The organism is Paraburkholderia sp. UCT70 (assembly GCF_050434085.1).
Taxonomy (GTDB): domain Bacteria; phylum Pseudomonadota; class Gammaproteobacteria; order Burkholderiales; family Burkholderiaceae; genus Paraburkholderia; species Paraburkholderia tuberum.
Genome location: NZ_JBNPVZ010000004.1, coordinates 56987 through 114538, shown reverse-complemented (window position 1 = coordinate 114538; position 57552 = coordinate 56987). Strand labels below are relative to the sequence as shown.

At 61.0% G+C, this 57552-nt stretch carries 49 protein-coding genes and 12 pseudogenes (1 of these 61 running past the window's edge); 23 read left to right on the top strand and 38 right to left on the bottom strand.

The genetic code is table 11. The features are described 5' to 3' along the window. The 9 genes and pseudogenes from purD to OKW41_RS26070 all read left to right on the top strand — a co-directional run. A protein-coding gene (purD, locus tag OKW41_RS26110) for a phosphoribosylamine--glycine ligase (RefSeq protein WP_429452136.1) crosses the window boundary here: on the top strand, window positions 1-55 show its end. Its footprint begins 1229 nt before the window's first position; the window shows 55 of its 1284 coding nt (coding positions 1230-1284); its start codon lies off the left edge, out of view; the stop codon is at window positions 53-55. 293 nt (window positions 56-348) lie between these two features. Further along, window positions 349-1272: an oxygen-dependent coproporphyrinogen oxidase gene (gene hemF, locus OKW41_RS26105; RefSeq protein ID WP_429574452.1), complete on the top strand. Its 924-nt coding sequence runs from the start codon at window positions 349-351 to the stop codon at window positions 1270-1272. 43 nt (window positions 1273-1315) lie between these two features. After that, the gene (locus OKW41_RS26100) at window positions 1316-2038 is read left to right on the top strand and encodes a nicotinate-nucleotide adenylyltransferase (RefSeq protein WP_429576481.1); all 723 of its coding nucleotides are present in this window, start codon (window positions 1316-1318) and stop codon (window positions 2036-2038) included. Window positions 2039-2042: 4 nt separating this feature from the next. Next, entirely contained in the window at window positions 2043-2492 is a 450-nt protein-coding gene (gene rsfS, locus OKW41_RS26095; protein ID WP_018419969.1) for a ribosome silencing factor, read from the top strand. A gap of 36 nt (window positions 2493-2528) precedes the next feature. Continuing rightward, window positions 2529-2999 (top strand): 23S rRNA (pseudouridine(1915)-N(3))-methyltransferase RlmH, encoded by a 471-nt coding sequence (gene rlmH / locus OKW41_RS26090; RefSeq protein ID WP_429452140.1) that lies wholly within the window; start codon window positions 2529-2531, stop codon window positions 2997-2999. A gap of 255 nt (window positions 3000-3254) precedes the next feature. Further along, window positions 3255-3884, top strand: a complete 630-nt coding sequence (locus tag OKW41_RS26085; protein WP_429574451.1) for a Maf family protein — start codon at window positions 3255-3257, stop codon at window positions 3882-3884. Between the two features lie 9 nt (window positions 3885-3893). Then, complete coding sequence (rng, locus tag OKW41_RS26080) at window positions 3894-5363, top strand: ribonuclease G (protein ID WP_429574450.1); 1470 nt, start codon at window positions 3894-3896, stop codon at window positions 5361-5363. A 151-nt stretch (window positions 5364-5514) separates the two neighbouring features. Further along, window positions 5515-6672 (top strand): tyrosine-type recombinase/integrase, encoded by a 1158-nt coding sequence (locus OKW41_RS26075; protein ID WP_429574449.1) that lies wholly within the window; start codon window positions 5515-5517, stop codon window positions 6670-6672. Next, window positions 6673-7702: pseudogene (locus tag OKW41_RS26070) on the top strand (ISNCY family transposase); the annotation flags it as partial. A 10-nt stretch (window positions 7703-7712) separates the two neighbouring features. On the opposite strand, the pseudogene OKW41_RS26065 reads toward OKW41_RS26070, so the two are convergent. The 17 genes and pseudogenes from OKW41_RS26065 to OKW41_RS25985 form a co-directional block, all read right to left on the bottom strand. After that, window positions 7713-7990, bottom strand: a pseudogene (locus tag OKW41_RS26065) (CoA-transferase); the annotation flags it as partial. A 97-nt stretch (window positions 7991-8087) separates the two neighbouring features. After that, the gene (gene maiA, locus OKW41_RS26060; protein WP_429574448.1) at window positions 8088-8735 is read right to left on the bottom strand and encodes a maleylacetoacetate isomerase; all 648 of its coding nucleotides are present in this window, start codon (window positions 8733-8735) and stop codon (window positions 8088-8090) included. An 8-nt stretch (window positions 8736-8743) separates the two neighbouring features. Then, window positions 8744-9703, bottom strand: a complete 960-nt coding sequence (locus OKW41_RS26055) for an MBL fold metallo-hydrolase (RefSeq protein ID WP_429574447.1) — start codon at window positions 9701-9703, stop codon at window positions 8744-8746. A gap of 285 nt (window positions 9704-9988) precedes the next feature. Beyond that, complete coding sequence (locus OKW41_RS26050) at window positions 9989-10639, bottom strand: hypothetical protein (protein WP_429574446.1); 651 nt, start codon at window positions 10637-10639, stop codon at window positions 9989-9991. 46 nt (window positions 10640-10685) lie between these two features. Continuing rightward, a pseudogene (locus OKW41_RS26045) lies at window positions 10686-10880 on the bottom strand (MmgE/PrpD family protein); the annotation flags it as partial. A 24-nt stretch (window positions 10881-10904) separates the two neighbouring features. After that, window positions 10905-11165 (bottom strand): DUF2783 domain-containing protein, encoded by a 261-nt coding sequence (locus OKW41_RS26040; RefSeq protein ID WP_429452148.1) that lies wholly within the window; start codon window positions 11163-11165, stop codon window positions 10905-10907. A gap of 10 nt (window positions 11166-11175) precedes the next feature. Beyond that, the gene (locus OKW41_RS26035) at window positions 11176-12840 is read right to left on the bottom strand and encodes an FAD-dependent oxidoreductase (protein WP_429574445.1); all 1665 of its coding nucleotides are present in this window, start codon (window positions 12838-12840) and stop codon (window positions 11176-11178) included. 98 nt (window positions 12841-12938) lie between these two features. Further along, window positions 12939-14633 (bottom strand): MFS transporter, encoded by a 1695-nt coding sequence (locus OKW41_RS26030; RefSeq protein ID WP_429574444.1) that lies wholly within the window; start codon window positions 14631-14633, stop codon window positions 12939-12941. A 195-nt stretch (window positions 14634-14828) separates the two neighbouring features. Continuing rightward, window positions 14829-16148, bottom strand: coding sequence for a fumarylacetoacetase (gene fahA / locus OKW41_RS26025; RefSeq protein ID WP_429574443.1), 1320 nt, complete (start codon window positions 16146-16148; stop codon window positions 14829-14831). A gap of 2 nt (window positions 16149-16150) precedes the next feature. Continuing rightward, on the bottom strand, window positions 16151-16789 hold the full coding sequence (locus tag OKW41_RS26020; RefSeq protein WP_429452156.1) for a VOC family protein: 639 nt from the start codon (window positions 16787-16789) through the stop codon (window positions 16151-16153). Between the two features lie 21 nt (window positions 16790-16810). Continuing rightward, window positions 16811-18631: an FAD-dependent monooxygenase gene (locus tag OKW41_RS26015; RefSeq protein ID WP_429574442.1), complete on the bottom strand. Its 1821-nt coding sequence runs from the start codon at window positions 18629-18631 to the stop codon at window positions 16811-16813. Window positions 18632-18634: 3 nt separating this feature from the next. Then, window positions 18635-20152 carry an AMP-binding protein gene (locus OKW41_RS26010; protein ID WP_429574441.1) on the bottom strand — a complete coding sequence of 506 codons (1518 nt, stop codon included), beginning with the start codon at window positions 20150-20152 and terminating at the stop codon, window positions 18635-18637. Continuing rightward, the gene (locus OKW41_RS26005) at window positions 20149-21315 is read right to left on the bottom strand and encodes an acetyl-CoA acetyltransferase (RefSeq protein WP_429574440.1); all 1167 of its coding nucleotides are present in this window, start codon (window positions 21313-21315) and stop codon (window positions 20149-20151) included. Before OKW41_RS26005 ends, OKW41_RS26010 begins: the two co-directional genes overlap by 4 nt. Window positions 21316-21495: 180 nt before the next feature. Further along, window positions 21496-22608 (bottom strand): LuxR C-terminal-related transcriptional regulator, encoded by a 1113-nt coding sequence (locus OKW41_RS26000; protein ID WP_429452164.1) that lies wholly within the window; start codon window positions 22606-22608, stop codon window positions 21496-21498. A gap of 291 nt (window positions 22609-22899) precedes the next feature. Then, a complete protein-coding gene (locus OKW41_RS25995; protein WP_429452166.1) occupies window positions 22900-23352 on the bottom strand; it encodes a cupin domain-containing protein in 453 nt (150 codons plus the stop codon). 694 nt (window positions 23353-24046) lie between these two features. Continuing rightward, a pseudogene (locus OKW41_RS25990) lies at window positions 24047-24244 on the bottom strand (hypothetical protein); the annotation flags it as partial. A gap of 1 nt (window position 24245) precedes the next feature. Continuing rightward, window positions 24246-24635 (bottom strand): annotated as a pseudogene (locus tag OKW41_RS25985) (carboxylate--amine ligase); the annotation flags it as partial. Between the two features lie 763 nt (window positions 24636-25398). Between OKW41_RS25985 and OKW41_RS25980 the strand changes: the two are divergent. Then, window positions 25399-26715: an MFS transporter gene (locus OKW41_RS25980; RefSeq protein ID WP_429574439.1), complete on the top strand. Its 1317-nt coding sequence runs from the start codon at window positions 25399-25401 to the stop codon at window positions 26713-26715. 472 nt (window positions 26716-27187) lie between these two features. Here the strand turns inward: OKW41_RS25980 and OKW41_RS25975 are convergent, their stop codons facing one another. Continuing rightward, window positions 27188-27733: an SRPBCC family protein gene (locus OKW41_RS25975; protein WP_429574438.1), complete on the bottom strand. Its 546-nt coding sequence runs from the start codon at window positions 27731-27733 to the stop codon at window positions 27188-27190. Between the two features lie 146 nt (window positions 27734-27879). Here OKW41_RS25975 and OKW41_RS25970 point away from each other — a divergent pair. Then, window positions 27880-28059: pseudogene (locus tag OKW41_RS25970) on the top strand (IS5/IS1182 family transposase); the annotation flags it as partial. 504 nt (window positions 28060-28563) lie between these two features. Here OKW41_RS25970 and OKW41_RS25965 read toward each other — a convergent pair. Beyond that, window positions 28564-29715: an IS110 family transposase gene (locus OKW41_RS25965; RefSeq protein ID WP_429572848.1), complete on the bottom strand. Its 1152-nt coding sequence runs from the start codon at window positions 29713-29715 to the stop codon at window positions 28564-28566. A 28-nt stretch (window positions 29716-29743) separates the two neighbouring features. Between OKW41_RS25965 and OKW41_RS25960 the strand changes: the two are divergent. Further along, a pseudogene (locus OKW41_RS25960) lies at window positions 29744-30055 on the top strand (hypothetical protein); the annotation flags it as partial. Between the two features lie 31 nt (window positions 30056-30086). On the opposite strand, the pseudogene OKW41_RS25955 reads toward OKW41_RS25960, so the two are convergent. The 3 genes and pseudogenes from OKW41_RS25955 to OKW41_RS25945 all read right to left on the bottom strand — a co-directional run. Continuing rightward, window positions 30087-30680 (bottom strand): annotated as a pseudogene (locus OKW41_RS25955) (IS6 family transposase); the annotation flags it as partial. A gap of 256 nt (window positions 30681-30936) precedes the next feature. Next, window positions 30937-32322: an MFS transporter gene (locus tag OKW41_RS25950; RefSeq protein WP_429452172.1), complete on the bottom strand. Its 1386-nt coding sequence runs from the start codon at window positions 32320-32322 to the stop codon at window positions 30937-30939. A 90-nt stretch (window positions 32323-32412) separates the two neighbouring features. Further along, window positions 32413-33579, bottom strand: a complete 1167-nt coding sequence (locus OKW41_RS25945) for a M24 family metallopeptidase (RefSeq protein ID WP_018424309.1) — start codon at window positions 33577-33579, stop codon at window positions 32413-32415. A 174-nt stretch (window positions 33580-33753) separates the two neighbouring features. Here OKW41_RS25945 and OKW41_RS25940 point away from each other — a divergent pair, with 174 nt between their 5' ends. Next, window positions 33754-34749 (top strand): LysR substrate-binding domain-containing protein, encoded by a 996-nt coding sequence (locus tag OKW41_RS25940; RefSeq protein ID WP_429574437.1) that lies wholly within the window; start codon window positions 33754-33756, stop codon window positions 34747-34749. 16 nt (window positions 34750-34765) lie between these two features. Here the strand turns inward: OKW41_RS25940 and iolB are convergent. Then, window positions 34766-35573: pseudogene (gene iolB / locus OKW41_RS25935) on the bottom strand (5-deoxy-glucuronate isomerase). Between the two features lie 16 nt (window positions 35574-35589). Between iolB and OKW41_RS25930 the strand changes: the two are divergent. Further along, window positions 35590-35931 (top strand): hypothetical protein, encoded by a 342-nt coding sequence (locus OKW41_RS25930; protein ID WP_429574436.1) that lies wholly within the window; start codon window positions 35590-35592, stop codon window positions 35929-35931. Between the two features lie 144 nt (window positions 35932-36075). Continuing rightward, complete coding sequence (locus tag OKW41_RS25925; RefSeq protein WP_429452180.1) at window positions 36076-36534, top strand: hypothetical protein; 459 nt, start codon at window positions 36076-36078, stop codon at window positions 36532-36534. A gap of 225 nt (window positions 36535-36759) precedes the next feature. On the opposite strand, the gene OKW41_RS25920 is transcribed toward OKW41_RS25925, so the two are convergent. Further along, window positions 36760-37143 carry a hypothetical protein gene (locus tag OKW41_RS25920; protein ID WP_429452182.1) on the bottom strand — a complete coding sequence of 128 codons (384 nt, stop codon included), beginning with the start codon at window positions 37141-37143 and terminating at the stop codon, window positions 36760-36762. 169 nt (window positions 37144-37312) lie between these two features. Beyond that, window positions 37313-37554: pseudogene (locus OKW41_RS25915) on the bottom strand (nitrate reductase); the annotation flags it as partial. Between the two features lie 637 nt (window positions 37555-38191). On the opposite strand from OKW41_RS25915, the gene OKW41_RS25910 reads away from it, so the two are divergent. The 3 genes from OKW41_RS25910 (at window position 38192) to OKW41_RS25900 (ending at window position 41198) form a co-directional block, all read left to right on the top strand. Further along, window positions 38192-39412 carry an ABC transporter substrate-binding protein gene (locus tag OKW41_RS25910; RefSeq protein ID WP_429402272.1) on the top strand — a complete coding sequence of 407 codons (1221 nt, stop codon included), beginning with the start codon at window positions 38192-38194 and terminating at the stop codon, window positions 39410-39412. A 107-nt stretch (window positions 39413-39519) separates the two neighbouring features. Continuing rightward, window positions 39520-40398, top strand: a complete 879-nt coding sequence (locus OKW41_RS25905) for a carbohydrate ABC transporter permease (protein ID WP_429452186.1) — start codon at window positions 39520-39522, stop codon at window positions 40396-40398. After that, the gene (locus OKW41_RS25900; RefSeq protein WP_429487909.1) at window positions 40386-41198 is read left to right on the top strand and encodes a carbohydrate ABC transporter permease; all 813 of its coding nucleotides are present in this window, start codon (window positions 40386-40388) and stop codon (window positions 41196-41198) included. Before OKW41_RS25905 ends, OKW41_RS25900 begins: the two co-directional genes overlap by 13 nt. Here OKW41_RS25900 and OKW41_RS25895 read toward each other — a convergent pair. Next, a complete protein-coding gene (locus tag OKW41_RS25895) occupies window positions 41185-41307 on the bottom strand; it encodes a hypothetical protein (protein ID WP_429402550.1) in 123 nt (40 codons plus the stop codon). The genes OKW41_RS25900 and OKW41_RS25895 overlap by 14 nt on opposite strands. Here OKW41_RS25895 and OKW41_RS25890 point away from each other — a divergent pair. The 5 genes from OKW41_RS25890 (at window position 41257) to OKW41_RS25870 (ending at window position 46952) form a co-directional block, all read left to right on the top strand. Next, a complete protein-coding gene (locus OKW41_RS25890) occupies window positions 41257-42243 on the top strand; it encodes an NAD(P)-dependent alcohol dehydrogenase (RefSeq protein ID WP_429576480.1) in 987 nt (328 codons plus the stop codon). The two genes, OKW41_RS25895 and OKW41_RS25890, sit on opposite strands and share 51 nt — an antisense overlap. A gap of 3 nt (window positions 42244-42246) precedes the next feature. Further along, window positions 42247-43416, top strand: a complete 1170-nt coding sequence (locus OKW41_RS25885; RefSeq protein ID WP_429452190.1) for an ABC transporter ATP-binding protein — start codon at window positions 42247-42249, stop codon at window positions 43414-43416. A 50-nt stretch (window positions 43417-43466) separates the two neighbouring features. Beyond that, window positions 43467-44345 carry an AraC family transcriptional regulator gene (locus OKW41_RS25880; RefSeq protein ID WP_429574435.1) on the top strand — a complete coding sequence of 293 codons (879 nt, stop codon included), beginning with the start codon at window positions 43467-43469 and terminating at the stop codon, window positions 44343-44345. A 49-nt stretch (window positions 44346-44394) separates the two neighbouring features. After that, the gene (gene xylB, locus OKW41_RS25875) at window positions 44395-45855 is read left to right on the top strand and encodes a xylulokinase (RefSeq protein ID WP_429576479.1); all 1461 of its coding nucleotides are present in this window, start codon (window positions 44395-44397) and stop codon (window positions 45853-45855) included. A 605-nt stretch (window positions 45856-46460) separates the two neighbouring features. Beyond that, entirely contained in the window at window positions 46461-46952 is a 492-nt protein-coding gene (locus OKW41_RS25870) for a RidA family protein (RefSeq protein WP_429452196.1), read from the top strand. 152 nt (window positions 46953-47104) lie between these two features. Here the strand turns inward: OKW41_RS25870 and OKW41_RS25865 are convergent, their stop codons facing one another. The 12 genes and pseudogenes from OKW41_RS25865 to OKW41_RS25810 form a co-directional block, all read right to left on the bottom strand. Continuing rightward, complete coding sequence (locus OKW41_RS25865) at window positions 47105-47530, bottom strand: hypothetical protein (RefSeq protein WP_429574434.1); 426 nt, start codon at window positions 47528-47530, stop codon at window positions 47105-47107. A gap of 237 nt (window positions 47531-47767) precedes the next feature. After that, entirely contained in the window at window positions 47768-48145 is a 378-nt protein-coding gene (locus tag OKW41_RS25860) for a VOC family protein (protein ID WP_429452208.1), read from the bottom strand. Window positions 48146-48577: 432 nt separating this feature from the next. Beyond that, a pseudogene (locus OKW41_RS25855) lies at window positions 48578-49856 on the bottom strand (NAD-dependent succinate-semialdehyde dehydrogenase). 204 nt (window positions 49857-50060) lie between these two features. Further along, window positions 50061-50975, bottom strand: a complete 915-nt coding sequence (locus OKW41_RS25850) for a LysR family transcriptional regulator (RefSeq protein WP_429452210.1) — start codon at window positions 50973-50975, stop codon at window positions 50061-50063. 9 nt (window positions 50976-50984) lie between these two features. Then, window positions 50985-51320 (bottom strand): ferredoxin, encoded by a 336-nt coding sequence (gene fdxA / locus OKW41_RS25845; protein WP_176123007.1) that lies wholly within the window; start codon window positions 51318-51320, stop codon window positions 50985-50987. Next, entirely contained in the window at window positions 51320-52093 is a 774-nt protein-coding gene (locus OKW41_RS25840) for an enoyl-CoA hydratase-related protein (RefSeq protein WP_429574433.1), read from the bottom strand. The genes fdxA and OKW41_RS25840 overlap by 1 nt, the downstream gene beginning before the upstream one ends. Beyond that, window positions 52090-53271, bottom strand: a complete 1182-nt coding sequence (locus OKW41_RS25835; protein WP_429574432.1) for a CaiB/BaiF CoA transferase family protein — start codon at window positions 53269-53271, stop codon at window positions 52090-52092. The genes OKW41_RS25840 and OKW41_RS25835 overlap by 4 nt, the downstream gene beginning before the upstream one ends. Then, window positions 53268-54053, bottom strand: coding sequence for an FAD-dependent oxidoreductase (locus OKW41_RS25830; RefSeq protein ID WP_429574431.1), 786 nt, complete (start codon window positions 54051-54053; stop codon window positions 53268-53270). Before OKW41_RS25830 ends, OKW41_RS25835 begins: the two co-directional genes overlap by 4 nt. Window positions 54054-54096: 43 nt before the next feature. Beyond that, a pseudogene (locus tag OKW41_RS25825) lies at window positions 54097-54648 on the bottom strand (FAD-dependent oxidoreductase); the annotation flags it as partial. Between the two features lie 42 nt (window positions 54649-54690). Beyond that, entirely contained in the window at window positions 54691-55530 is an 840-nt protein-coding gene (locus OKW41_RS25820) for an ABC transporter permease (RefSeq protein WP_429574430.1), read from the bottom strand. Further along, window positions 55530-56363, bottom strand: coding sequence for an ABC transporter ATP-binding protein (locus OKW41_RS25815; RefSeq protein WP_429574429.1), 834 nt, complete (start codon window positions 56361-56363; stop codon window positions 55530-55532). The genes OKW41_RS25820 and OKW41_RS25815 overlap by 1 nt, the downstream gene beginning before the upstream one ends. A gap of 92 nt (window positions 56364-56455) precedes the next feature. Continuing rightward, entirely contained in the window at window positions 56456-57403 is a 948-nt protein-coding gene (locus tag OKW41_RS25810) for an ABC transporter substrate-binding protein (protein ID WP_429574428.1), read from the bottom strand. Window positions 57404-57552: the final 149 nt, after the last annotated feature.

The window sequence follows — 57552 nt, the reverse complement described above, 5'->3', positions numbered from 1 at the left end:
GTACCGCCGCGACATCGGCTATCGCGCGCTCAACCGCAAGCACGACGGCAAGTAAGCTTCGCTAGCGCTGGACGCCGTGCGGGCGGCGCACTGCCGGCGCCACTGGCGCCGCAGTGCCGGCACGTTACACGACGCGCGCTACACTGAATCTTTCCCGCTCGTCGCGGCAGACGGGCCCGGAGCCCGCGAATCGACTGAAGCGGCAAGCCGCCTCTGATGTTCGCCTCCGGCAACCAGGCAATCCGAACCAGCGGTCCGAGTGCGCAGACACCCGGCGCGAACGCGGCCATCGCTTTCTTTCGAAGAACCCGCGGCACGACGAGCGTGCCGCCCTCAGCACCTGCATTCATGAGCAATTCGAGCTACGACGCACAAGCCGTGCGCAGCTGGCTGCAAGGCCTGCAATCGCATATCGCGGACACGCTCGGCGCCTTCGACGGCACCGCGTTCGCTACCGACGCGTGGCAGCGCGCGCCCGGCGAGAAGCTGCGCGGCGGCGGCGTCACGCGGATTCTCGAAGGCGGCCAGTTCTTCGAGCGCGCGGGCATCGGCTTCTCGGACGTCGCGGGCGACGCGCTGCCGGGCTCGGCAAGCGCCGCGCGGCCGCAACTGGCCGGGCGGGGCTTCGAGGCGATGGGCGTGTCGCTCGTGCTGCATCCGCACAATCCGCACTGCCCGACCGTGCACATGAACGTGCGCCTGCTCATCGCGACGAGGGAAGGCGAAGAACCGGTGTTCTGGTTCGGCGGCGGCATGGACCTGACGCCCTACTACGGCTACGAAGAGGACGCGCGGCAGTTCCATCAGGTGTGCCGCGACGCGCTCGCGCCGTACGGCGCGGACCTGTACCCGCGCTTCAAGCGCTGGTGCGACGAGTACTTCTTCCTGAAGCACCGCAACGAGCCGCGCGGCATTGGTGGGATTTTCTTCGACGATTTCTCGGCGCCGGGCTTCGAGCAATCGTTCGCGATGCTCAAAAGCGTCGGTGAAGGCTTTCTCAAGGCGTACCTGCCGATCATCGAGCGGCGCCGCGACACGCCGTACGGCGAAGCCGAGCGTGCGTTCCAGGCCTACCGGCGCGGCCGCTACGTCGAGTTCAATCTGGTCTTCGACCGTGGCACACTGTTTGGGCTGCAGAGCGGCGGACGCACCGAATCGATCCTGATGTCGATGCCGCCCGTGGCGAACTGGCGCTACGACTGGCACCCCGAGCCGGGCACGCCGGAAGCGAGTTTGTACAGCGATTTCCTCGTGCCGCGCGAGTGGGTGTGACGCGCCACCTGTCTCGCTTACGGTCACGACAAAGGATCCTCACCTGAAGCCGAACGCTCACCCTGTCGCCCTGCCTCGCCGGATCGGTCTGCTGGGCGGCACTTTCGACCCGATCCACGACGGCCACCTCGCGCTGGCGCGGCGGTTCGCCGACGTGCTGCGGCTGACCGAACTGGTGCTGCTGCCGGCCGGCCAGCCGTGGCAGAAAGCCGACGTGTCGCCCGCCGAACATCGGCTCGCGATGACGCGCGCGGCGGCCGCGTCGCTCGCGATCCCCGGCGTGACGGTGCGCGTCGCGACCGACGAAATCGAGCACGATGGCGCGACCTACACGGTCGAGACGCTGCAATGCTGGCGCGAGCGCGAAGGCGACGACGCATCGATCACGCTGCTGATCGGCGCGGATCAACTGGTGCATCTCGACACATGGCGCGACTGGCGGCGCCTGTTCGAGCTCGCGCATATCGGCGCGGCCACGCGGCCCGGCTTCGACCTCGCGTCGGTCGCCCCCGCGGTCGCCAGGGAAATTGCCGCGCGCCGTGCGCGCGCCGACGTGCTGCAGGCCACACCCTGCGGCCATCTGCTGATCGACACGACGCTCGCGTTCAACGTATCGGCCACCGACATTCGCGCGCATCTGCGCGAGCAGGTCAACCAGCGGCTCGCCCACGCGGGTGCGGGCGGCACAACCCAGGATCGGGCCGCGAGTCACGTCCCCGCCGCGGTGTGGGACTATATTCTTCAACATCATCTGTACCACCGGTAACTCCATGGATATTCGCAAACTGCAACGCGTAATCGTCGACGCTCTCGAAGACGTCAAGGCGCAAGACATCAAAGTGTTCAACACCAGCCACCTGACCTCGCTGTTCGATCGCGTGATCGTCGCGAGCGGTACGTCGAACCGGCAAACCAAGGCGCTCGCGTCGAGCGTGCGTGAAGGCGTGAAGGAAGCCGGCGGCGAGATCATCAGCACCGAGGGCGAGGATATCGGCGAATGGGTGCTGGTCGATTGCGGCGACGCGATCGTGCACATCCTGCAGCCGGCGCTGCGCCAGTACTACAACCTCGAGGAAATCTGGGGCGACAAGCCGGTGCGCATCAAGCTGTCGACGCCGAATCCGTTCGGCGGCGCGCGCGCAAGCGAGCCCGACGACGAGGAAGACGAGGAAGCGCCGGCCGCGAAGCCCGCGCGCAAGACCACGGCGCGCCGCAAGTAAGCGGGCCGTGTCTGCCACACCGCTACTGTCCTCGCGATGAAACTGCACATCCTCGCCGTCGGCCACAAGATGCCGGACTGGATCGCGACCGGCTTCGACGAATACGCGAAACGCATGCCCCCCGAGTTGCGCATCGAGCTGCGCGAGATCAAACCGGAGCAGCGCTCGTCGGGCCGTTCGGCCGAAAGCGTGATGGCCGCCGAACGGCAGAAGATCGAAGCCGCGTTGCCGAAGAACGCACGCATCGTCGCGCTCGACGAACGCGGCAAGGACTGGACCACGATGCAGCTCGCGGGCGCGTTGCCGGGCTGGCAGCAAGACGGCCGCGACGTGGCCTTTCTGATCGGCGGCGCGGACGGGCTCGATCCCGAGCTGAAGGCATGCGCCGATATGATGCTGCGCGTGTCGAGCCTCACGCTGCCGCACGCGATGGTGCGCGTGCTGCTGGCCGAACAGCTTTATCGGGCGTGGACCATCACGCAAAATCATCCGTATCATCGCGCGTAGGTGCTGGAGCCTCGCGCGGCGACGCCTGGCAACGATTCGTTGCTGCTGACGCGTCGCGGGCGCTCGGCTCCATACGCTTGAGCGCATTGTCGCCGCTTCATGCGATGATGCGCCCGACGCGCTGTGCATCGATGCCGCTAATGGATGCAGCGCATCGATCGGATCACCGGGTCAACCTCGCCCCGCTCACTCTTCCACGCCCACCCGCGTTCACCACCCCGCGCCATCCGTTTCCCGCTCCATCGAGACCCGTTCATGCCCACGCCCTCCGCTTCGCTGCATCCGTTCGTCTACCTCGCCTCGCAAAGTCCGCGCCGCCAGGAGCTGCTGCAACAGCTCGGCGTGCGTTTCGAATTGCTACTGCCGCGCCCCGATGAAGACGCCGAAGCGCTCGAAGCCGAACGGTCTGGCGAACACGCGCGCGACTACGTGCAGCGCGTGTGCATCGCGAAGGCGCAGGCGGCCCGCGCGCGGCTCCTCGACGGCGGTCACGAAGTGCGGCCGATCCTCGTCGCCGACACCACCGTCACGATCGACGACGCGATTCTCGGCAAGCCCATCGATGCCGACGATGCGGTCGCCATGCTCACACGTCTCGCGGGCCGCACGCACGAAGTGCTGACCGCGCTCGCCGTGATCGATGCCAATGGCGCGCTGCTGCCCGCGGCGTTGTCGGTCTCGAAGGTGCGTTTTGCTGCAGTGCACGCAGACGCGTTGCGTCGCTACGCGGCGAGCGGTGAGCCGCTCGGCAAGGCGGGGGCGTATGGCGTGCAGGGACGCGCGGCGGAGTTTATCGAGCATATAGACGGGTCCTATTCGGGTATCATGGGTTTGCCGCTTTTTGAAACCGCTGCCCTCCTGCGTGCAGCGCGCATCGACTTCTAAAACAACACCATGAATGAAGAAATCCTGATCAATGTCACGCCGCAGGAAACGCGCGTCGCGCTCGTTCAACAGGGCGCCGTCCAGGAACTTCATGTCGAACGAACGCTGTCGCGCGGCCGCGTCGGCAATGTCTATCTCGGCAAGGTCGTGCGCGTGCTGCCCGGCATGCAATCGGCGTTCATCGACATCGGCCTCGAACGCGCCGCGTTTCTTCATGTCGCCGACATCTGGCATCCGCGCATCGCCGGCGAAGCGCAACATCAAACACCGCATCAGCCGATCGAAAAGATCGTCTTCGAAGGTCAGACGCTGATGGTGCAGGTCGTCAAGGACCCGATCGGCACCAAGGGCGCGCGGCTGTCCACGCAAGTGAGCATCGCCGGGCGCACGCTCGTGTATCTGCCGCAGGAGCCGCACATCGGCATCTCGCAGAAAATCGAAAGCGAAGCCGAGCGCGAGGCCGTGCGTGCGCGTCTGACCGCCGTGCTGCCCGCCGACGAGAAAGGCGGCTACATCGTGCGCACGATCGCCGAGGATGCGACGAGCGAAGAACTGGCAGCCGACGTCGCGTATCTGCGCAAGACGTGGGCGACCATTCTGTCGCAGACCCAGCGCATGCCGCCCACCAGCCTGCTCTACCAGGATCTGAATCTCGCGCAGCGCGTGCTGCGCGATTTCGTCAACGATGACACGTCGCGCATCCAGGTCGATTCGCGCGAGACGCATCAGATGCTCGCCGATTTCGCGGCCGAGTTCACACCGGCGGTATCGTCGAAGCTGCACCACTACACCGGCGAGCGGCCGCTGTTCGATCTGTACAACATCGAGGCCGAGATTCAGCGCGCGCTATCGCGTCGCGTGGATCTGAAGTCGGGCGGCTACCTCGTGATCGACCAGACCGAGGCGATGACGACGATCGATGTGAACACCGGCGGCTACGTCGGCGCGCGCAACTTCGACGACACGATCTTCAAGACCAACCTCGAAGCCGCGCATACCATCGCGCGGCAACTGCGGCTAAGGAATCTTGGCGGCGTGATCATCATCGATTTCATCGATATGGAAAACGTCGAGCATCGCGACCAGGTGCTAGGCGAATTGAAGAAGGCGTTGTCGCGCGATCGCACGCGGGTGACCGTCAATGGTTTCTCGCAACTCGGGCTCGTCGAGATGACGCGCAAGCGTACGCGTGAGTCGCTCGCGCATGTGCTGTGCGAGCCTTGCCCGATTTGCCAGGGCAAGGGGCAAGTGAAGACTGCACGCACGGTGTGCTATGACGTGTTGCGGGAGATTTTGCGCGAGTCGCGGCAGTTCAATCCGCGCGAGTTTCGCGTGGTCGCTTCGCAGCAGGTGATCGATCTGTTTCTCGAGGAAGAGTCGCAGCATCTGGCGATGCTGATCGATTTCATCGGCAAGCCGGTGTCGTTGCAGGTGGAGTCGAATTTGAGTCAGGAGCAGTATGACATCGTTCTGATGTAAGTCCACCGAAGTCCGATGAGTCCAGCGAATACAAACAAACTCTTTAAAATTCAAATACATATAAAGATATCCGTCCGGGTCAATCCGTTGCCATCCGTGCAGAGCGAGCCTAAAACGTGTGGCTAGATATGTAGCTACACAGAGGTGCGCTATGGCAACTCGCAGAACGAATGTCCTATCGGATCTCGAACTAAGGCGATGGATCCGGGAAAGGCGACCTCTCGCAAAAACTGACGGCGGTTGTTTGGCCTTCACCCTTTCAGCCACAGGCACTGCGTCTTGGGTACTCCGTTTCCGGATAGGCGGAAAACCGGAAGAATTGACACTCGGCCGCTACCCCGATCTGACGCTGTCGGCGGCACGCAAGCTCGCGGCCGAAAAGCGCGTCGAAGTCCAGAAAGGCAACAATCCGGCGCCCGAGAAGCGCAAGGACATATCCCGGAAGAACTGGACGGTCCGCCAACTCGTTGCCGATTACCGTGAGAAGGTACTGGTCAATTTGGGATTGAGTACGCAGCGAAGCTATGGTCGAAATCTGAAGCGAACCGAGAACGTACTCGGTGCAATGCAGGTACGCGAAGTCGAGGCGGCGGATATCGTTGGGTTGATCGAGCGCGCCAACCTTGGATGGGTCGAGGCCAATACGCTGTTAATCGTTGCAAAAGCCATCTTCCGTCACGCCGCCGGCAAGAAGGTCATCAATGCAAATCCCGCAATTGGGGTTGAGCTGGTTTCGATCATTGGCCCCCGTCCTTCCATTCGGCAACGTCTTATGCTGACGACCAATGAGCTGCATGTGCTTTTGAACGCAGACATGAATCGCGAGAACCTGCTCTCGGTCAGCATTCTTCTCGCGACTGGCGTTCGTTCAGAGGAACTGTATAAGGGCCTCCGGACAAATGTATTCCTCGATGAAGCACGCTGGCATATTCCGGGCAGCAAGACAGGCACTGCAATGGACATTCCGCTGGCGCCGACCGTTGTAGACTGGTTCCGTGAACTACTCGCACTCAATACCCGCTCCCGCTATATTCTGCCCACCAGGGCGGCCAGTCGGGCGGCACGGCATGGTGGCGACGCCCATCTCAGCAAGGATGCCAACCGGGAAGCCATCGATTACTGGATCGACAACCACAAACCTTCGATACGCCGATTTACACCGCATGATCTTCGTTCGACCATGAAGTCTCATATGCGGAAGCTAAGGATCAGCCGCGACGTTTCTGAGATGTGTCTGAATCACAAGCTCCCCGGCGTCGAAGGAATCTACGATCAATACACTTACTATGGCGAGCGACGCCTCGCCTAGCCACGTGCCCGTCATGAGTGTCTGGGCGAACTGATCCAGATCGATGGCAGCGATCACCGGTGGTTCGAGGACCGGGCGCCGGCGTGCGCACTGCTGGCGTACGTCGACGATGCAACGAGCCGGCTGATGACACTGCATTTCACGGCCACGGAGTCGACCTTCAGCTACTTTGAAACGACGCGTGCATACATCGAACAGCATGGCAAACCCGGCGCGTTATACAGCGACAAGTACAGCGTGTTTCGCAAGACGGGGGCGAACAAGGATGGCAATAGCGTGACCCACTTCGCCCGCGCCATGTACGAACTGAATATCGACACCTTCTGCGCGAACAGCAGTCCGGCCAAGGGACGCGTCGAGCGCGCACATCTGACGCTGCAGGATCGTCTCGTGAAGGAGCTACGGCTGCGTGACATCAGCACGGTAGCCGACGCCAATGCGTATGCGCCTGCGTTCATGGCGGCCTACAACGCGCGCTTTGCGAAGCCGCAAAAGAGCGGGTTCGATCGGGTGCTCACCTGACGCGAACCGCGCAAGGTGACGAAGTCGTTGACGGTGCAGTACGACAAGGTCATGTACCTGCTGGACGACACGTCGGAGCACCGCAAGCTGATTGATCGATATATCGAGGTCTGCGTGTACCCCGATGGGCGTATCGAACTCCGGATGGACGGCCGTATTCTGACGTGCAGGCAGTACGACCGGCTGGCCGAAATCGACCAGGCCGCAGTGGTTGAACACAAGCGGCTCGGTCATGTGCTGCAGGTCTCGCAGGCGATTCAGGCACAACGCGATAACCAGCGCATCGGCAAGGCGCCCTCGAACGCATCCGGGCGCTCCAACCAACGTCCAAAGCCGTTCGACGGGCAAGAAGAAACAACGCGAGTTCACTCAGGCCGATGTCGAACATACGATCGTGGATCTTGCCCGACAAAGACAGGCACAACCGCAACCCCGCAAACCTGCCCGTCGGTCTGCAAGAGACGGTGGAACTGGCGTAAGCGCCCTTCCCATTCAGAACGGTGTCTAGGAGACTGCATGAGTTCGCCGGCCAAATACTGCCGCTCGAACTCCTTGTTCTCGCCGACATACGACGAAATCATCTTTTTGATCTGCCGCGTTTCGAGCAGGATGCCGAGGCCGAAACCATCGGCGCCCGCGTTATTACTGATGCAGGTGATTCCCTTCACACCGGAATCGCGCAGGCGCCAATCAGCACCTCGGGAATTCCGCACAGACCGAAGCCGCCGACCGCGAACGTCTGGCCGTCTGCCACAATGCCCTCGAGGGCAGCAGCACCCGGATAAATTTTGTTCATTGCTGTTTTCCAATTTCATGAACACATATCTCGAGCCGCGCCCAAAGGGGCAGGCCACAGCTCACTGGTTTGCTGAAGTAGTCCCCCAATCTCGATTTCACGCCGCATCGGGCTGGCGATCCGGCGCCGCCTGGGCAAACGCTTCAAGTTGCAACGCGTTCGCATTGATTCGGGCGAGCGTCGGATAGAGATTCACATCGATCGAGAAACGCTGCGCATTGAACACCTGGGGCACGAGGCACAGGTCGGCCAACGTCGGAGCATCGCCATGGCAGAAAGTACCCGTACGCGCATCACTGGCGAGCCGTGCCTCAAGGGAACTGAAGCCCACCTCCACCCAGTGGCGGTACCACGTGCTCTTGGTTTCCTCGTTCAGACCAAGGCTCTCGGTCAGATACTTGAGTACACGCAGGTTGTTCAGCGGATGAATCTCCGACGCAATCTGCAGCGCCAACGACCGCACATACGCTCGGTCAGCCGGTTCGCGCGGCAGCAGCGGTGGCGTAGGATGAGTTTCCTCGAGGTATTCGATGATCGCGAGCGACTGCGGGATCGGCGCTCCCGCATCGTCAAGCAGCGTAGGCACCAGCTGGTCGGGGTTGATTTCCCTATATGCCGGCGCGAGCTGTTCACCGCCGTTGCGCACCAGATGCACCGGCAGGTACTCGCACGGGATCCCCTTGAGGTTCAGCGCAATCCGCACGCGATAGGACGCCGAACTCCGGAAGTAGCTATATAGCTTCATGTCCGCTCTTAGCCCTGAAGCTGTTCCCACATTTCCCTATCTCGTTCAGCCGTCCAGATACGTGGATGGCTGATACCGCTGGCCTCGTCGTAGGCCCGCGACACGTCGAAGGGCAGGCAGTGCTCGTAGATGAAAACATGCCCGAACTTCGGGTCCATGACCTTGCGCGTGTGCGCCATCGCACTCTTCAGATCGAGCTTCTGCGCGACCGCATCACGACCACTCTGAAGCAGAGTGGTCACGAAGTCCTTCGTATAGTTGAGCCCTTGCTCGATATCTTCGCGTGTCACCAGTGCCGGTCCACGGCCCGGCAAGAGCTTTTCCGCACCGAGAGCACGCAGCGCTTCGAGCGTCGCCGGCCACTCGGCCAGCTGTGCGTCACCGCAGTAGCAGGTCGCCCCGTATTCGACCAGATCACCGGAGAACAGCACCTTCTGCGACGGCAGCCAGACCACCGTGTCGCCCTTGGTATGGCCCGCGCCGGGAAGTGCGATCTTGACTTCAAGCTTGCCGAGAAAAAGCGTGATTCCCTTTTCGAAAACAAGCGTTGGCCAAGTCAGCCCAGGCACCGTCTCCGCATCTGCGAACAACCTCGGGAAGCGTTCGATCTCCGACTTCATGTCCGCTTCGCCGCGCTCTACGATCAGCTCATAGGTACCGCGGCTGGCGATGATCTCCTGGGCCCCCTCCTTAAAGTAGGCCGACGCGCCCAGGACGCGCACGGCGTGATAGTGCGACAGCACCACATATTTGATCGGCTTGTCCGTCACCGACCGGATTTTTGCGATCAGTTGCTGTGCCATTGCGGGCGTACCGGTTGTGTCGATGATCAATACACCATCATCACCGATGATCACGCCCGAATTCGGATCGCCCTCGGCGGTGTACGCATAAGCGTTCTCCGACAGTTGCGTCCATGTAATTTCTTTGACTTCCAGGTCCCCTTGGGATGCGAATGCCTTTGCCATGCCAACTCTCCGTGTTCTGTGACGGATATCTAATGTGGGAAACAGCTGTTTTGTGCTAGCGCGGACCCCGAGGTCATGCGCCGCCGCGCTCCACCTGCATATGAGACAGGATGGCGTGCGCGTCGTCCTGCTCCTGGATAGTGTTCACGATCTGCACAAGCTGGTCAGCCTGCTGACCTGAGACCGGTTTAGCCGCATACTGCAGACAGTCCGTGAAACGCGCCAGATGGGCCTGCTCGGGCAGAGCGTTGCCTGGAAAACCCGGAGCAATATCGAGCGCCAGCTTCAGCCGACGGCCGTCGGCCGCTTCGACGTGAAGCTCACTGCCGTATGGTGAAGCGCCTGCATGGTCTCATCGGAAATCACGTCGACCCGACCGGTGAATGCAAGTACCTCGGGATCGCGGATGCTCGACTCGACGAAGTGCTCGAGTCGCGATGCGCCCCGAACCAACGCATTAGCGACGCAGTATTTCGCACTGAACTGCGCGTTCACGCGAGGGTTCTCGCCTATTACGAAATCATGGCCAACAAGGCGGAACGCATACGGCGGCAGTCTGACCTCAATGCGACCGACGTTACCCGGTCCGATATCGAGTTCCTTGCGTGCGCGCAGCGCCAGCTCGGTCACCCCCTGCGTCAGGCCGCAACTGGGGTATTTTTTGAATACGGTGCTCATTACCTGCCACTGTTCTCCGAGTCCCTCGACAAACTCGTCGGCCTTGCGAAGCCCTCGGGCAAATTGGTGCGCATATCCGTAGACACCCGACAGGAAGCGGCCCGGTCCGGTGATACCGCATTTCGCGAGTTGCGCGCACATGACCCCGGTCTCGGCCACCCACCCCTGAATCAGTCGCACCGCGAGTGAGCCGTCGATATTGCTCTGGAAGCTGCCCGCTGCCCGGTTGAACGCCAAGGCCAGTGAGTGCAGCGCCATTTACCAACGCGGCACCGCTGGCTGATACGGAATCGCCATGAATGAACACTGTGGCACCGCCTGATCTGTCACGTTCCCTGACGAAGTCCAGAATCGCTGCGCAACCGTCCTCGGAGGCACCCGCGATCGCCGTACCTAGGGTCGTCAAAAGCATGTTGCGCACGACTGCGAGTGCCTCTTCCGGTGCATGCGAGGCATCAAACCCATGCACAAAATCCGTCAGACGCCATTCAGCCTGCATCAAATCATTGGATCCGCTCATGGATCAAGGCTCCGCGGAAGGTTCGAGGTTGCCGGTGATCTCCACTTTTCCCCTCGCGATACCAAGCGCCTCGCGCAGCACCGATAGATCGCCGATGTGGTTGGCCAGCAGCAGGATCAGCCGCGCGTTGAGCGTTGAACTCTGCTCATCGGTGAGGTCACGATGAGCATCGATGAGCGCCTCGTAAAAATCGTCGCCGGGAACGAACGAATAGAAATAGCGTTTGCCGGGTTCAGCAAAGTTGGGCCGTGTAGTCAGTGCCATTCTAAGTCCTTCAATCGTTGCACGTCGCGCGGGCGATCGCACTCCGTACCTTCATCGGGTCAAGCTCGCGCCAGCGTGCCGTGACATGCTGGTCGGGCCGCACAAGATAGACGCTCCCGGGAGCGAGATCGTATCGCTCGCGGACGCGCCCCTTGACGTCGATGAGCGTGGGAATGCCGCTAGGGGCGCTGCCACCTTCCGCCACCACAACTGCTTCGACCGGAATCGGCGCATCCGAAAGTTCGGCGAGCGCCTGAACAGTCGCCGCATCGAGCGCTGACGCGTCCTTCGTGAAAAGGAGCAGCGCGAAGCGGTCACCGAATGCACCGAGCAGCCATGATTGACCGCCACCGGTCACCGGCGCATCGGCCATCGGCGCCCCCGGCACCATGTTGCCGGCGAACGTCGACGCATCCGGCGTGTTAAGACTCGAGTCGATCAGGATGGTGGGCACCGAGAGACGGCCAGAGTTCACCAGCGCCCGTGCAAAAGGCTGCTCCCCCGCCAGTCCCAGTAGAGCATCACGGAACGCTTTGCTGATGTTGCTTTTCGGGGTAATGAAATCCGTCGAGCGCGTCGAGTTCCTGATGTTGTCGTCAGCAGCCAGCCCGCGCTCTTCCGTGTAGGTGTCGAGCAGCGCCGACGGCGCCTTGCCTTCCATAACGAGCTTGAGCTTCCATACCAGGTTGTCGGCGTCCTGTATGCCCGAATTGGCACCCCGCCCGCCAAAAGGAGAAACCTGATGCGCCGAATCGCCGACAAAAAGCACCCGGCCATGGTTGAAGCTGCCCATGCGCCGGCACTGGAACGTGTAGATGCTCACCCATTCGAGCTCGAACTCGCGGTCGTCGCCCAGCATCGCTTTGATGCGCGGGATGACATTCTCTGGCTTCTTTTCCTCTTCGGGGTCGGCCTGCCAGCCAAGCTGGAAGTCGATCCGCCAGACGTTGTCGGCCTGACGGTGTACGAGCGCCGACTGATTACGGTGAAACGGCGGATTGAACCAGAACCACCGTTCCGTGGGGTAGTCGGCGTTCATGACCACATCGGCAATCAGGAACCGATCCTTGAAGATTTTCCCGTCGATGTCCAACCCAAGGAGGGTGCGGATCGGGCTGCGCGCGCCGTCCGCAGCGACGAGCCATTCCGTGTCCAAGGTGTAGTCCCCCGCAGGGGTCCTGATCTGAAGCGTCACCTCATGACCCTGCGGCATAACGCCGATGACCTCGTTCTTGAAACGGATCTCGAGATTCGGCAACTCGCGAGCGCGTCGAAGCAGAAACTCTTCGAGGTAGTACTGCTGAAGGTTAATCATGCCGGGCCGATGATGGTCGGGCTCCGGGCTGAGATTGAAGTTAAAAACTTCCGTCTCGTCAAAGAATGTACGGCCGATGTTCCAAGACACGCCCTTTTCCATCATCGGCCCACTGCAGCCGAGTCGGTCGAAGATCTCGAGCGTGCGTTTGGCGTACGCCACCCCGCGTGAGCCGAGTGAAACAGTATCGTCGTTGTCCAGGAGAAGCACCGGCGTCCCCTGCGCGGCCAGGTCAATAGCGGTAGTGAGACCAACCGGGCCGGCGCCGACCACGACCACCGGGTAGCGCCCATGGGGAACGCCATTGAGCTCAGGCGGACGCACAAATTCGAATTTCTCGTACTGATAGGTACTATGCACTGTCAATGTCTCCAGATTACAACCTTGCGTAACCGCGCCGCCAGGTCCACGCCATGCAATGCCGACCCGGCGCCCGCCCGCCACGCCAACCCCTCGTGTCACGTCTCGTGCTTCAGTCTTCCCGTGCGTGCCGCCAGCATGAACGCCACGACAAGGATTGCGCCGATCAGAGCGGCCAGCCTGGGATAGGCCAATCCTGCATACATGTTCCCGTTCGCCGCGACGATCGCGAAAGCCGCTGCAGGAAGAAATCCTCCAGTCCAGCCAAAACCAATGTGGTAGCTCAGTGAAAGCGCGGTGAAGCGAATCCTGGCTGGAAACAGTTCGGTCATGGCCGCTGCCAAAGGTGCGTAGGTCATGGCTGCACACGTGGCAAGGGCGACCAGCAGCAGGAAGACCATTGGCCGGTTCACACCGTGCGGCGGGGCCTTCTGCGGGTATCCGGCGGAGTCCAGTGCACCACGCAGCGAGGCTGCGAAAGCTTTAGCCTTTACAGCCGCGTCCGGCGCGCTGCCGTCGTAAGAAGCGACGACCTTATCGCCCACTCTGATGATTGCACCGGCACCCGCGCTCGCTATCTCATTCGTGTAGCTGATGCCGGCGCGGACAAGCGCACTCTTCGCGAGATCACAGGACGTATGGAACTTCGACGTTCCGAGCGCATTGAATTGCGTCGAGCATTCGTGCGGATCGGCCACGACTACGACGGGCGCCGTCTCAATGGCGCGTTCCAGCGCCGGATTGGCAAAATGCGTCAGGCCGCGGTAGATAGCCGGATAACAAAGGACAACTAGAATGAAACCTGTGCAGATTACTGTCTTACGCTCGATCTTGTCGGACAGCACGCCGAAAGCGAGAAAAATCGGAACCGCCATGACGAGCGACAACATTGAAAGCAGATTGGCTGTTGCGGGCTCAACGCGCAACACCTCGGTCAGGAAAAATGGCGTGTAGAAAAATGCGCTGTAAAAAGTCGCCGCCGCGCCAGGTCCAAGAGCGAACAGCGAACAGATCATTGCGACGATGTTGCGACGACCGGTGAACGCTTCCCTGAGCGGCGCGCGTGAAACCTGGTGTTCGTTGCGCAGCCGTTCGAATTCAGGTGATTCGCCCATGCGGGTACGCATCCACAACGACAACGCCAGCAAAACCAGCGATAGCACGAACGGCACACGCCAGGCCCATCCAAGAAAAGCCGCCTCGCCGAATGTAGAACGCGTGCCCTGCACGACCAGCTGAGAGAGGATCAGACCTGCGATCGGTGCAATCTGGAGCCACGACGTATAGAAGGCGCGCCGATTTGCCGGAACGTGTTCCGCGACGTACACCATCGCCCCTCCATTTTCGCCGCCCAACGCAAATCCCTGCACAAGCCGCAGCCCGACGAACATAACGGGGGCGAGGACGCCGACGGTTGCATATGTCGGCAGCAGACCGATTAGCACGGTCGCGAGTCCCATCAGGGCGACCGTCACGACGAAAACCCGTTTTCGACCGAGCCGGTCGCCTATGCCGCCGAAGACCATCGCGCCGAGCGGCCTGACGAGAAAGCCTGCCGCAAATCCGAGTAACGTAAAGATCAGCGACAGCGCCGGATTGACACCGGAAAAAAACTGCTTGCCAATCACGGCAGCCATAGTGCCGACGAGGAACAAATCGTACGCCTCGAAGCACGATCCAAGCGATGCAGCAACCACAATCTGGTAAAGGCTCGCGCCCGAGCGCTTCGCTGCGGAATGTTCAGGCAAAGCTGTGCCTGCCGCGAGGCTCGCGGCGGTTTGATCGGATCTCATTGTGTCTCCTCCATCCGGACGATGGTGGACCGGCTTTGGACCAAACCCTTTGGGCGTCCCGCTGGGTTGCCTTGTCCTTCACCGATCCGGGTGATACCTGGATTGCCGCTTATCTCTTATGGACAATGCGGTTCATGTTTTCCTGGCAGCTGTGGACCAAGACCACAGCCGCTCCTTACATCATCACGTCACCCATCACGGCCGGCGCGCGGGAAGCACCGTCGCGCGGCACTCTCCGAACCCAATGCGACGATACCCGTCTCGTTCGCACCATGCGCGCATGATGACCGTGTCGCCGTCCTCCAGGAATGTGCGGACTTCTCCGCTCGGCAACGTGAACGGATGCTTGCCGCCTTCCGTGAGTTCAAGAAGACAGGCGCGCGAAGCCGGATCGGGGCCTGAGAGCGTCCCGCTGCCGAGCAGGTCGCCTGGGCAAAGATTCGTCCCGTTCGATGTCTGATGTGCAACCAGTTGTGACATTGCCCAATAAGCGTCCGGATAACGCGAGACGGACAAACTCGCCGGAGGTGCGCCGCTGGTTCGCATCTGCGCTGACTGCAACAGGGTCTCGACCCGAATATCAATCGAACCGCGTGTCGCCAGCTCGGAACTCCAAAAGTGCGGCATAGGCGCAGGATCACCTTCAGGACGAGAGAAGCCGGTGCGGTACGGCTCGAGCGCATCGAGCGTCACGATCCACGGCGACAGGCTCGTGAAAAAGCTTTTCGCAAGGAACGGCCCCAACGGCTGGTATTCCCACGACTGAATGTCGCGCGCGGACCAGTCGTTCAACAGGCAAATGCCGAATACATGCGAGTCAGCATTCCGGATGTCAATGGCCGTGCCGAGTTCGTTTCCTTGTCCGATGAGTACACCGAGCTCGGCTTCGTAATCAAGCCGCCGGCTGGGCGCAAATTCCGGCTCGGCGCTGCTCGGGTCTTTCAACTGACCGGTTGGCCGGCGGAAATCCTGTCCCGACACACGAATCGAAGACGTACGGCCGTGATAGCCTACCGGCAGCCAGCGATAGTTTGGCAAGATTGGATTGTCGGGCCGGAACAGACGGCCGACGTTTGTCGCATGGCTGAGCGATGAGTAAAAGTCGGAAAAGTTTTCGATGCGCGCCGGAAGAGCGTATTCAGCGTCCGCCTGCGGAACGAGGCATTCGGAAACCTCCTTCCGCTGAGGACAGTCCTCAGATAGCAGGAACGACACAGCCGAGCGCACAGCGCTTCGCTTGTCGGGCGATAGCGCCATGTAAACGTTGAGCGGCGCACGTGCAGCCGCCTGCGCTGCCTCACGCGCTTCTGCCGGAAAAAGATTCCTTGCCAGAACAGCGCCTACATCGAGGATTTGATCGCCGATCGCGATGCCGCCGCGGAAATTTTCATTTCCCGAAGGCCGCCGGAATACGCCGTGGGGCAGGTTCTGAATTGGAAAATCCGTCGCGCCGTCATTGGCTGAGCGGACCCAGCTCTTCCGTGAAGCGTCATGGGTGTGATTGGAACGGGTCATGTTCAATTATTTCCTTCCGCAGAGGTCTCGTAGCGCTTGCGCTTGATCTGTCCGATCAACTCAATCATGGCGGCGGAGACGTCCCGACCTTCGGCTTGCGCCGCTGCTTTCGCGGCGAGCCAATGATTAAGATCTTCCTGCGCCTGGGTAGTGTGATGGTTCCATGCAGGATCGATCGGCGTCGTCAATTCGAGCCGGTAACCGTTTGGGTCTCTGAAATAGATGCTCTGGATGATGCCCTTGTGATCGACGGGTCCGAGTACATCCACGCCCTGGCTTACCAGCCATTCCTTCCAGCGCATGAGTTCGTCCGTGTCGCTCACTTCAAGCGCGATGTGATCGAAGACGTCGTAGGCGGGATGGGACGGAGACGAAGGTAAAGGCAAATTGGTGCATTCGAAGAACGCCATTGTCGACCCGTCTGCCATCCTGAAAAAGATGTGGAAATACGGAAAGGCGTCACCCGTGGACGGCACGTGATCATCCATGATCGTGCTCGCGAGTTCCATTCCAAGGATACGACCGTAAAAATCGGCGGTGGCCCCCACGTCATGCGTGACGCGGGCATAGTGATTGAGCATATTAGGCCGCAGTCCCAGCTCGGAGGCCGAGCGGCGCGATGCTAATGTGGAAGTTTGCATATCGACTCCTATCTGTCGTAGTTAGACCAGCACGGAGGCGCGATCGATGACTTGTGCCAGCACGTCCGTCAGGCACTGCGCGAGATCGACACCTACTGGAGCGGTTGCACAGCGCCACGCGACGTGCTGATCCGGGCGCAGCAGGATCGCGCCGTCATCCTCGATTTCGCGTACGTTGCGCCATTCGCCCGAAGGATCGCTTAGTTGTGCGTCCTCGGCGATGACGACCACATCAACAGGCATACCAACCGTGTCGGTAGTTTTTCGTGCCGCCGTTTCCCAGACGTCGGGGCACCCGGTAATCAGCACAAAGCGATCAACGCGTGCGAGATCAAGGCTGGAAATTCTCTGCGAGCCGCGCGCGAGCCACGCGTGCGCGATGCGATGGCCGGGGCGCGTGGTCGGAACGAAGCGTTGGCCCAGCGGGTCGCGGGGCGGAAGCGACGTGTTGTCGCTGACGAGCGCACCCCTGTCGTACCGGATGCCGATTTCGAGGTCATGCGCCTGATATTCTGTCCGGTGCACCTTCATCAGTTCGTTGAATCGGGCACGTCGTGCCTCTGCGTCGTCGCCCTCGGCGAGCAAGGCCTTGAAGTTTGCCTCGCTGCCCTGCGGATCGCCCGGCACGATTCCGATGGCTGCATTCGTCACTTGATAATTTCCGAACGTGAACAGTGCCCAGTGGACGTTGCGCTCGGCGACCGGGCGACGTTCGCTCTCATAGCTATCAAGCAACCCGGCTCCGGCCCGGCCCCGAATCACGGCAGCCAGTTTCCATGCCAGATTCTGTGCGTCGTGCACGGCTGAGTTCAGGCCGAGCCCCGTCGTGGGCGTATGTCTATGTGCGGCATCGCCTGCCAGAAAAACGCGGCCAAACCGATAGCGATCAGCCAGCACACCCTGCACGATCCACTTGCCGACGCTGAGCACGCTAACGTCGAGATCAGGAATCTTCAACAATGCGCGGATGCGAGGCACGAGCGTAGCCGCCTCGTAATTTTCGCTGCTGCCGGGCTTGAAACTGAAGTGGAACATCCATTCTTCTGAGCGACGGTCGAACCGCGTCGGGCCCAACTTACCCAGCACGCCGCTACCCCATGCTTTAGTGTCGCCTTCGGGATTCGCAAACCAGAACGTGCTGACGTTGTCGTCGTCGATATAAGCCGACAGATCTGCCGCGAAATAGACGGTTACCATCTCCAGCAGTTCGGGCGTACCTTCAAGACGCGCACCGACGCACGGACCGACCGATTTTCCACCGTCGGCAGCGACGACGTATTGAGCGCGAACCTGATAGGTTTCGTCAGCGATACGGTCACGCACGGTCGCGATGACCTCGGTCTCGCTTTGCTCGATCGACAGCAACTCGTGACCGAAGCGCATCTGCGCACCACCCATCTGCTCCGAATGCGCCTTGAGCAGCGGCTCAAGGCGCACTTGCGGATAAACGGTACTCTGGCAGGGACTATCTTTCTGATAAGTAGACGCCAGGGAACCGCCGCCCCAGGCTTCGAGTTCGTAAAGCGTCTTGCGGTCCCAGGGGCGATCGCCGCCCAGACTCGTGCACCAGCGCATCTTGCTGACGTATTCGATCGGCAATGAGCGCGCGTAGATTGCGTCGGCAAGGCCGTATTGACGAAACACCTCCATCGTGCGCTGATTCAGGTACCGCGCCTTCGGCATTGGCGACTGCTGCGGGTGCCGCTCGATCAGCAGCGATTCAACGCCAAGGTTGGCCAAAAAAATAGATGTGCTCAGCCCGCAACCGCCTCCACCGACGATCAGTACCGGTACATTGACTTGTTTCAAGATTGCTCTCCTCATCTTCAGCAGCTTGCGCAACGGCTACTGGCCGAGCCGGGCGCGCAACTCTGTTTTCAATACCTTGCCGTAACTGTTTTTTGGCAACTCATTGGTGAACCGATAGTGTTTCGGGCGCTTGAAGCGTGCAATGTGCTGCACACACCACTCGTCCAGTTCGTCGCGGGTCGTTTGACGGCCCGCGTGAAGCACCACGAAAGCCACGGGCACCTCACCCCATTCGTCGTCTCGCTGTCCCACCACCGACACTTCCGACACCGACGGATGAGCCAGCAAGGTTTCCTCTACCTCTCGCGGATAGATGTTGGAGCCGCCCGAAATGATCAGATCCTTCGATCGGTCCTTCAGCGTGAGAAATCCGTCCTCGTCGAGACTGCCGGTATCGCCCGTATAGAGCCAGCCGTTGCGGATCGCGTCGCACGTAGCGGACGCATTGTTCCAGTAGCCAGGCATTACGGCGGCGCCGCGCACAACGACCTCGCCTGTTTCTCCTTTCGGGGCGGAGCTTCCATCTCGCGCCACGACGTCGACTTCGACGAGCGACTGTGCGACACCCACCGAAGCGGCACGGGCCAACCAATGAGCATGCTTCCGGTCTGAGAGATGGTGACGTCCGAGTGCGGTAATTGTCATCGGGCTTTCGCCCTGCCCATAGATTTGCACGAGGCGCGGACCCAACACTTCCAAAGCCTGCTGTAAGTCATTTACATACATCGGTCCACCGCCATAGACGATCGTCTTGAAGCCAGCGGGATCTGCATCGACTGCGCGGAAATGATCGACAAGCCGTTTGACCATCGTCGGTGCCGCGAACATCGCGAGAGGTCCGACACGCGCGGCCAGACCAGCCAGCTCCTCGGGCTCGAATCCACCCGACCGCGGCACCACGTGACGCGCGCCCCGCAAGATGTACGCATAGTGGTAAAGTCCGGCCCCGTGAGACATCGGCGCTGCGTAGACCATCGCGTCTTCGGGGCTGACATCGTCCACGTCAATGCAATAGCACGCGGTCATCGCCATCAGGTTCCGGTGAGTCTGCATGACGCCTTTCGGTCGCCCAGTTGTTCCGGATGTGTAGAACAACGACGCGAGATCGTCGGGCTGACGGTGATGCAGGTCGGCCGGTGCATATTCGACCGCATGTAGGTATTCGTCCGAGCCGAACACGACGCAGCGCCGTTTACCGCGTTGCAGGTCGCCCAATGTCGACAGCAACTCGCTCGAAACGAACAGCACGTCAGCCCCGGCGTCATCCAGGATGTACTCCAACTCTCTGGGATGCAGCTTGCAGTTAGCAGGCACGGAAACGGCACCTGCCCAATAGATGGCCTGAAGCACCTCCAGATATTCGGGACGGTTGGCGGAGTAGATAGCAACCCGAGCACCAGGCTGTACACCGCATTGCTCGCTCAGGAAACCCGCTAGCGCCGCCACGCGTGTTGCAAGTTGCCCGTATTCGAGCCAGGGTTCGTCGCCGTGCAGAACCGCGAGCCGCTCGGGAAAGATCGCTGCCGTGCGCTGCAGCCACCGCGCGATGTTCATCGGCTGCGCTCCAGAATGCTGACATAGCTCGCCACCGCGGAGCCTCCCATGTTGAAGACGCCTGCGAGCGAGGCATCAGGAACCTGCATCGCGCCTGCCGTATTGGTCAGTTGCATCGCAGCAATCGCGTGCATGGACACGCCTGTCGCGCCGATCGGGTGGCCTTTCGCTTTGAGCCCGCCCGAAGCGTTGACCGGTAGCCGCCCCCCACGGGCAACGACCCCTTCTTCGATAAGACGATGGCCCTGGCCAGCAGCGGCCAGGCCCATCGCTTCGTAGCTGAGCAACTCAGCGATCGTGAAGCAATCGTGAACCTCGGCGAACGACAGGTCGTCAACCGCGCAACCGGCACGCTCGAGTGCGCCGCGCCAGGCACGCTTCGGACCTTCGAACGACGCAGCATGGCGGCGCCCCAGCGGCAGATAGTCGTTGACCTGCACACGGGAACGAATCGATATCGCACGAGGAAAATCGGCGGCCGCATCGCTCGAGGCAAGCACCAGTGCCGCAGCGCCATCGGAGATTAGCGAGCAGTCTGTCTTGCGCAGCGGTGGCGCAATCATCGGATTTTTTTCAGATACGGTATTGCAGAACTCAAAGCCGAGATCTCGCCGCATATGCGCCCACGGATTGTCGACGCCGTTCGCGTGATTTTTTGCGGCTATACGCGCGAGCGCCGACGAATGGTCTCCGTACTCCGCGAAATAGTCCTGCGCGATTGAGGCGAAGATTCCCGGGAAGCCCCCGGGCGGATTTCCCGCCTCGCCCGAGTATGCGCAGTTACCAAGAATGCGCGTAACATCTTCGCCGGATACATCGGTCATCTTTTCGGCGCCGATTACCAGCGCGGTACGCGCACGGCCCGCCTCAATCGCATCGCATGCCGAGTAAATTGCGGCGGCACCCGACGCGCAGGCGTTCTCAACACGCACCGCCGGCTTCCATCGCAGCCCGTCGCTGCAATTGAGCGTCAGTGACGAAGCGAAGATGTCCGGGACAAGACCGCCATTCAAATTGCCCAGCCACGTGCCGTCGATTTCTTCGCCTTGCAGGCCCGCATCCTTCACGGCTTCGCGGCCGGCCCGCACGATCAGATCCTCAAGGCTTGCGCCGTCGAATCGGCCAAACGGCAAGTGCGCCCAGCCTACAATCGCCACTCCCATCGCGTTCTCCCGTCAGTGTGCATTTGGGAAATTTACCCGCGTCATCACCGAGAGGGCAGTCGTCGAATTACATTAGGGTGAACACCGGTAAGATGCGTCCTAACTTCCTTTCATTAATCCGCGTTTCTCCGGGCATAGAACTTACAACGTGGCAATGTGGCGCAGAGGTGGTGCAGAAGGTCACCGATCGCGCCCGAGTAGCTTGCCGATCAGTTCTCCCGTCGTCATGGCTGCATACTTGCGCATAAGCCGGGCACGGTGTGCTTCAACCGTTCGATGACTAATTTGCAGCTCGCGCGCGATCTGCTTGCTGCTTTTTCCCGTCACCAGCAGTTGCGCGACCTCGCGCTCGCGCCGAGTCAGGTCGCGGGTCACCCGACGGACCGACGAAATATCCTCGAATGCCCAAATCGCAGTTGCAAATGGATCGTTGCGGTTCATTGAGCGCCCGGAAACGTGGCACCAGAACGGGCTGCCATCAAGCCTTTGCATGATGCGCTCATCGGAATAGAAGCCCGTCTCCTTCATCACCAGCCATGCGCGCTCGCCGATGTGTCGAAACTCGTCCTGGGAGGGGTAGAGGTATTCCAGCGAGCGTCCAGCCAGTTGGTTGGGCGCACACCCAAATATTTCACCGAACGTGTAGTTGCAAGACACGATGACTCGCTGCCTGGACAGGAGCAGGCCAACGGGTGCCATGCGAAACGCCTGCGCAAGATCGTCAAGCAGATACGGCGACTCACCGGAACCCACGTCGGTAGCCAGTCTGTCATCACTGGAACCCTGTCCTTCCTGGTTGACGGTGGGCGCCGCCTTTATGGAAACGACTTCGGATCCAGCAGAAGGAGGTGCGGTACGAGATTGTCCGTGGGATCCGGATCGTTTTACCGGCCTGTTCATGTTCTGCCATATCCGGCCGACAGTGGAGGCGGAAACGTTAGACTCTCGTGCGACGTGGCGGGCACTGCTTACTGCCGTGACACCGTCGGGCTTGCGAGATGCAATCGCGGCCACCGTCGCTTCGCCGATTCTTTGGGGAGCGCCGCTGCGAGGAAGATCCGTCAAGCCCTGCAGGCCATCCATGATGAACCTTCTGCGCCATTTGGAGACTGTGTGCGCCGTCGACTGAACGCGAGCGGCCACAACCGCATTGTCCAGCCCCTCTGCACAGGCCAGGACGATTCGGGCGCGAAATGCCAGCGCTGGACTAGTGCCGCCGCGCTGCGCGAAGTCGTTGAGCGCTGTTCTGTCGTCGGGACTTAACGACAGATGCAGTTTCGGCCTTCCTTTCATCGCCTGGGCTCCAGCCGCCGGACAGGTCAATCCGACAGACGACTTCTGTAACGAACATACCAAGCATCATACCTGTTGAACTGATGCATAGGCGCGATCCAGCCGTCGGACTTTCGCGGTCTCTGTTGCGTGCACCGTCGGCTTCGCCAAGGAAAGCTGGACAAGCAGAACATTGTCGCTGCCGCATGCCGCGTGGTTGGTTAGAACCGTTAGCTTGCATGGTAAGCACGACTTCAGGTCATGCTTACTGCGTCTCAGTGGGCCTTCGAGCCAAGCGGTATGTCGTGCAATTCAGCCGAGGATCTTTAAACCTTCAGGAGGCTCGCACGGTATTGTTCCCATCTTGGCCGGCACTGAAATTTCCAGGAACTCGAAATCTTCCGAGATTGCCGTTTCATTGTGTTTGAGACCAGGTGGAATATAAAGCGATTCTCCAGCGCCAACCCGAATAACTCGACCATCTTCGAACTGAAGATCTATCCAGCCTCGGAGGGTGAAAATAAACTGCGTTTCGCAAACATGGTAATGCCAACCGGTCTGCTGCATCACGCCCGTCGCCACGGTCACCTGCGCCCTCATTCGACCGTCTGTGGCGTCGGAAACACCGAGGTCCCGATAATTGAAGAATGTTCGGCGACCTGCTACTAGTGGGGCTGTTTCCGTCGTAGCGTATGCGAGTTTCTCTAAAAGATCTGCGGAGACGTTTGCGGCCTCGGGGGAAAGGGTACCGCTGAAGTGTTCCATTGAATGTTCCTTGATTTAGCCGGTGAGTGCCCAGATGTTCTCGCCAAAGCGAGCTCAAACTTTCGCGACCTCTAAAGCCAGCGCAAGAGTGTGAGTGGCTCACAGGGCAGCGCGTGTCTCTTCATTGACCCTCCATCGAATTTACTGGCCTGGGTGGAAGGCAAACAGTCGCAGAATTACATCAGGGAAAACCCTATTAATTCTTGCGTTATCCGCTACAGGCAATTCGGTGTACTTCTTCGGAACGCCGAATGGATGTGTGACGGAAGGGCATTTGCTGTTGAGGTAAGGGGCGTAACATTGGACGCATGAGCGCTCGAAGGTAGCTTGGGCGACGGCGTCCTCTAAGCGTTGACGAAGGGGATTCGGGGATTCAACTCTTGGAGCATTGGTTTCGCCTTCGGGCATTTCTGCCGATTCCGTCGCTGCGTCTGGGACACGCGATCGACTGCTTGGGAAACGGGCGTCCGGGTTGAGAGACGGTGGATGGCGGCTACAGGGTCGTCAGCTGCCCGTGGCGGGGGGTACAGTTTTGATCTGCGTCATTTGCAGCAGCTAATGTGGGCACGTGTGAACGGTCAGATGGAGTTAATTTTGGCCGAAAACAGCATGGTTTACAGGTTCGGCCGGTTTCAACTGCAGGTCGCTGCAATTGGGCCGTCAGGACGGCCTGGCTTGGCCGTCGACAGAGACCTCAACCTGCGCGCTGCGAGGGTGACGACGCGCCCACCATGAGGCTCGGCATGCGCCGATCCACGTAATCGGCGATCGGAAAGTCGAAGGTGCCGCGCAGATTGATACCTTCCAGCGACGTTGGAGCGATGCTGCGCAGGTGTTCGGGGAACACGGGCTGGCCGCCGAGCTTCTCGATCGTGTCGAGCGCGCGTTGCATGGATGCCGCCGTGGTGAGTCAGCGTCATCGTCGGCGCACGGAAATGCGTCGAGTCTCTGATCGAGAAGTAGACCTCGTGCTCTGCGGGCACACCGGCCTCGAAGGTGACACCGTTGACCTTGGCCACCGCGTTGCCAATGCGGTGCTCGACAAAGTACAGCCGTTCCTTTTCTTTCAATGCGGTCTTGAGGTCAGCAGCCTTGCCGATCAGCCCGGACTTGCCCTTCTTGCCGACGCCCCCCTTGAAGACCGGCTTAATGAACACCAGGCCGTACTTGTCGATCAGTGCGCGGATCTCTTCTTCGCTCGCGTCGGGCCCGAGCACTTCAGCGGTCGGGAAGTCGACAAACTGGAGCATTTTGGCTCCGTGCAGCATGCCTGTGACTTGCATGATCACCTCGCAGTGGAGAAGCGCTGGTTCGACATAGCGCGACAGGATAATCAGCAGGGTCGTGACGGTAATCGCCCCGCCGAGCCGGGTCGCCATCGGGCGAACGGCATCCGCGTCGTGCGATTGACCGCCGTCAGGATGCGCTTTCCGATCTACGCAACTATGAGACCGAAGGAGGCGAACCTTACCATCACTATACGGAGGTACTCGTCGGAGACGCGGTTGGCGATCGACCGATAATTCTGCTTATACAGCTCGCTATCGACTTTCTGGATTGTCAAAGACACGCCTCATGCGTGCCGTGATGGCTGAACGGGTTGTCCGCAGCCTGGCTGAAGTCCGCACTCAATAGCATCGTGCGCATAGCATTCAGGGCGTAGCACTGCGTGCGCTGCGCGGATAGCGCGTCTACCCCTACCGTACAGTCGTCAAACGGCGCCTATTGCGCGTTTGTCAGTACGCGCCTCCGCACGAGTTTGCGCGGAAGATTGCGGCGGCAATGGCGAAAGTTCGTGTCGAGAAGTATGCTGAATATGCATGGTCACCGTTCATGGTGCGCTCCCCAGACGCAATGGCATCTACCGCGGCGCGGCGTTGCTGAAATCGGCAATCGAAAAGCGACAGAATAGCGGTGCACAGGTGGGATTGGATTGACGCTGTTAGCGGTTCGTTTTCAAAGTGCGGTGCCGTCAGGTCAGCAAGGCAAATGCTCCGGAACTGCCGGCTCACAAGCCAGACAGACAAACGCAAGGAGACAGTAATCATGAACCCTTCAACCAGCATGGTGGCAGACGCACCCAGACCGTCCCGCTCCAAGGTCGGCGCCGTTTTGCGCGTCACCAGCGGTAACTTCCTCGAACAGTTCGACTTCTTTCTGTTTGGCTTTTACGCCACCTACATTTCGAAGGTGTTTTTTCCGTCGAGCAGCGAGTTCGCCTCGCTGATGTTGACGTTCGCCGTGTTCGGCGCGGGATTTCTGATGCGGCCGTTAGGCGCCATCGTGCTTGGTGCCTACATCGACGAAGTCGGCCGTCGCAAGGGCCTGATCGTGACGCTGTCGCTCATGGCGAGTGGCACGATACTTATCGCCGCGGTCCCCGGCTACGCAACGATCGGCATGCTGGCGCCGGCACTGGTGCTGACCGGCCGGCTGCTACAGGGCTTCTCGGCTGGCGCCGAACTGGGCGGCGTGTCGGTCTACCTAGCTGAAATGGCGACGCCAGGCCACAAGGGCTTTTATACGAGCTGGCAGTCGGCAAGCCAGCAGGTCGCGATTGTAGTTGCAGCGGGGCTCGGCTATGGACTCCACAGCTGGATGTCCGCGGCGAGTATCGGTGTGTGGGGCTGGCGCATCCCGTTCTTTATCGGCTGCGCGATCGTACCGTTCCTGTTCGTGTTGCGCCGTTCGCTACAGGAAACCGAGGAGTTCAAAGCGAGGCAGCACCATCCGAAGACAAAGGAAGTCCTCGCGACGATGATGGAGAACTGGCAAATCGTGTTCGCCGGCATGCTGCTGGTTGCGATGACGACCACCACGTTCTATCTAATTACCGTCTACACGCCGACGTTCGGCCGGGCCGTCCTGAAACTCAGCACCGCCGACAGTCTCGTCGTTACGCTGTGCGTTGGCGTTTCCAATTTCATCTGGCTGCCGATTGGCGGTGCGCTGTCGGATCGTATCGGACGCCGGCCGCTTCTGATAGGGATCACGGTGCTTGCCGTTTTCACCACCTATCCGGCGCTTTCGTGGCTGGCGGCGGCGCCGAGCTTCCTCCGGATGCTGATCGTCCTGCAGTGGCTCTCATTTTTCTTCGGCATCTACAACGGGGCAATGGTCGTCGCGCTGACCGAAGTGATGCCGGTCAGTGTCCGCGTGGCGGGGTTTTCGTTGGCATACAGTCTCGCGACGGCGCTCTTCGGCGGATTTACACCTGCGGTGTCGACATTTCTGATTGAGGTCACGCATGACAAGGCTGCACCGGGATACTGGATGAGCTTCGCGGCGTTGTGCGGGCTGGTCGCGACGCTTGTGCTGTATCGTCGCGGTGGCGCGGTGGAACGTTCGGCGAAAGTGGTTTGACGGTAGCCGGTCGCCGGTAGCTCAGGCGATAGACGTCATTCCCGGCGCCCGGCGTCGAAGTGGTCTCGGATGCCCCTAACGCGCACGGAACTTGGCAGTCGTACTTTCGATTTTCCGACGCTGTAAACGGCGGCCAAGGCGTGCGGATTCAACCTGTAGCGAGGGACGACTGTCTCTTCATGGCCGAGCGTGTGTCAAAACGTGCGGCTTCGACGTTGAGCGCGAAAGTCGACCCACCAGAATGCTCTGTATCGGCTTCGCGGAACTTGGGGAGGGGTTAAGCGACACCCGAAAACCAGGCAATTTCGAGTTTTGACACACCCTCGGCCGCGCGCTGACTCGGAACCGGTTTCGCATATGGCGCCCCTCTTGCGCTTCGATGGCCCTCACGAATGGCCGCTAGCAGACTTGTACCCAAGGATTCAGTCTGGTCGTGAAAACGCCACGTAGTAACGCCAGCCGAGCGACATTGCTAACGCTGCGGCGACGCTTCCACAAGGCTCTTAAGTCGCAAGACTGCCGTATCCGATTCAGATTGAATCCGCGCGCGCAGCACGGACCAGTTCAATATCGCGAACCACAACGACGGCGCGCGATAAGTGAATTCACGTTCAAAACGGGTCCCGCTCATGGTCGATGTCAGCGAATAAGCGACGGTGCCGGCCGGTCTGCCGTCAATCGTTCCTGCTATCACCCACTTGCTCGGACGCACACGTGCGGCGACTGTCCACACAGCGCGACCACGCCTGCCCGCCACCCTGAATTCCTCCGTTACCTGCTCGCCCACATCGAGCGAATGTTCCACCGAACCGCTGAACGCGAGCGATGACGGATGCCAGATTGGCCAGTGAGCCGGCGTCGTGACATAGTCGAACACGACCGTGGGAGGGCGTTGTATCGACGCAACCGTAACGATGCGCGTGTCGAACCCGATTCGCTGCGGCAACGGGATAAAGAGCACCGAGATGGCGACGAGCACCGCCAATATTGTGGTGACGAACCGCGTACGGATTTTCATAGCGCCTTGTACTCTCCGCTGTCACAGGCGAAGCTATTTTACGGCGGAGTGGAAAGGACGGCGATCGGGCAGCCGTCGACCCGGCTTGTGTGAAAACGCACGCTGATCGCCTAAACTGAAGTAACGCATTCAGGTCGAACGGGCACATGAAGCGATTCATTGAAGGCAAAGACCGTAAGCAAGCTGTCTTGCTGCCCGAGTATCTTGAGGACTATGTGTCCGAGGACAATCCAGTGCGCGTAATCGACGTCTTTGTCGATGAGCTTGATCTTCATGAGCTCGGCTTTGACGGAACCGCTCCCGCAACGACGGGGCGCCCCCCTCATATCATCTATCCGTACGGCGTTGTCACGTTAGCGCGCTGGTCAGCTAAGATGACGTGATGAAGAAGACGAAATCGCTCTTCTTCTATGAGGTATTGAAAGTCAAGCCCTGCTGAATGGAAAAATTCTGTTATGTGAAGGAAATCTCCTGGGACTGCCGGTTATCTACTGGCCGGCCTGCGGGGTCGCCTGCTACGACCAGACGCAGGCCGGCCAGTAGATAACCGGAGAGCACAGAGGCTGGGCTGATGGCATATACCCTTTTGCAAGTTAACATGTCGATGTCATGTCATTCAGGTCAGAGTGTCTTGGGGGACCCGGCCAGTGCCGGGTCGATCTTCTATCCGTGCCGGCCAACCAGGCCGGTCACCTCATGCCGCATGCGCAAAGCGCTGGATCACTCTGTTACCGACGCGCCCCATCTAATCCAAACGGCTACCCGCATGGGTAGCCCGAGCGATTTACGGGCGCGTTGACCGTTGAACACCGCCTGCCATCCTGTGCCGTTCAGGCGTTCGCCATGTTGACATCACGTGGCTTGAGTATCGCACCGTCGGGAATTTCACCGTGTTCCAGATAGCGCCACAGGGCAATCGCCAGACGGCGTGCGAGCGCCACGATACCGATGCGCCGCAGTCGCTTGCCGGTGCCGGCAAACCGCTGGTTGAACCAGCGGCTAAGCTGGCTGTTGGGCTGGAAGCGTAACCAGCTCCATGCGAGCTCGACCATCAACCACCGGCATCGCTTGTTGCCCGCCTTGCTGATACCCAGTTCGACCTGACTGGTGCCGCTGGCATATGGCGTGGGCGTCAGGCCCAGGCAGCCGGCCACTTCCCGACGGTTGTGAAACTGCCGCCAGCTAAACAGTTCCCTCATCAGGGTCCAGGCGCTGCCTGTGCCGATGCCCGCAAGCTGTGCCAGCAACGCCATGCCGGGGTGCGAGCCGCTGCGCACCTGCTGGTCCTGCAGTGCTTCCAGCAGGCTTATCTGTTTGCGCACAAGCGCGAGCCGCTCACATTCGCGTTCAATCTCGGCGCGCAGGCCGGGCGGCAGTTGCTCGCGCTGCTGGGCCCACCAGTGAGTCCAGATCCGGCCACCGACATACCTGACCCGAAGGTTGTGCAGCACGAGCAAGGAGCGGATCCGGTTGGTGTGTGCGGTACGCTCCTGCCGCAGGCGCTCCAGTTCCCGGTGCAGGCGCCGGTCGTCTTCCTGCTCAGGCGTCGGGATGCGCGCGACGGCCCATAGCCGGTGCTCGCCCGCGTAATAACGCATAAGCATCGAGAGGAGCTTGTCGCTGTCAAGGCGGTCCGTCTTCGCGCGACGGGAGCGCCGGTTCACCTCGATACTGGCCGAATCCACCACGAGATTGGCAATACCCTGCTGAGCCAGCCAGCGGTGCAGCCAGAAGCCGTCACGGCCAGCCTCATAACAGCTGTAGACGGGTGCGCCGGCGCTGAGGTGGCAACGCACCCTGGCGTTCGCGATGGCGGTGAGGACCGCCGAGGTATCACCTGCGGCGACCGTACACCGGCTCGGCGCGCGGTGGCCATCACCCAGTGAGAGCTTCCAGCTCTTATCGCCCAGTTCAAAAGCCATGTACAGCCGGCCAACTACCGTCGTATTCTGCCCTCGAAGGGCTGTGTCAGGCGCATCCATTTTGCGTGCTCCTTTGGAGAAAACGAGTATGAATCCCGTTTTTACTCCAGCGGGCCTACTTCCGCAGCCCTCCCATAGCATCTACCATGGCCATCGATTCCCGGCGTCAGTCATCAGCCACGCGGTTCGGTGGTATTTCCGCTTTCAACTCAGCCTTCGCGACATCGAGGAGCTACTGTTCGAGCGCGGCGTGGTTGTCAGCCATGAATCGATCCGGCGGTGGACGGACAAGTTCGGCGCCAGTTTTGCGCATCAGGTCAGGACTGCCCGTCGCAAACCGCGCAGCACATGGCATCTCGACGAAATGTTCGTGACGCTGCGCGGCGAGCCCTGGCTGCTGTAGCGTGCAGTCGATGAGCACGGCATTGAACTCGACAGCCCAGCATCGGTCGGGTGATGCGTTTGATGGCCCGATGGTCCTGCTCGACCACGTTATTCAGGTACTTGACTTGACGAATCGTAATGGGCGTCTCTCGCTCGGCGTTCACCGCGTGCAACGCAGCCAGATTAGAGCCGCTTTTATCGATGGTTACCGTCTCGGGTACACCGTTCTGAGCGATCGACTTTTCAAAGAAGCGCCGCGCTGCCACCTTGTCGCGCTTGGCTCTGAACAGGAAATCGATGGTTTGGCCCGCCTTGTCCACCGCCCGGTAGAGGTACTGCCACTGGCCTTTGACTTTGATATATGTTTCGTCCATCCGCCAGCTCTTGCCTACCGGCTGCTTGTGCTTACGGAGCGTCTTCTCGAACAGCGGCACCAACTTGATCACCCAACGATGCACCGTGGAATGATCAACCTCAATACCGCGCTCGGCCATCATTTCTTCGAGATTACGCAAACTCAGTGAGTAGGCGACGTACCACCGCACGCATAGCAACATCACATCGAGCGGATAGTGAAGGCGCTTTAGCACTCGGGTGATGCCCGCAGCAAGCGTCTTTCGCGGTGTTTGGGTCTTCTTCATCGGCCAGCCAAAGCATATTTGTCAGGCTCGAATACTACCTCTCCCGTCTTAACGCGACAAAACCGTTTGATACGGTTAGCCCGCCAACCCTTTATCAGCCCGGGTTGCAGCTGATCCGCCTGGTCTCATTGCGGTCATCCGAGCCATCGTCGTACAGTTCGTATCCGTCAGCGCATCCCGTCTTGAACGCACGTACGCGCGGTGCGAAGGTGTAGCCATCGTAACGACGGAGCAATGCGATGGAGAACACCAGCGCTCAGCGCGACAAAGGACGCGGCGAATGCGCGCACGCATGCGCACACAGCGCGGTGGCCGCTTCATCTTCCGGCTCCGCGGACAGATCCCGCCTGAAAGTCTCGGCGAGGAAAAACGCGCACACCAGGCTCAGCAACCCCGTCGCCGCGATATAGATCGAAATGGGCAGCGTCTGGCCATACGTGGCGAACAGATAAGTGGCGATCAATGGCGTCGGCCCTGACGTGATGATGCCGGCGATCTGATACGGCAGCGACGCACCCGTATAGCGCACCCGCGTACCGAACAGCTCCGCAAACCACGTCGATTGCACGCCGTACACGGACGCCTGGCTTAACGCGATACCGCAGACGTACGCCACGAGAATCAAGGTCGGATTGCGTGTCTCGAGCAACGGAAAGAACGCGAATCCGTAGATCGCCACGAACACCGCCCCGAACATGAAGACGGTCCGGCGTCCGATCAGATCCGACAGTTTGCCGAACAATGGCAGCGTGATCAGCGCGAAGGCGCAGCCGAGAATGATGGCGTTCAGCAGGAGTCCGCGCGGCAGGCCGAGCCGCGTCGTGCCATAGACCAGCACGAACACGTTGATCACGTTGAAGGTGATATCGACCGCGAAGCGCGTGCCGATCGTCAGCACGAGGTCTTTCGGATGCCGGCGCAGCAATTCGATCAGCGGCGCCTTGACGACTCGCTTGCTCGCCTTGATCTGTTCGAATACCGGCGATTCCATGACGCGCAGCCGGATAAACAGGCCGATCGCGATCAGCGCGACGCTCAGCAGGAACGGCAGGCGCCATCCCCAGGTATAGAACGCGTCCGACGGCAGACTCGACACGGCTTTGAACACCGCGGTCGAGAGCATCAGCCCGAGCGGCACGCCCAATTGCGGGAACGCGCCGAAGAAGCCACGCTTGCTGGCCGGCGCCGTTTCTACCACCATCAGCACCGCGCCGCCCCATTCGCCGCCGACGCCAAGTCCTTGCAGAAAGCGCATCGCCACCAGCAGGATCGGCGCCCAGACGCCGATCGAGGCGTAAGTCGGCAGCAGCCCGATCACGAAGGTGCCGACGCCCATGATCGTCAGCGTCGCGACGAGCGTCGTCTTGCGTCCGATGCGGTCGCCAAAGTGCCCGAAAAACACCGCACCGAAAGGCCGTGCGAGATAGCCGACCGCAAAACTCCCGAACGCCGCAATGGTGCCGACCACCGGATCGAACGAGGGGAAGAACAGCTTGGCGAACACCAGTGCCGCAGCGGTGGCATAGAGAAAAAAGTCGTACCACTCGATGGCGGTCCCGACCACCGAAGCGACCAGCACACGGTTGACGGCCGAACGGCTGATAACCGGCGCGTTGCCGGATGAAACGGGCGATGTGTTCATGTCTCCTCCCTTCTCTGGGAATCTATGTTTTCAAGCTGCTGCGTGTCGGCGGCGCGGGTCCGCCGGCACGTTACGATAAATTCACTGTGCTCACCAGTGCAGTTCCATCGGGAACTGGTCGAGCGTTTCGACGCCGCCCGAGGTCAACCGCACGATACGTTCCGTGCGCAAACCGCCGACGTTCGGCACCGTGATGGTCGCCTTCAGGGTAAAGACCATGTTTTCCTGCAGCACGGTCCTGTTGCCCGGCCCGATCCACGGCGCTTCTTCTTCCGGGTCCATGCCGGTGCCGTGACCGGTGCCATGGCCGCGCGCTTCGCTCGAGTATTGCTCGTAGTTCGATTTCACCAGCGCCTGCTGGATCACCGCATTCAGTTCCATGGCCGCCATGCCGGGACGCGCGGCGGCAAGCCCCGCTTCGACCGCGCGCGCCGCTGCCGCGACGATCGCCATCTTCTCGGGATTCGCCGGACCGTAGGTGAAACCGCGTCCGCCATCGGCCACGTACCCACGATAACGCGCACCGATGTCGGTCATGATCAGGTCGCCCGGTTGCAGGATGCGGTCGGTGGGACGCGCCAGGTTATACGCCGAGCGTGGACCGGATTGCACCATCGAATCGAACGCGGTCCGGTCTGCTCCTCCCGCGAGCATCGCGCGGTCAGCGATTAGAGCGAGTTCACGCTCGGTGTAGGGACGGCGGTCGACGAGCGCATCGCGAATCGCGGCCATCGCCGAATCGGTCAAGGCGGCGGCTTTGCGCATCAGTGCGACTTCGGCGTCGCTCTTGATCGCCTTGATTTCGGCTAGCACCATCGTCGGTTCGAGCTTCAATTCGTTGAGACCGGCGTTCAGGCGCTTCAACAGATCCGCAGGGATATAGGCGGCGCCGGCGAGGCCGACCGTGCCGCTGCGATGCCGCGCCGAAAATGCCTGCACCTGTTGCGTGACTTCACGCAGGCTGCGCACTTCGAAGGCGGTCACGCTCGTCGCGTAGTCGAAGCATTGATCCGACACGAACAGCACGGGGTCGCCGTCCACGGGCAGCAGCAGAATCGCGTTGGCGATGTCCGATACGCCGTCGAGCGGACGGAATTCGGTAAAGTAGCCGATGTTCGCGCCACGCCAGCAATCGCCGAAGGCAAGCAGGCCGACCAGCCCTGCCTTGTCGAGTGCGCTGCGGACCTTGGCGACGCGGCCGAGGAACTCGTCGGTGGTGATGCCTTCCGGCGGGATGTCTGTGGTACGAGTGTTCATTACTTCTTCGTCTCCTGTGTGGCTGCAGGATGCAGCCCGCCTCGATGCCCCTGAAGGGAATTCGCCCGCCTTGGAATGCAGGCCGTCCTCTCCATAGTAGAATCGATCGATATGCTTTTATAATGAAAAATAACTCATAATCTATATCGAGAAGGAATACGTGGAGATAATATCGTGACCGCAGCCATTCATTCGGACACCGGCGCAGGGGCCATCGCGACGAGCCGCTTCGACCCCACGCGTCTCAAGACACGTCAATTGGCCCTGATCGTTCAGCTCGATACCCATCGCTCGGTATTGCGCGCGGCGAACGCCGCGCACATGACGCAGCCCGGGGCGACCAAGTTACTGCGGGAACTGGAAGAGACGATGGGTGTGCAATTGTTCGAACGGCATCCGCGCGGTGTCGAGCCCACCTGGTACGGCGAGGTGCTGATCCGCCATGCACGCAGTGTGCTGGCGGAGTTGCGGCACGCGTACGACGAAGTGTCCGCGCTCAAAGCCGGCCTGACCGGGCAGGCGATGATCGGCACCGAGGTCACGGCGGCCACCAACCTCGTGCCACAAGCGGTGGCGCTGCTCAAGAAGCGCTTCCCGCAGATTCGCGTCAACATCGAGATGGAGTTCAGCGAGGTGCTGGTGCAGCGTCTGCAGGAAGGCAAGCTGGATATGATCGTCGCGCGAATCCGCAATCCGGACGACCTTGCGGAGCTGCACTATGCGCCGCTCGCAGAAGCACAGCACGCGCTGTTCGCACGCGTTGGCCATCCGCTCATCAAGCGCAAGGCTCTGAGCTGGGACGAACTGGCGCCGCAAACGTGGATCTTGCCGCCAAAAGGCAACGTCATGCGCAATCAGTTCACGCAACTGTTTCTCGAACGGAAGCTCGCGTTGCCGACGGATGTGGTCGAGAGCTCGTCGCTGCCTGTCATCACGAGTCTGCTGCAGATGAGCGATATGATCGCGCCGCTTGCGCGCGAGCCGGTGCGGCCTTATTGCATTGCCGGTGCGCTCGAACCGCTACCGTTCGAACTCGATCTGAAGCTCGGACCGGCGGGCATCGTCACACGGCGCGGCGACAGGCTCTCGCCGGGCGCGCGGGCGATGCTGCAAGCGCTGCGCGAGGCCGCCGGATTCGACTCCCAAGGCCCCGACGCCGACAGCGACTGACTTACCGCAACGGGACTCAGCGCGCGCCGTCCACCGCGACCCTTGCGCCGGGTTGTAGTAGCCATTCATGAGCCGGCTCGTTATGCACGTGCCAGGTGCGGCGCGGACCGGCCATCACGTTCAGGTAGTAGAGGTCGTAGCCGTGCGCGGCGGCAACCGGGTGATAGCCGCGCGGCACCAGCACGACATGCTTGTCGTAAGCCGCGAGCGTTTCGTCAAGACTGCGGTCGTCGGTATAGACGCGCTGAACTGCGAAGCCCTGCGGCGGCGAGACCCGGTGGTAATAGGTTTCCTCGAGATAGGTCTGCTGCTCGCCATCGTCGGTATCGTGCCGATGCGGCGGGTAACTGGACCAGTTACCTGCGGGCGTCACCGATTCCACCACCAGCAAGCTCTCCCTGCTCGGTTTCCGGAAGGATGTGGCGCACGTGACGCAGATTGGCGCCAGCGCCACGGGTTTCCTGCCTTACCTCGTCAGGTGCAATGAAGCGCGGCGGCAGACCGCCCTTCGCGGGCGCGGAGCAGACGCCGAGTTCGACGTCGTCCGCGGCCACGATCGTGTAGCGCGTATGCGGTGGCACGTACATGGACCACGGCGCGCCATCGAACGGCGACATCCGAGCGCCGATCGCGCGGCTCGCGAGCCCTTCGCAACCGACTGTTGCGTGCCCCCTGACGAGCACGACCACGACTTCGCGATCGCCCGTCTCCTGTGTAACCGTGGCGCCAACCTTCAGGTCGAAAACATCGAAGCCGACGTATTTCCAGCCGGGGCTCGTCGGCGACGAAACCTGGTGGCGGGAGGCGATCGGCTTCCTGCTCACGCCTTCGCATTGAAATATGAAAGCACGCTCCGTCCCGTCGAGCTGGAAACGCATCTATGTCCTCGATGCGAAGAGCAGGCCTGTCGAGGTGTTCGACCGCGGCGAGTGGTCGCGCTGGATGACTGAGAACGAACTGATCTTCCGCCGCACGCTGCTGGACGAATCCGGCGTGACGGTCACGACCCGCTTCCGAGGTGTGTCCGAACCGAAAACCGGGGAGGTTTCGCTGTTCGTGACGCGCATCGCCGGAATGGAAGCGCGAGACAACAGGAGCTACGGAGCGCGTACGCTCGATGAGGCGCTGGAGCAGCATGAGCGCATCGTGCAGAAAATCCTCCGGATGCTGACCGCGCGGTGATCGCCACAGCGCGACGATTCTCCGCGAGACGCAAATGCCACAGAAGGCGCAAGGGCGTGTAGATTAGGATCTTGTTGCGACCCGCCACTGTCTCTTCGAATCGGTCGCCATCCGAGTCAGTCCTGAAGTTGCACAGGAGCCGGCATGAACACGAAGCACAGCAAGAAAGGTCATCTCGAAGCCGCGGCGTCACACCACGAGCAGGCCGCGCGACATCACCGCGAGGCGTCGCGGCATTTCGAGGACGGTCAAGACTTTGCCCACGCCGCACATCAGGCGATGATGGCCCATGGCCACACGTTGCATGCGATCGATCAGGCACACGACGCTGGCGCGCACAGCGCCAATACGCCATCAATAACGCCTCCATCGACCGGCTCAGGCGCAAGTGCCGCGGACGTGGCAAAACATCATGCGGCGGCCGTGGAGCTTCACACGCAAGCGGCGCAGCATATGCGCCACGCCGTCAAGCTCTTCGATCAGGATCGTAGCGCGGTCTCCCACGACGCACAGCTAGCGCTCTCCCTTGCACTGCGCGCTTTGTCTCATGGCAACGAAGCAGCCAGACTATTTGTCAAGCTCGCTGCCAGTGGTGCATCGTGAGTTAAGGCCGGTTGAATTCAAGCCAGTCACATCTTATTTGGTGGAGTATTCGGAGTGGTGCGGTATCCGCTTATACCGATTCTTGAGCGCACCGAAAGCTGAATCGCTTTCTGCACGGCATGCACGCCGTACAGCACCAGGCTGTCGCGCGGATCTACGGTCGTGGGACTGCCGCAAAGATCCGCGCATTGATAGGTATGGCGCAATCCAGCGCGCCACTCGCGACTAGGCCTGTCGCTCCAGCAGGTCTGTTGCGAAAGACTTCGCATGCGCTAAGGCCTCTTGTGCGTCGAGGAATACACCGAGCTGATCCCAGTGCTCTTCGACCGCGTACGTTCCTTTCATACCGAGTGCCCTCTGAACGCGCAATTGCGCAGCGTACCTGCCGTCCTCCAATGGTCGAGCAGTCGCTATTACCTTGTGCGGAAGGTCGGATCTTTCTGGCTGAACCAACTCGACAGGACCGCCAGGTACGCCGATATCTTTCAACTCGTTCCTGACTTTGCAGTCCGGGCAGTAGAAGCACCACCCCTCGTCCTCGTGATTGGATCTGACCTGCCCGCGAGCCAGCACGGCGCGACATTCAACGTTTTCGCAGATGAACGGCATAGCAGTTTCCGGAGTTGTTCGAAAGAAATCCTAGCATGTCCGCCGAGGGCCAACCATCGGCATTATTGCCGTGCCTGAGGCGAAGGAAAACCCTCTAGCGCGACCCGGCGAGGTCGGGTTACGCGGCCGCAGCGTCACCGTAGTCAGGTATAGAACGCCGCCGATCGCCATAGTAGGCGATCCAGGTCAAGCCAACGGCCATCAGCGCCCAGAACGGGACCCGCTCGCCGTCGACGCCGGCCTCCTTGGTTTTGTCGAGCACCGCTCATGGGAATGCCGTGCCGAACGAGAAGCCGTCGGACCGGCGCAGTCCTGGAATTTGCGCACCGTCTCAATGCCCTTCTGGATGATGAGCAAGTGCAGCGCCCAAATGACTACTTGGCAGATCACCTCCAGACCGGAGTGGCCGAGCAAGCGTTGAAGGACGGTATGCCGGGCGATCGATCGATGGACCAGCGAGTCTGAACTGAATCTCCATTTCGACTTGCTCTGACATTCAGGACTGGCTGAGATCGACCCTCAACGGACGGTGGATCATGCGCTGCATAACCGGCAGCTTCCGGGTGTACAGCGGTCATTCACTCCTTCGAATTGCGTAGCAGGTCCTCTTCCATTGCGGGCACGCAAGTCCGTCGAAAACGACTATCCGTGAATGACCGCTTTCATAGCAACTCCGACCACAACTCGTTCGATGTACGCCGGAACAGACCTGTCCAGCACTCGTCACCTGTACTTTCGAGACGAAACAGCGATCGAAGCGACCTGCTGACTGGCGTCCTCCACGGCGTGGACACTTACGGGACCGCTTCGGTCACTGACACATTTTGTGCGCCGCACCCAAAGCGCGAGCAAAAAGTATCAGCGGCTTCCGCCTTTTGCAGTGGCTGGCCATTGGCCGCGACCACTACAGTTCTCCTCACCGTACGCCTGCTCTGCTCTCAATCGCAGCGCCCGTATGGCGTTGCCAAAGAACATTCCAAAAGCGGAGACGAGAGTGAAACCAATTCAATTGTTGACAGCTTGCGCGTTCCTAGGCGCAAGCCTTCCCATGCTAGCGACGGCACAGACCTGCAACGTTCCCGTGCTCAAGGTGCTTGCCCAGAAGAGCCTCGGCCTGACAGTCATGGAGAAGTCGCTGCCCGACTATGAAAAGCGCAGCGGCACCAAGATTGAAATCAACTACTTTGGTGAAAACGACCGTCGTTCGAAATCACGACTCGACGCGTCGACGGGCGCAGGTTCCTATCAGATCTATTACGTTGATGAGGCGAACGTCGCCGAGTTTGCATCAGCGGGCTGGGTCGTACCGCTGCTGAAGTACTACCCGAAAGACGCCGACTACGACGACTTCCTGCCGGGCCGGCGCGCGGTGGCAAGCTATAAGGGCGTCGCGTATTTCGCTCCGCTGATCGGCGGAGGCGATTTCCTGTTCTACCGTCGTGACCTTCTCGAGAAAGCGCATCTCCCAGTGCCGAAAACGCTCGACGAGCTCGTTGCGGACATCAAGAAGCTCAATGCGCCGCCTAACATGTACGGTTGGGTTGCACGCGGGCAACGCGGGTCGGGCATGAACGTGTGGCGCTGGGCGCCGTTCATGCTCGCCGAGGGCGGTACCTGGACCGACAAGAGCCAAGCTCCATCCTTCAATTCGCCGGGCGCGGTGAAGGCGACGCAACTGTATCGGGATCTCTTCAAATACGCGCCCCCGGGTTCGGCGACGTACGACTGGAGCAACGCGCTCGAAGCGTTCCGTTCCGGCAAGGTCGCGTTCATGATCGAATCGACGCCGTTCGCCGACTGGATGGAAGATCCGACCAAGTCTAGCGTGGCGGACAAGGTGGGATACGTCAGGCCGCCGGCACCGTTGCCGTCGGCTGCCTATGGTCATGGCCTGGCGATTTCTTCTGTCGGCGCCAAGGACGAATGCACGCGTCAGGCGGCAGGGAAGTTCATTGCCTGGGCGACGGGCAAGGATCAGGAGCAGGCCCGCCTTCGCGACAACGTCTTTAGCGACTACAACCGCTCGAGCACGATCAAGAGCGATTACTTCCAGAAGCACGTCAAGCCGCAGATTCTCGCTGGCCTGAACGATACCAACCCGGTGACAAAGGTCACGATCTGGTCAAGCCCGCAGTGGCCGGATATCGGCGACAACCTCGGTATCGCGCTGGAGGAGGTGTTCACGGGTACGCAGCCGGATGTTCAGGCAACGCTGAACGACGCCGTTCAGTACGCTCAGGACGCGATGGAACACGGCGCGAAGAAGTAACGCGCACGCCCCTTGCAGCACGCGTTGTACTGCGAGGGGCACCGCCGATCCAGTCGTGGTCTCACAGGAACACTGAATTCGCGGACTCTACGTTGTTGGAGAAGTCAATGTTCAATCGGGGTAAAACCAGCCTTCCGTTCGTATTTCTTGGCCCGCCTCTTGCCTTGATGGCGGTCCTCGGTCTAGTTCCCACTGTCGCGGCAATCAACCTCGCATTGAGAAATCGCGTGCTGCGCTATCCGGACAGCGAGTACGTCTGGCTGCGCAATTTCGCCCGGCTGTTCTCGGACAGACGGTTCCTCAATTCCATCGAAGTATCGGCGATCTGGGAAATCACCACGGTGGTCGGCGCGGTCGTGGTCGGCGTTCTGGTTGCGATCTATCTGTTCGAGCAGATGCATGGCCGGATGCGCAGCGTCATTTCGCTGTTGCTAATCGTGCCAGTGCTTCTACCGCGAGTCTCGGCGGCCTTCATCTGGAAGTTCATGTATTCGCCTCTCACCGGCATTCTCAGCTGGTTTCTTGGTCTGCTGGGAGTTGAGAACACGGCTTTTCTTTCCGATCCGCATCTCGCGCTGTACGCGGTGGCAGTCGTCGATATCTGGCAGTGGGGATTGTTCTTCGGGGTCGTCATATTGAAACTGCTTGAAACGCTGCCGCCCGAGCCGCTCGAAGCCGCCCGCCTCGACTATGCGCGCACCTGGCAGGTCTACGCGTATATCGCATTGCCGATGCTAAAGGTGCCGATCATGAGTCTGGTGTTCATCAAGATGGTCGAGTCGCTGCGCTCGTTCGATCTGGTCTACGTGATGACCAAGGGCGGCCCCGGGATCACGACTGAAACCCTCGACATGTACGCGTATTCGCAAGGCATCGGGTTGTCCGGAAAGGTCTCGTATGCCTCGAGTATGGCCGTGCTGATGATGGTCGCGACCACGCTGATTTTCACCTTCATCTGGAAGCGGGTGAACAAATGGGAAGACTGATTTCGCGAAGCACCAGTTGGTCGCTCGGCGCGGTGCTCGCCATAGTGGCCGTGTTTCCGATCTTCTGGGCGTTTCTCAATTCGTTGAAAAACCTGCTCGACATCGTTACGCCGACGCCGCGCTTCTTTTTTTCGCCGACACTCGACAACTACCGGCAGGTTGTATCGAGCCCCGAGGTACTCATCGGACTCGCCAACAGCCTTTCTATCGTCGGTTCTGCTGTCGTGTTGGGCGCGCTACTCGGCGTACCTGCGGCCTATGTCATCGCACGCTATCACCTGCCGGGCAAGCGCGACATTCAGTTCTTTCTGTTGTCGCTGCGGTTTCTGCCGCCGGTCGCAATCGCCGTCCCGTTGATCGCGATCTGGGTCGATGTTGGGCTGTATGACACGAAGCTGTCGATGGTGGTGACCTATCTGCTGGTCACGCTGTCGACCATCACATGGTTGTCCATTCCGGTATTTCAGCGCTTGCCGCGTGAGGTCGAAGAAGCCGCCACCTTGGACGGTTACGGCCCGTACGGGGTGTTCTGGCGCATTGCATTGCCGATCAGCGCAACCACGCTGATGGGTGGCATCGTGTTCAGCTTCGTACTGGTCTGGAATGAACTGATGATCGCACTCGCCTTGACGTCGTCGAGAAGCGCGACGCTGCCGGTCGTTGCCTCCGCGTTCACTTCGCTCGGGCAGGAGGTGCCGTGGGGCGTGATCAATGCTTCCACCGTCCTGCTCGCGCTTCCTCCGATCATTTTCGTCGGCGTCCTGAGCCGGCTGTTGAATTCAATGCTCAAAGGCAAGTAAGGAGATAGTTTTGAAAGCCCTCGTACTCGAAGAAGCGCGCCAACTCGCGCTGCGCGATATCGACCTGCCGCTCGAAGTCGGTCCTCGCGACGTCAAGATCAAGATTCATACGGTTGGCGTTTGCGGTAGTGACGTCCATTACTACACGCACGGACGCATCGGACCGTTCAAGGTCGAAGCACCGATGGTGCTTGGTCACGAAGCGTCCGGAACGGTGATCGAAACTGGCAGCGAGGTCACGCATCTGCGTATGGGCGACCGCGTTTGCATGGAGCCGGGCATTCCGCAATTCGACTCGCCGGCGACGATGCGCGGCCTGTACAACCTGGACCCTGCGGTGCGCTTCTGGGCAACGCCGCCCATCCACGGTTGCCTGACGCCTTATGTCGTGCATCCGGCGGCATTCACCTTCCGGCTTCCCGACAATGTGTCCTTCGCGGAGGGCGCGATCGTCGAGCCACTGTCGATCGGGCTACAGGCCGCCAAGAAGGCTGCGATGAAACCCGGAGATGTCGCGGTCGTCATCGGCGCGGGGACGATCGGCGCGATGACGGCCCTGGCCGCACTGGCAGGCGGCACGTCGCGCGTCATTCTGGCAGATGTGATCAAGGAAAAACTGGCTCTCTTCGCCGACAATCCCGCAGTTACGACAGTTAATGTGCAGGAGCAACGGTTGGCCGATGTTGTTCGGGAAGTCACCGCGGGCTGGGGTGCCGACGTCGTGTTCGAAGCGAGTGGCAACGCGATGGTCTACGATGACCTGTTTGATCTCCTTTGCCCGGGTGGCTGTGCGGTCCTTGTTGGGATGCCGGTCGACCGCGTGCCGCTCGACGTCGTTGCCATGCAGGCGAAGGAAGCGCGCCTCGAATCGGTGTTCCGCTACGCGAATGTGTTCCCGCGCGCGCTGGCGCTGATCAGCTCAGGAATGATTGATGTGAAGCCGTTCATCTCGCGCAAGTTCGCGTTCGCCGACGGCCTCAGGGCGTTCGAAGAGGCGGCAGCAGGGCGCCCGAATGATGTCAAGATCCAGATCGAGATGGACTGAGCCATGGCCAAAATCGTCTGCAGAGGCCTCACGAAGCGTTACGACGGCGGGCCGCCGGTGCTGCATCCACTCGATATGGAAATCGACGACGGTGAGTTCGTCGTGTTGCTCGGGCCATCCGGATGTGGCAAATCCACGATGCTTCGCATGATTGCGGGTCTCGAAGGTATCACGGGCGGGGACCTTGCGATCGGTGACACCGTCGTGAACGACTTGCCGGCGCGCGAGCGTAACGTCGCGATGGTGTTCCAGAACTACGCCCTGTATCCGCACATGACTGTGTATGACAACGTCGCGTTTGGCTTGCGCCGGCTGAAGGTGCGGGCTGCAGAAATCGACCGTCGCGTGCGAGAAGTCGCTGCGATGCTGAACCTCGACGGGTTGCTCGATCGCAAACCGCGAGCAATGTCGGGCGGCCAGCAGCAGCGCGCTGCGATCGCTCGGGCAATGATCAAGACACCCGAGGTATTCCTCTTCGATGAGCCGCTGTCCAACCTCGACGCGAAACTGCGAGCCCAATTACGAGGCGACATCAAGCGGCTACACAAGCGCCTGAAGACCACGACGGTGTATGTGACGCACGACCAGCTCGAGGCCATGACGCTCGCCGACCGTGTGATCCTGATGCGGGGCGGGCGGATTGAGCAGGCCGGCACGCCATCTGATCTGTACCATTTCCCGGATACGCTGTTCGCCGCAGGGTTCATCGGCACACCCGCCACGAATCTCATATCCGGGACGGCCGAGCGAACAGGTGAAACGTGCTTCGTCCAGGTGCAGGGCCAGCGCTGGGCTCTTGTCGGGCCGCGTTTCGCAGGGCTGCAGCACCGCCAGGCGGTGAAACTGGCGATCCGGCCGAACTATCTGAAGGTGGCGTCCGCAGACGATGAGTTCGGCTCGCTAAGGCTTCGCGGCAAGGTGGAGCTGATCGAACTGCTGGGCGCGGAGGCGCTTGTCACGTTCGAATTCGCCGGCGAACGCCTGGCCGCGCTGGTGCCAGCGGGTGACCTACCCGAACTGGATAGCGTGGTAACGTTTCAGTTCAAAGTAGCCGACCTGCACGTTTTCGATGCCCAGACGGAGCAAAACGTCTCATTGCCTGTTCCTCAGAGCATCAGAACAACGCTCGCCGGTCCGCCACATCAAGAATTGGGTGTACAGGGAGCGGCTTAGCATTAACAAAAGAAGTCGCGGCGTCGAGACGGCCGAGGAGGAGAAGCGGTATGAATCCGGACCTGGAGTTGGTGCACACGCGACGGGACGAGTCGTTTCGTGCCTGGGCGCACGACTATCCGCATACGGTAGCGAAATGGCACTTTCATCCGGAGTATGAGATTCACGTCATCCGGGCGTCGACCGGCAAGTTTTTTGTCGGCGATTTCATCGGTGACTTCGCGCCAGGTAACTTGGTGATCACCGGGCCGAATTTACCGCACAACTGGATCAGCGAAGTCGGCGAGCGCGAAACCGTGCCGTCACGCGACGTGGTTCTCCAGTTTTCGCGTGACGCGGTCGAACGCATGGTGGCCGCGTTCACCGAATTGCACTCGATCGTCGGCCTGGTCGACGATGCAGCGCGCGGGATACAGTTTCCGGATGCAGTGGGCCTGGCCATTGCGCCAATGATGCTGGAGCTTGCTGTTTCACACGGTTGTCGCCGCGTCGAATTGTTGATGTCGATCTTCGACAGGTTGTCGTCGTGCACCGAGCGCACCTTGCTGGCGGGACCCGCATACGATGTCAACGCACATCGCTACATGCAGTCCACGATCAATCAGGTGCTCTCGTACATTCAGCAGAACCTCCCGGGCACATTGCGCGAAGCTGATGTCGCTGAGCTTGCCGGCATGAGCGTGAGCACGTTCACACGCTTTTTCCGACGACATACAGGGTGTACGTTTGTGCAGTACCAGAACCGGCTCCGGATCAACGAAGCGTGTGAACTGCTGATGTGTTCGACGCTTAGCGTGACGGAGATCTGCTATCGCGTTGGCTTTAACAATCTGTCGAACTTCAATCGTCAATTCCTTTCAACGAAGGCGATGCCGCCATCGAAGTTTCGCGCGCTGCATCAGCTTAACGAACACATGATCGCGGCTTGACGTTTTGCTTCGGCAAGACGAGCCGGCCGCAAGAACCAGGACGACACTCTTGACTTTCCTTGGAATCGACCTTGGGACCTCCGAGGTAAAAGCGCTACTCACAGACGACGAATCGCACACGATCGCCACCGGCAGTGCACGACTTGAAGTCGAGAATATTCACCCCCACTGGTCCGAACAGAGCCCGCAGGCGTGGTGGCACGCCACGCTTGATGCAATCGCGCAGGTGCGGGCGTCCAATCCCGCTGGCTTTTCGGCGCTACGCGGAATTGGGTTATCTGGACAGATGCATGGCGCGACCCTGCTTGATCGCGTCGGTCAGGTGTTACGCCCGGCGATCCTGTGGAACGACACCCGGGCGTTTGCCGAATGTGTGGAGCTCGAAGCGCTGGTTCCAGAGTCGCGCTCGATTACCGGCAACCTTGCGATGCCGGGTTTCACCGCGCCGAAACTGCTCTGGCTGTCTAAATACGAACCGGCCGTGTTCCGCGCAGCGCACAAGATCCTGTTGCCGAAGGACTACGTGGCGTGGCGCTTAACTGGCGAGTTCGTCTCCGAGATGTCCGATGCGTCGGGCACACTGTGGCTCGACGTCGCGAAGCGTGACTGGTCGGACAGGATGCTCTCCGCGACCGGCCTTTCGCGTGATCACATGCCCAGGCTGGTAGAAGGCAGCGAGGCTGCGGCACAGTTAAACGATACATTGCGGCGCGAATGGGGCATTGCTAGCCCAGTGCTCCTTTGCGGCGGTGCGGGTGATAACGCAGCCAGCGCGATCGGCATGGGCGTCGCCGACGCCGGTAGCGCGTTCCTGTCATTGGGCACGTCTGGCGTGCTGTTTGCCGGAACTGACCGGTTTGCGCCGAATCCCGCGCAGGCGGTGCACGCGTTCTGCCATTGCTTGCCGGACCGCTGGCATCAGATGAGCGTCATCCTGTCGGCGGCTTCAAGTCTCGCGTGGCTGTCCGACGTGCTTAAGAAGGACGTCGCCGAGCTTGCCGGCTTGGCCGAGAAGGCCGACGCGCGGGGCGCACCGCTGTTCCTGCCGTACCTGAGCGGTGAGCGTACGCCTCACAATGACGCGAATGCAAAGGGTGTGTTCTGGGGGCTAACCGGCGCTCACGGTGAGGCCGACCTTGCGTACAGCGTGATGGAAGGCGTGGCTTTCGCGATGGCCGACGGTTACGCAGCGCTACAAGGTGCCGGGACGGCGCTGGGCACGGCGTCTTTCATTGGAGGCGGCTCGCGTAGCCGTTTCTGGGCGAAGCTTTGTGCAACAGCCACTGGCGTTGCAATGCGCCGCCATCATGGCGGAGATGTCGGCGCCGCTTTAGGCGCTGCACGGCTTGCGCGGTTGGCCGTCACGAAGGAGAACGTCAAGCAGGTGTGTACGTCTCCGGCAACGATCGAGGTATGCGAACCCGACGCAGGGCACCGGACCGTGACCCGGGACCGGCTCGCGCGATATCGCAGAATATACGCGGCGCTTAAAGACGAATTTTCCAGATAGATGTTCATCCAGATCCGTGTATCTCGGAGTTCCGGATTGAGATTGCTTATGTCTTTGCCAGCCTTCCCGTCGCGCCGTTGCTTCTTTCTGTGTCCATGGCCAAGATTGCTGGCGAGGGTGCGCGAGGCGTCGTGAGAATCGCGGCGTTCGATCCCAACTTGCCTGTGGGCGATCAAGTATGGACGAGCGTTGCACCTGACTGTGGACGGTTGCGGCCAGGCAGTACGCGGCCATCTGGACGACCTCGGTCCGACGATACTCACAGTTGATAGCGGACGCTCACAGACGCCCACTTCCTTGTCCGGCTTTCAGACCAGGCTGATGACCTGCCTGCAGTCACGCCCCAACGAATGACCGCTGTCTGGGTTGACGCAGACGTTCAAACGTCCGCTCCACTCTGTGGATGAACGACCGAAACTGGCCGCGCTGCGTCAGTCCGGTCTTCGAACTCATCGGTCGAAATCGGTCACTGGAATTCAGCGGCCCAGAAGCGGCCAGTCTGCAGTGCGTACTCCCGACCCGCAACGGACCTTCGCCCGGCCTGATAACGGCCATTCGATGGCCATGTATGATGCCTTGCAACACCCCATCGTAGGAGTTTGGCAATGGTAGATGCAGTGAACCCGATGGAAGTTTGGGCGCCGTTCGGCACCTTCTCTATGGCGGTCATTCAAGGCGATGGCCGTATCGCTCACCTGAAGGGCCAAGTGTCGCTCGATCGACATGGACAAATCGTCGGGCAAGGGGACATCCGCGCGCAGGTAAGGCAGGTTCTGGAGAATATTCGCAGCGTCCTAGCGTCGATTGGTGGACAGATGGCGGATGTGGTTTCGATGGTTCACTATGCAACGGACATTGAGGCCTTTATGGCCACCGGCGACATTCGCCAAGAGTTTTTTGGTGCGCCGTATCCTGTCACGACGACCGTCCAGGTCCAACGTCTATACCGGCCTGAACTGCTAATCGAGATCGCGGCGATCGCCGAAATTCCCCGCTCGCGGTTTCGCCATCCTGGGCCGGGCAACCAGGCACTACGTGAGCGATTTCCTCGCACGACCAGGCTTGGCCGGCTAGCGCCCGACGACCAAGCGCGGTGATCGCCGCAGGCACGGCCTCCCATACAAAGGGCATAAGGCGACCCACTTCGGCCAGTCGACCAGTCCACAAAGCGGCCATTCGCGGTCGAACCGGCTGGTAGCAAAACTCGCGATTGAAGTGCGTTTGAGCTAGAGGTGGAAACGGAATTAATTCATGACCGAAGTTGCGGTATGTTCGAAAAATCGGGGATGTATTCGACCCGATAGTCAGGCACCCAATCGAGTCGCTTTCCTCCAAGCGTACACAATGCGAACATCCCGTATTCAACGGCCCGACGAATCTCGGAATACCTTTCCTGCCGTATTGGAGAGGCGACCGGCCAAATTCTCGCTCCCCTTTTCACCGTCTGCTCCACCACATACATCGCTACTGCCATCGGATACTCTCGGGCGATTCCGCGAATACGGGCGATGCGTTTTTCCGTTGCCTCGTATGCTGCAAAAACGAATTCAATATGCTCGTCTGCATATTCGAAGTTTAGGTGGTCCGTGTCGTAAAACTTCGACGACATCCTGATCGTGATCTTGTTTTCGCGATCGATGGCTGTTCGTGTTGTTTCCTCGTATTCGAATCTCATCGTGTTCCCCGAAAGCCACTGCTGTTGACATGCTAAGGACACAGGAGAGAAGCCTATCCGTAGGCTCCCCGTCCCATGTCAACAATCTATGCGATCGAGTCGAATGACCGAAAGTGGCCGACATGTGCCTGAGGCCGACAGGCAGCAGGCGACCCTCAAGCGACATTCGATTTTCTCGATAACGGACACTCGAAAGAGGCTCAATCCCATACCTCACGAGTCCGCTCGATCGAAGGGTTAGGCCTCGGGTTGGTGGCAAACCGCTTCGATGTTGTGCCCGTCCGGACCAATGACAAAAGCCGCATAGTAGTTCGCGTGGTAGTGCGGGCGCAAACCAGGCGCACCATTATCTTTGCCACCCGCTTCCAGAGCCGCGCGATAGAAAGCGTCCACTTGCTGGCGATTCTCCGCCATGAAGGCCAGATGAAGTTGCGCCGGCTTCTCCTCGGTTTGGTACAGGCACAATGAAGTCTTATCTCCCGGCGGGCTAAGCTCGACACCGTACGTCGGCGGCCCCTCCGAGACAACAGCTACGCCGAGCGGTTCGAGTGCCTTGAGGAAGAACGCTTTGCTCGCTGCATAGTCACTGACTCCGAATTTGACGTGATCGAACATGAGTTCTCCCGCAGAGTGTGGGCCAATTATCGCGGATCTATACGGCCTCGTCGATCGGCCGAAATTGGCTGAGTGATGCCTCATGCGGATCGCATATCGTGTTCGACCTTGGACGGCGGCGATCGGCAGCACGCGACCCCATCCGGACATTCGAAGTAACTCAACGAACGACTCTGGTCGGCCCAAAACCGGACGCTCGGTTCTAACGACAGCCCGACGCGGCACGCTCTGTCGCGCTGGCAACACAGCAATTTTTTCGGGCCACTGCCTATCCATCTCTGCCGGCCTATAGACCGGGAAAATGCGGCAGATGATTGCCCACAGCGAACGAAAGCAACCACGGAGTGGCCGTAGATATCGGATCGCACCCGCATCGGTCAGATAGTCACACTTCGAACTGCGCGGTTTCAGGCAACGCGCTGACTATGGCCGCTATACCGCCATCACCGATACTGCCTTGGTGACCAGATAACCTTCCATGGCTTCCGGGCCGCCTTCTGAACCGTAGCCCGAATCCTTCACGCCGCCGAACGGCATTTCTGCCGAAGGCGTGGCCGGCTGGTTGATCCACAGCATGCCGACTTCCATCTGCTGCGACAGCAGATGCACGTTGCCGAACGACTTCGTAAACGCATAGCCCGCGAGGCCGAACGGCAGACGGTTGGCTTCGGCGATCGCTTCTTCGAGCTTGTCGAAGCCGCGAATCGCGGCGATCGGGCCGAACGGTTCGTTGTTGAACACATCGGCTTCGAGTGACACGTCGGTCAGCACGGTCGGCGCGAAGAAGTTGGCTTCCGAGCCCACCCGTTCGCCGCCCGTCGCGACCTTGGCGCCGGTCTTGCGCGCGTCGTCGAGCACTTTGCTCATCGCGCTGAGGCGGCGCGCGTTGGCAAGCGGCCCGAGCGTCGTGACCTTCCGCGAGACCGTGGCCCAGCTTGAGGCTTTCGGCGTGCTTGACCAGCGCCGCGGCGAATTCTTCGCGGATGCTGTTGTGCACCAGGAAGCGGGTCGGCGAGATGCAGACCTGGCCTGCGTTGCGGAACTTCGCGCCGCCGGCCGCCTTGACGGCGAGCGCGACGTCGGCGTCTTTAGCGACGATGACCGGCGCGTGGCCGCCGAGCTCCATCGTCGCGCGCTTCATGTGCGCGCCGGCCAGCGCCGCGAGCTGCTTGCCGACCGGCGTCGAGCCCGTGAACGTGACCTTGCGGATCACCGGATGCGGAATCAGGTAGCTGGAAATCTCAGCCGGGTCGCCGAACACGAGGCCGACCGTACCGGCCGGCTCCTTGAGCACCAGCTGCTGCGCGGCGAGGTTGCGCGACGGCACGATCCGGCCATACACGCGGCGGCCTTCGTCGGCGAACCATTCGATGATGTCCGCGGCGGCCAGCACTTCGCCGCGCGCTTCGGCGAACGGCTTGCCCTGTTCCTGCGTCATCAGGCGGCCGATCTCGGCGGCGCGCTCGCGCACCAGCGCGGCGGCCTTACGCATGGTCGTGGCGCGCTCGTTGGCGGGAATCTTGTGCCATGCTTCGAAGCCGCGCTGCGCGGCTTCGAGCGCGCGGTCCAGATCGGCGACGCCGGCGTGGGCCACTTTGCCGATGGCCTGGCCGGTGGCCGGGTTGACGACGTCGAGCGTCTTGCCGCTGGCGGCGTCGCACCATTCGCCGTTGATCAGAAGACGGGTATCGCTATAGCTCAGGGTGGCCATGCTGGGTTCCTGTAGGTGGCAAAACAATAGACCGCCATTCGCGCGCAAGCGGCGTCGATCGGTCTGCCGAAAAAGACGAGTTGATCCACGTACGCGCTCATGCGCCGCCCGCGACGGGCGCGCTGCGCCGTTTCTGGAGCCCGTATGGGCAATCAAGGCGACTGCATGCCCAGGTCCATAATTCGTCGCCCTTTGCCTGATGGATCAAGTCTCGCGTAGAGTCAGTTCGACATGCTTGAGGCGCCGTATGATTCGCTCGACGAACTCCAACGTCACGTGCGGCAAAGCGCGCTGATTCGGGACGATGATGCCGACAGTGAGCGCGTTCGCGTTTGCATCGTCGAGCGGACGCCAAACCACGTCGCCGCGCGACAGTTCGTCGAGGAAAGCCAGTTTGGAAAAAAACGAAATGCCCCGGCCGGACGCGATCAGCCGCTTGAGGAGTGTCGTCGAGTTGCAGGTCACGCTGGGTTGCAACGTTTCCCAGTACTCGGGGAAGTCGGTCGTGACAACGCCCTGGATCGGCGAGCGGCCTTCGAGTCGTAAAAACGCATGGTTGCGGCACTCGTCGAAGCTGATTCGCTCCTTCTTCGCGAGCGGATGCGAAGACGCCATCACCACGCCCGGCGGTAGCGGCACTTCCGCCACAACATCGAGGCCCGCGGGCAGCTTTGTGATGTACGAAATGCCGATGTCGTACTCGCCGCTCACGAGCCTCGGCGGCACATCGTGCGGAGGCACCGCAACGATCGAATAGGTCACGGCCGGATAGACGTCCGAGAATTCCTCGACCGTGGCTGGCAGAAAGTCCACGAACAGCGAGTCCATCGCAGCGACCGACACGTGTCCCTTGCGTTCGCCCTTCAGATCGTCGAGTTCGCTGCGCATCAGATGGAAATCGTTCAGCGTCGCGCGAATGTGCTGCAGCACGCGTTCGCCGGCCGCGTTAAGGCGAATGCCGTTCGGCAGCCGGTCGAACAGTTCGGTCCCCATCTCGGCTTCGAGCTTCAGGATCTGGCGGTTCACCGCGCTGGACGCGACGTAAAGGTTCTGTGCCGCCTTGCGGATCGAACTGCACCGCGCCACTTCGACAAAATATTTCAGGACGTTCGCATGCATCGTGTTGCCTCAATTCGTGACCCGCACCGGCCACGCCGCGACCTCGGGATGATCGCAGGCTACCTTACCGACGTCGCACGCGCCACCCGGTGAACCGAGGGCACTCACCCCGGCGCCGAAGAACTCGCGGTTCACGGCGGCGAATGCTGCCTCCGCGGGCGGGAGTTCTTCGTCGTGATAGATGGCCTCGGTCGGGCACACCGACACGCACACCCCGCAATTGATACATTCCTCGGGATGAATGTAGAGCGTGCGCTCGCCTTCGTAGATGCAGTCGACCGGGCAGCATTTCACGCACGCGCCGTCTTTCACGTCGATGCAGGGCGAGGTGATGACGTAGGCCATCAGCTTCCGCTCCAGCAAGGCTTGCGCCTTTCCTGGAAGGCGCGCACGCCTTCGTGCGCGTCCTCGGATTGAAGCGCGGCAACCAGCGCGGGCAGCCGCAGCGCCTGCGCTTCCGCCGCTGACAGCGTGGAGGTGCGCCTGACCACCTGCTTGATTGCCTGCAACGACAGCGGCGCGCATGCAAGCACGGCGTCGACCCATCGCTGGACAGCGGCATCGAGTTCGGCGCGCGGCACGACCTCGTTGACGAGGCCCATGTCGAGCCCCTCGCGTGCGGAGACCCGCCGGCCGGTCAAAAGCATCGCCATCGCCTGACGGTATGGAATCTGACGTTGCAGCAGTGTCATGCCGCCGTCGAGCGGCATGCGGCCGACAAGCGCCTCGGGCAAGCCGAAACTCGCCTCGTCGCACGCAATCACGAGATCGCACCCCAGCACCATTTCGAAGCCGCCGCCGAGCGCATAGCCGTTGACACGCGCGATCACCGGCACGTTCAGGGTCTCGCGCAGCGCGATGCCACCGAACCCGCCGGGACGCGGCGCGGCCCAGTATTCAAGGCCGCTCGTCGACGGATTCTTCAGGTCCGCGCCGACACAGAACGCCCGCTCGCCCTCGCCGGTCAGAACCACGACGCGCACGTCGCGGCTATGCTCCAGCTCGGTCCAGATGCGTTGCAGTTCGGCTTCGGTCGCGAGGTCGACGGCGTTGAGCGCCTCCGGCCGCACGAGCGTCACGGTGGCAACATGCTGATCGATCACAAGACGGACGCTCATGCCGCCTCCGTGGCGACGCCGCCGCGCAATTGCTGAAGCACTTCCTCGGTGTGCTGTCCGAGCTTCGGCGGGGCGCGCAGCAAGCCAACCGGCGCGAGCGACAACTCGATCGGACTGCCGATGAAACGCACGGGCTGCCCTTCGCCTTCGCCTTCGATGATCAACTGGTTGTGCAGCGTCTGCGGATCGACGAGCGCTTCGCGCAGATCGTGCACCGGCGCGCATAACAGATCCTGCTCTTCGAGCCGCGCCAGCCAGAAGCTCCGCGTGCCGCTCGCGAAGCGATCGCGGAAGATGCCCTGCAGCACCGCCTTGTGGGCGAACTGCTGTTCGAGGTTGCAAAAGCGCGGATCGGTGGACAGGTCGTCGATTTGCAGCGCTGCGCAGATGTCGCGCAACGGGTTCGCCTTGAAGGCGCCGACCAGAACGAGCGCACCGTCCTGCGTATCGAACACGCCTGAGAGCGGCATCGCGGCCCAGTTCACTTCCGAGTCGGCCATCATGATCATCGCGGCTTCCTGCATCTGCATCGCGAGCATCGAGTTGTAAAGCGAGACGTTGACCTTTTGCCCTTCGCCGGTGCGCTCGCGATGCAGCAACGCGAACAGAATGCCCTGCACCATGTGCATGCCGGCCGAATAGTCGGCGAGCGCCGTCGGGTACACGGAGATGGGCAGCGAGTCGTCGGCGCGACGCGCCATCACGCCGCTCATCGCCTGCGCGAGCACGTCCTGTCCACCCTTGTGCGCATACGGGCCGGTTTCTCCGAAGCCCGAGCCCGCCGCGTAGATGATCCGCGAATTGAGGCGGCGGCAATCTTCATAGCCGATACCCATGCGGTCCATGACGCCTGCGCGAAAATTGCTGACGACCACATCGGCCTCTGCGATCATGGTCTTGAGCGCCGCCATCGGCCCAGCGTCGCGTAGATCGAGCGCCACGCTGCGCTTGTTGCGGTTCAGACTGCAGAAGATGGGGTTGTCCGCACCGGCCACCGGCTCGAACGTCGAGCGGCTCAGGTCGCCCCCGCCCTTTCTCTCGATCTTGATCACATCCGCGCCGTAGTCCGCGAGCATCTGGGTGCAGACCGGGCCCATCATGACCTGCGTCAGATCGATGACGCGCACGCCGGAGAGCGGCAGGTCGTGGGTCTTGTTCGTGTTATGCGCGACGCTCATGCTGCCTCCCTCGCATCGACGTGAACGGCAAGCGGCGGAACGTCGGCATTTCGGCCGGTTTGATCACCGGGATCCGCGCCCTGCTTGCGCAGTGTTTTCTGCAGCGCGCGCACATCGACGTTGCGCACCGATACGCCCGCACCGAGCGCAAGCGCGGCGGCGACGCCGGCGGCTTCACCCATGGCCATGCACGGCGGAATCTCGCGCGACATTTTTTGTGCCTGCGACGTCGCCGAGTAGTGCCGGCCCGCGACCAGCAAATTGTCGATCTGCTTCGGCAACAGCACACGGTAAGGCATGTAATAGTCGCGTCCGCGTGCAATGCTGTCATCGAAACGGGTGCGCTGCGCGAGATCTTCCTTGGTCATCACATATTCGCCTTCGAGCAGGCGCGTCTGGCGCACGCCCGTCTGCGGCGCGACGTCGATCACGTAAGCGTGCTCGAAGCCGGGCAAGTTCTCACGCACGAAATCGACTGCCGCGTGAATGTGCTTGCGGCCCTGCACTTCCGCACGTGTCAGGTCCTCGGGCTTGAGGCCGTCGAGACCTGCCATGTGCGGGCAGTTGCACCACACGACGCCCGGCAGCGGCGTCTTGAGCCACCAGTAACCCCACGAGCCGCCGAGAATGCGCTTGATCTGGCGATCGAGCGCAACAAATGCTTCCGGCTCTTCGGCTTCGAAGCGCTCGGCCGCGTCGGTATCCACGCCGCCGAGGCGGAACACCGTCGTCGTAATATAGGTGCCGCCCACATGCGGGACGCGCGGCCGACGCCGCGACATCGAGGTCGCCGGTCGCGTCGATCACGACATCGGCGAGGATTGCTTCACGGCCGTTTTTTGTATCGCAGATGACTCCCTTTACCCGGCCGTCTTCGACCAGCGTGCGTGAGAACCACGAGTGCAAACGTAACTGAATACCAAGCGACTCCACCATTTCAAGCGCGACACGCTTCATCGCGTCCGGATCGAACGCAGCCGCGAAGCACACGGGATGCGGCGTCTTCTGGCTGTGAAAATCGAACGTGCCCCAGCGGCCCCACTGGCGATACGCGGCGGGATCCTCGCCCCATTCGTGCGAACGCGGGAACGTCGCGAGCTTGCGCGACGCCATGCGCTCAATGAAGGTCATGCAGGTGCCGCGCACCGAAATTTCCTGAAGGTGGTTGTCCCACATGTCGTCGAGCACCAGCACCATGCCACCCGAAGCAAGACCGCCGAGGTGGTTGTAGCGCTCCAGCAGGATCACCTGCGCGCCGTTGCGCGCCGCGCCGATCGCCGCCGACAGGCCCGCGGGGCCACCGCCGACTACGACGACGTTTGCTTTTGCCGCCACGCGCACATCGCGCGCGGGTTCCTGAATCCACTCGCTGATCATATTCATTTCGTCTCCTATCGGAATGGGGTGTGTCGCTCGTTATCAAAGGGCGCCGTCGGGCTGCCACCGGATGAGCCAGCGCTCGAGCACGGCGATTACGAGGAAAAAGAGGCCAGACAGGACGGCGCTCATGATGATCGCCGTGTACAGCAAAGCCGAATCGAAGCTGTAAGTTGCCTGAATGATCATCGCGCCGATACCTTGCGTCGCGCCGATCCATTCGCCGACCACCGCACCGATCACGGACATGGATGCGGCGATGCGCAGCGCGGAGAACAGATAAGGCAACGAGGCGTACAAGCGCAGCTTGAAGAAGATCTCCCGCTTGCTTGCCGACAGGATCTGCATCAGTTCCATCGCCTGCGGATTCACCGCCTGTAGTCCGCGGACCATGTTCACGAGCGTCGGAAAGAAGCAGACGATTGCCGCAATCGTGATCTTCGGCTCCAGACCGTTGCCCATGATCAGCACGAGGATCGGGGCTTTTGCGACCACTGGGATCGAGTTGATCATCACCGCGACCGGGTAGAAGATGTCCTGCAATGTCTTGTTGTGCACGAAGACGGTAGCAAGCAGGATCGCCGCGAAATTGCCGATCAGGAAGCCCCCGGCCGCCTCGATGGCGGTCGGCATCAGGTTCTGAAGCAGCACGTCGCTCTTACTGAAAAGCGTTTGCAGCACGAGTAGCGGTGATGGTGCGATAAACGGCTTGACATGAAAGCCCGCCACGATCGCCCACCACGCGAACAGCAACCCGGCGACACCGATCGCCGGCAGGATGCGAGCGCGCCACACTCGCTGACGACGGCGCGCGAGCCAGGCCTGCGCTTCAGGATCAGCCGTCTGGGACGACAGGTTCAATTGCATTTCGGACGTGGCCATCAGCAGGTCTCCAGTACGCGCCGCAGGTAGGCGACGAGTTCAACGAATTCGCGGCTCTCGCGAATATCGAGCGTGCGGTCTTCAGGCAGCGTCACCGGCACGATCTCCTTCACCCGGCCAGGGTTGGCCGCCAGCATCAGCACGCGCTGACCGAGAAACGCCGCTTCGTAGATGCTGTGCGTGACGAAGAGCGTCGTGAGGCCCATCTCCTTCCACACACGGCGCAGTTCTTCGTTCAGCCGGTCGCGCGTGATTTCGTCGAGTGCGCCGAACGGCTCGTCCATCAGCAGCACTTTCGGATCGCTCACGAGCGCCCGCGCAATCGCAACGCGCTGCCGCATGCCACCCGACATCTCATGCGGGTAAGCGTCCTCGCGGCCCTTCAGACCCACGAGTTCGAGCAGTTCGCGCGGCGTGGCGCGGCCCGCACGAGCCTTGCCGCCCGCAACTTCAAGCGGCAACTGCACGTTCTGGATGGCCGTGCGCCACGGCAGCAGCGCCGCATCCTGAAACACAAAACCGATGTCACGGCGCTCGCGTGCCATTTGCGGCGCGGCGCCGAGCACACTGATCTCGCCGCGGCTCGGCTTGATGAGGTCGGCGACCACCCGCAGAAACGTCGACTTCCCGCAGCCCGAAGGACCCAGCAAGGTAAGGAATTCGCCCGCGGCGACGTCGAGGCTCAACCCTTCGATCGCCGTCACGCTGCGCCGCTCGGTGAAGAAGCGCACGTTGATGTTGCGGCAGCTGATCGACAGCCCCGCGTCTGGCGACACGCCGAAGGGCGAACCGGACCGCTCCGCGCGCGGCGGATTCATAGTGGCAGCATGCATGGATTACACCGTGAGGCGAGAAGATTCGGTGGCCTTGAGTACGTCCATCGTCATGACGTCCTCGACCTTCGGCTGATGAGCACGGAATTGTCCTAGCTGCCCATACATCGTGATCTGCTCCTCCCAAACCTTCGTGTCCATCGTGCCCCACCCCTGGGTCTTGGTGGTCTGCTCAGGTCGAACGCATAGCTCATCAGCAAATCGATGGCGACCCGCTCATCGGCACGGTTCAGGTTCGGATATTCCTTGACCAGCAGATCGACGGCCTGGTCACGATGCGCATTCGCATACGTCCAACCGCGCGCCGTTGCTCGCAGAAAGCGCGCGACGGTGTCGGGATGATCCTTCAGCGTATCGGTCCTCACGTAGTACGGCAGCGCATAGAGGCGCACACCCGTATCCCACAGACGCAAGTCGACACGTTCCGCCCCGAGCGGCTTGAGCGCCGTGGTGTTGGTTTGCCAGCCCGTCACCGCATCCACCTGGCCGCTCAGAAGCGGCATCATGTCGGCGCCGATCGGCACGATGTTGACCTGGCTTTCCGGGATCCGGTTCTTCGCCAGCAGCGCCTTGAGAAGCACCATGCCCGTGGACTGGATGCCGATACGCTTGCCGATCATGTCGTGCGGCGTACGGATCGGATTCTTCGCGAGCGAAAAGAAACTGTAAGGATGCTGCTGAAGCCCGACCGCGATGCACTTGATCGGCAGGCCCTCGGAGACCGCCAGCATGATCGACGGGCTTGATGAAATCTCGCCGGCCTCGAAACGACCCGAGGCCACGATCGCGACGCCATCGATGTTCGGTCCGCCGGGCTGGATATGGAAATCGATCCGCTCCTGCTCGTAGTAGCCGAGGTGTTTTGCCACCACTTCGCCAACCTGGTTGCCGCCCGGCACCCAGCCGAGTTGCATGTTGACTGTTGTCCTGTCGCCGGCAAACGCACGCACCGAAAGCAGTGAGCCCGTTGCAGCCATGCCGCCCGCCGCAAGTGTCATGCACAGCAAACGCCGGCGAGCGGCATTCTCGATTACTGACATCTTTACCTCCGATGGTCCTTCACGGGTTCAAGAATCCGGCCTCTTTTGTCCGCGGTCTTGCCGGTTGAACCCATTCTCAGCAACCAAAAGTGTCCCCACAAGCATCAATTTTGGCGCCCAGTGATGCCAAAATTAGAGCGGTAGTCCGA

Excerpts from the sequence above, each read along its gene's own strand:
- OKW41_RS25810 (WP_429574428.1), bottom strand. The coding sequence starts at position 57,403 with ATGTCAGTAATCGAGAATGCCGCTCGCCGGCGTTTGCTGTGCATGACA.
- OKW41_RS25850 (WP_429452210.1), bottom strand. The coding sequence starts at position 50,975 with ATGCATGCGAACGTCCTGAAATATTTTGTCGAAGTGGCGCGGTGCAGT.
- fahA (WP_429574443.1), bottom strand. The coding sequence starts at position 16,148 with ATGACCCGTTCCAATCACACCCATGACGCTTCACGGAAGAGCTGGGTC.
- OKW41_RS26085 (WP_429574451.1), top strand. The coding sequence starts at position 3,255 with ATGCCCACGCCCTCCGCTTCGCTGCATCCGTTCGTCTACCTCGCCTCG.
- OKW41_RS25840 (WP_429574433.1), bottom strand. The coding sequence starts at position 52,093 with ATGAGCGTCCGTCTTGTGATCGATCAGCATGTTGCCACCGTGACGCTC.
- OKW41_RS26055 (WP_429574447.1), bottom strand. The coding sequence starts at position 9,703 with ATGGCAAAGGCATTCGCATCCCAAGGGGACCTGGAAGTCAAAGAAATT.
- rlmH (WP_429452140.1), top strand. The coding sequence starts at position 2,529 with ATGAAACTGCACATCCTCGCCGTCGGCCACAAGATGCCGGACTGGATC.
- OKW41_RS26050 (WP_429574446.1), bottom strand. The coding sequence starts at position 10,639 with ATGGCGCTGCACTCACTGGCCTTGGCGTTCAACCGGGCAGCGGGCAGC.
- OKW41_RS26030 (WP_429574444.1), bottom strand. The coding sequence starts at position 14,633 with ATGAGATCCGATCAAACCGCCGCGAGCCTCGCGGCAGGCACAGCTTTG.
- OKW41_RS25910 (WP_429402272.1), top strand. The coding sequence starts at position 38,192 with ATGCTAGCGACGGCACAGACCTGCAACGTTCCCGTGCTCAAGGTGCTT.
- OKW41_RS25930 (WP_429574436.1), top strand. The coding sequence starts at position 35,590 with ATGAAAGCACGCTCCGTCCCGTCGAGCTGGAAACGCATCTATGTCCTC.
- OKW41_RS25950 (WP_429452172.1), bottom strand. The coding sequence starts at position 32,322 with ATGAACACATCGCCCGTTTCATCCGGCAACGCGCCGGTTATCAGCCGT.
- OKW41_RS25880 (WP_429574435.1), top strand. The coding sequence starts at position 43,467 with ATGAATCCGGACCTGGAGTTGGTGCACACGCGACGGGACGAGTCGTTT.
- hemF (WP_429574452.1), top strand. The coding sequence starts at position 349 with ATGAGCAATTCGAGCTACGACGCACAAGCCGTGCGCAGCTGGCTGCAA.
- OKW41_RS26040 (WP_429452148.1), bottom strand. The coding sequence starts at position 11,165 with ATGGCACTGACTACACGGCCCAACTTTGCTGAACCCGGCAAACGCTAT.
- OKW41_RS25965 (WP_429572848.1), bottom strand. The coding sequence starts at position 29,715 with ATGGATGCGCCTGACACAGCCCTTCGAGGGCAGAATACGACGGTAGTT.
- OKW41_RS25945 (WP_018424309.1), bottom strand. The coding sequence starts at position 33,579 with ATGAACACTCGTACCACAGACATCCCGCCGGAAGGCATCACCACCGAC.
- OKW41_RS25905 (WP_429452186.1), top strand. The coding sequence starts at position 39,520 with ATGTTCAATCGGGGTAAAACCAGCCTTCCGTTCGTATTTCTTGGCCCG.
- OKW41_RS26020 (WP_429452156.1), bottom strand. The coding sequence starts at position 16,789 with ATGCAAACTTCCACATTAGCATCGCGCCGCTCGGCCTCCGAGCTGGGA.
- fdxA (WP_176123007.1), bottom strand. The coding sequence starts at position 51,320 with ATGGCCTACGTCATCACCTCGCCCTGCATCGACGTGAAAGACGGCGCG.
- OKW41_RS25995 (WP_429452166.1), bottom strand. The coding sequence starts at position 23,352 with ATGGAACACTTCAGCGGTACCCTTTCCCCCGAGGCCGCAAACGTCTCC.
- OKW41_RS25900 (WP_429487909.1), top strand. The coding sequence starts at position 40,386 with ATGGGAAGACTGATTTCGCGAAGCACCAGTTGGTCGCTCGGCGCGGTG.
- OKW41_RS25820 (WP_429574430.1), bottom strand. The coding sequence starts at position 55,530 with ATGGCCACGTCCGAAATGCAATTGAACCTGTCGTCCCAGACGGCTGAT.
- OKW41_RS25830 (WP_429574431.1), bottom strand. The coding sequence starts at position 54,053 with ATGTCGCGGCGTCGGCCGCGCGTCCCGCATGTGGGCGGCACCTATATT.
- OKW41_RS25870 (WP_429452196.1), top strand. The coding sequence starts at position 46,461 with ATGGTAGATGCAGTGAACCCGATGGAAGTTTGGGCGCCGTTCGGCACC.
- OKW41_RS25975 (WP_429574438.1), bottom strand. The coding sequence starts at position 27,733 with ATGAAAATCCGTACGCGGTTCGTCACCACAATATTGGCGGTGCTCGTC.
- OKW41_RS25835 (WP_429574432.1), bottom strand. The coding sequence starts at position 53,271 with ATGAGCGTCGCGCATAACACGAACAAGACCCACGACCTGCCGCTCTCC.
- OKW41_RS25865 (WP_429574434.1), bottom strand. The coding sequence starts at position 47,530 with ATGAGATTCGAATACGAGGAAACAACACGAACAGCCATCGATCGCGAA.
- OKW41_RS25885 (WP_429452190.1), top strand. The coding sequence starts at position 42,247 with ATGGCCAAAATCGTCTGCAGAGGCCTCACGAAGCGTTACGACGGCGGG.
- maiA (WP_429574448.1), bottom strand. The coding sequence starts at position 8,735 with ATGAAGCTATATAGCTACTTCCGGAGTTCGGCGTCCTATCGCGTGCGG.
- OKW41_RS26000 (WP_429452164.1), bottom strand. The coding sequence starts at position 22,608 with ATGAAAGGAAGGCCGAAACTGCATCTGTCGTTAAGTCCCGACGACAGA.
- OKW41_RS26005 (WP_429574440.1), bottom strand. The coding sequence starts at position 21,315 with ATGGGAGTGGCGATTGTAGGCTGGGCGCACTTGCCGTTTGGCCGATTC.
- rsfS (WP_018419969.1), top strand. The coding sequence starts at position 2,043 with ATGGATATTCGCAAACTGCAACGCGTAATCGTCGACGCTCTCGAAGAC.
- OKW41_RS26010 (WP_429574441.1), bottom strand. The coding sequence starts at position 20,152 with ATGAACATCGCGCGGTGGCTGCAGCGCACGGCAGCGATCTTTCCCGAG.
- OKW41_RS25980 (WP_429574439.1), top strand. The coding sequence starts at position 25,399 with ATGAACCCTTCAACCAGCATGGTGGCAGACGCACCCAGACCGTCCCGC.
- OKW41_RS25860 (WP_429452208.1), bottom strand. The coding sequence starts at position 48,145 with ATGTTCGATCACGTCAAATTCGGAGTCAGTGACTATGCAGCGAGCAAA.
- rng (WP_429574450.1), top strand. The coding sequence starts at position 3,894 with ATGAATGAAGAAATCCTGATCAATGTCACGCCGCAGGAAACGCGCGTC.
- OKW41_RS26075 (WP_429574449.1), top strand. The coding sequence starts at position 5,515 with ATGGCAACTCGCAGAACGAATGTCCTATCGGATCTCGAACTAAGGCGA.
- OKW41_RS25815 (WP_429574429.1), bottom strand. The coding sequence starts at position 56,363 with ATGCATGCTGCCACTATGAATCCGCCGCGCGCGGAGCGGTCCGGTTCG.
- OKW41_RS25920 (WP_429452182.1), bottom strand. The coding sequence starts at position 37,143 with ATGCCGTTCATCTGCGAAAACGTTGAATGTCGCGCCGTGCTGGCTCGC.
- OKW41_RS25895 (WP_429402550.1), bottom strand. The coding sequence starts at position 41,307 with ATGAATCTTGATCTTGACGTCGCGAGGACCGACTTCGAGCGGCAGGTC.
- OKW41_RS25925 (WP_429452180.1), top strand. The coding sequence starts at position 36,076 with ATGAACACGAAGCACAGCAAGAAAGGTCATCTCGAAGCCGCGGCGTCA.